Here is a 57,442-nt window from a genome sequence, read left to right as displayed (position 1 = left end):
TTCAAAGCTTTTTTAAGCACGGCAAGATTTTCTTTCATAATCTCATAATACGACGCGCCGTCGGCCACCTGTTTTGCCGTAACCGACTGCATTGAATCCAGCGTCATTATCTTTTTATCTTTTTTCCTGCTGTTTTTAATGACCGTATCGGCAATTTTTTTGTCGGATTTTTCCATAACAAGGATCACGTTCAAACCCAATTCGTCGGACTTGCCTGAAAGAAACGCGACGGTCTTAAAGCTTGCTTCAGTTTCTGCCGAACATCCTACGAAAGCCGCATAATAATCAAGATCATAATCGTCCACAAGGTAACGAAACGGAAAACGATCCGCAACTAAAATGACTTTTTTCTTTGAGTTTTTAATAGTCCGCTCATATTCTTTGTCCAAATCCGAAAGTTTTTTTATGTAAGCGCCGGCGCTGCTGCGGATCGTATCGGCTTTTGACGGCAAAAGGCTGCAAAATATCTCGGAAAGTCCGTCGCACACGGCCGCCGCATTTTTTAAAGAAAGCCACACATGTTCGTCATATTCTTCTTCTTCATCATCGTGATCATGTTCCGAATCATCGGCAATATCGTGTTCGTGATCATCATCATGATCATGATCGTGTTCGGCCGCCTGCATTCCTTCTACAATTTCTTCCGTCCGCACCTTATCGGCCAGCATGTCCATAAGGTTAACGGCAATAAGGTCTTTGTTCATCGCATTTTTAAGAGCGTTTTCCGCCCAAGCGTCCGATTCCCCGCCCACATAAATAAATACGTCGGACGTAGTGATTTTTACCATATCTTGCGCCGAAGGCTGCCAGCTGTGCAGGTCGACGCCGCCTTCAAGCAGATAAGTAAGATCAACATTTTCTCCTGCAATATTTTTTACCCAATCGTATATGGGAAATATTGTAGTAACAACTTTGATCTTCCCAGCCTTAGTAAAAGCGGGATTCTTTACTTCAGCCGCGAAACAAAAGGTTCCGGCAAAAATCAAACTGAAACAAACGAGCGATAAAAGTAATTTCTTTTTCATTATAATCACCTCAAAATATAATTTGCAAACTATTTGCATTTTTAATATGCAAACGACTTGCATTTTATACTACAAAAAAAAATTTGTGTCAATTCATATTGAAAAATTTCGGTGATTTTTTAACGGCTCATATTTTTTTACCGCACTCTTCACAAAGACCGTATAAAACGGTTTTTTTGCAATCGAGCGCGATTCCGTGTTTGGAAGAAAGATGGCGGATAAATTCTTCGGAATCGTCGCAGTCAAGATGTATTATTTTCAGACATGAAGTGCATTGAACATGAAGATGATGAAGACAGCCGGTATCGTCCGCAATGTATTGAAACAGGCTCTTTTTTCCGTCTTCCGCCGTGTGCCTTATGACCTTTCGCTCGTTGATCAATTTTTCAAGCCGCCGATAGATCGTAGTGATACATGTATCTTCGCCGTGTTTGTTAAGATAAGAAGCGATATCTTGAACGGAAACAGCCGTATCTTTTTTTGACTCCAAAAATGAAAGAATCCTTATCTTGCCCTTTGTCTGATATCCGTCCGCTCTCATAAAAATAAGTATATACGGCAATTCACTTATAAACAACACCGCGCAGGGCTGAAATCCGAGCGCAGAACTGCTGTCCGCACACGGGACGGTCAGGTCGATGTTTAACATAACTTATCAACTGTTACAGGTGTTACGAGCGGCAACTTGTCGCAGGTTTCGTGCAAATCTGCGCCGATAATCCGTTTCACTAAATTGACAAAATACGACTATTTTGCAATACTAGAATATATACTTTCGGAGCGTTAACTCAGTGGTAGAGTGCTACCTTCACACGGTAGAAGTCACTGGTTCAAATCCAGTACGCTCTATTTTGTTGTCCCGTGCCTAAGCTGCCTTGCGCACAGTTTGAGTTTTCATCGGCAAATATCGCAATGATTTTTCCGTAAAATTCATGGAGGTAAATATGAAAAAAATAGGATTTATCGGCGCAGGTATTATGGGAAGATCCATGATAAGAAATCTTATGAAAGCGGGATTTGAAATGCGCATATACGCGCGCTCCAAAGAAAAGGTGTCGGATCTTATCAAAGAAGGAGCGTCGTTTCATGCTACCATAGCGGACTGCGTAAAAAGCTGCGAAGCCGTCATCACTATCGTAGGATTCCCCAAAGACGTTGAAGAAGTATATTTTTCGCCGGGCAACATTATGGACAGCGCGGAAAAAGGTGCATATCTTATCGACATGACAACCACAAGTCCTACCCTAGCAGAAAAATTATACAATGCGGGAAGCAAAAAAGGCTTGCACGTGCTCGATGCGCCGGTTACAGGCGGAGAAACGGGAGCTAAAAACGGAACGCTTTCGATCCTCGTTGGAGGAGATAAAAAAGATTTTGAAACATGCATGCCCCTGTTTAAAGCCATGGGAACGAATATAAATTATCAAGGCAGGGCCGGATGCGGTCAGCATGCAAAAATGGCAAACCAAATCATGATAGCCGGCAATCTGTCGGGCGTATGCGAAGCTCTGTCTTACGCACAGGCAAAGGGACTTGACGCAAATGTCCTTCTAAAGTCCATATCATCAGGAGCGGCGGGAAGCAAACAGCTCGATTTTTTAGGTGAAAAGATCATAAACAAAGATTTTACTCCCAGCTTTTTTTTAAAGCACTTCGTAAAAGATATGTCGCTCGCACTGGAGGAAGCCGAAAAAAGTGGACTGCATCTCGACGTCCTAAGCTGTGTGCTCTCAAATTATAAAAAACTTGAAAAAGAAGGCAACGGAGACCTCGGAACTCAGGCACTCATAAAGCACTACGAAAAATGATGAATAAGATAAAAATAACTTTTCCGTCGGGAAAGGAATTACAGCTTCCGAGAGGAACGACGGCTTTTGAATTTCTTAATGATTTTGAAAAAACGGCGCAGCCTATTTTAGCCGTCGCCGTCAACAACGAAATTTTTTCTCTGGGGCAACCGATTTTATACAACGCCTGTGTTGAACCCATATATGCCAACAGCAAGTACGGAGCGGCCGTCTACAGGCGATCCCTGTGCTTTTTGCTTGCGGCGGCGGCCCACAATCTTTTTCCGCAGTCGCACTTACTCGTAGGACACAGCCTTGGATACGGCTATTACTATACCCTGGACACGGGCCGCCGCATCCGGCAGGAAGAAATAGACGGTCTGAAAAAGGAAATGGCGAATATCGTCGGCAAAGACCGCAAAATCGAAACCACAACCGTATCTTATCACGACGCCGTAGAGCTTTTTACAAAACTGAAACTCACCGAAACTTGCAAACAGCTCGACTGCATAAGCCCTCCATACGTCAGAATGAATACTCTGGGTGATTTTTCCGATATGTTTTTTGGCCCGCTCGTCTTTTCTACCGGGTTTTTAAAATATTTCGACCTGATGCCCTACGGCGAAGGTTTTCTGCTCCGCTTTCCAACGACGGGGAAACCTCAGGAAATTCCTTCTTTCCGCGATATTCCTACGCTTTTTTCGATCTATAAACGCTATAAAGAATGGGGAAAACAAATCGGCGTTACGTCGGCAGCTTCTCTTAACGAGCTTATAAAAAACCGTAAAATAAACGATTTTATAAACATAAACGAAACGTTCCAGACTAAATGCATCGCAGACATTGCAGATCAAATACATGAGAGGTCTCATGTTAAGGTTATACTCATAGCGGGGCCTTCAAGTTCGGGCAAAACCACAACTTCAAAAAAGCTCGCTTTACAGCTGCAGGCCATAGGCTATCATCCCCAGCTTATAAGCCTTGACAGTTTTTATGTTGGGCGCGATAAAAATCCGAAAGATAAAGATGGAAACTACGATTACGAATGCCTTGAGGCCTTGGATATTCCTCTTTTGAACGGACTTCTAAATGATCTGTTTTCAGGTAGAGAAGTCAACATGCCCATGTATGACTTTACCGCCGGCAAACGCTTCTATGACGGAACAAAGATGCAGATCTCAGACAACGACGTTCTCATCATTGAAGGCATTCACGGTCTGAACGATAAACTCACTCCCCTTATAAACCCAGACCTCAAATTCAAGATCTACCTTTCGGCTCTCACTCAGTTAAATCTTGACGACCACAACCGCATTTCGACGAGCGACAACCGCCTGATACGGCGCATAGTCAGAGACGCGCAATTTAGGGGGAAAAGCGCCGCAGAGACGATATTCATGTGGGACAACGTGCAAAGGGGCGAAAAACTTCATATCTTTCCGTTCCAAGGGAATGCGGACGCAATGCTTAACACGGCGCTGGATTACGAACTTTCCGTTCTAAAAATATTTGCAGAACCGTTGCTGCGCGCGGTAAAACCGCATCAAAAGGAATACTCGGAAGCGTCAAGGCTTTTAGGTTTTTTGAGCAATTTTTCGCCTATTCCGCCGACAGACGTGCCCGACCGCTCGATAATACGCGAATTCATTGGAGGAAGCGCATTTCACTATTAGCAGGGACAGCCGCGCGAGTCCGTGCAGAATAATGCAATCCGCACAGGAGCTTTGCAGCGGTTTTCAGTTTTTTCTGCCGAAGTGGGAATTTATTATATCGTCGACGACGGCTTCTTCTTCACGAAACGATTCCCGTCTGTATTTTTCATATTCTTCTTCCCCGAGTTTTTCAAGAGAAGCCGTCTTTTTCATTTTTTCCTGAAGGACGCGGCGTTTTTGCTCGCTTACAAGTTTGGCCTCAGCCAAATCGTTCAGCAGAGCTTCTTTTTGAATTTCAAGCAAACGAAAAAACTGCTGAGCGGAACTTATAACTTCAAAGTCTAAAGACCCTTTGATATTCGCCGCAGCCGCCGCGTGCTGTCGCGCAATAGAATCGAGTTTGTTTTGAATAGCCTGCTCTTCCTGCAGAGCTTTTCCAAGCTCTATTTCAGCCTGCTCCTGCTGAAAGCGCCTAAGTTTAAGAATTTTTTCAAGCGGAAAATCAAATTTTTTCATTCTTCAGCGGCGGCTGCGGCGGCCTCGTCCGCAATCTGTGCGACGGATCTTATCATCATTCCCGCGTCGTCTTTGAATTCTTCTTCCGGAATTTCGATTTCGGAAAGTTCGGAAAGCCGCGTCAAAGTTTCTTCCATCGTACACTTTTCAAATTCTTCCTGCTTTAAAAAATTTTCAATAGCGTCGTGTTTTTCAATCGCCCTGTCGATAAATGCGGAATTTCCTTTTTGATAATTTCCTGTGGTTATAAGGGTTTCGTTCGTGGCGTAAGACGCCATAAGCTCCCTTATGACACCGCAAGCTTTTCGTGTCTGCAGTCCGGAAACTCTGCGCGAAAGACGGCTTATGCTCTGCAAAACGTCGATAGCGGGAAAATGGTATTTTTGCGCCAGCGCGCGGCTTAAAACGATGTGTCCGTCAATAGTTCCTCTTACCTTGTCGGTGATCGGTTCGTTCATATCGTCCCCGTCCACAAGGACGGTATAAAAAGCCGTAATGGATCCCTTGTCGTTCGTGCCGGTGCGCTCAAGGAGTTTGGGTATCATGTCAAAGACGCTGGGAGGATAGCCGCGCTGCGCAGGCGGTTCGCCGTTTGCAAGGCCGATTTCGCGCTGAGACTGCGCAAAGCGCGTGACCGAATCAAACATAAACATTACGTCGTTTCCCTGATCGCGAAAGTATTCGGCTACCGCCGTAGCGACGTATGCTGCGCGGAGCCGGCATATTGAAGGCTGGTCGCTCGTCGCAACTATGACTACCGAACGCTTAAGCCCTTCCTTGCCCAGATCGCGCTTGATAAAATCCAAAACTTCGCGTCCGCGCTCGCCTATCAAGGCTATGACATTTATATCGGCGTCGGTGTTCCGAGCAATCATGCTTATTAGGGTGGACTTTCCCACTCCCGATCCCGCAAAAATCCCCATTCGCTGCCCTTTACCCACGGCAAGAAGGGAATCTATCGCCCGGACGCCCGTAGAAATTCGTCTTTCCACAGCCTTTCGCGTCATAGGATCGGGAGGAGAAGCTACCGCAGGATAAAATTTTTCAGGAGCGACGTCGCCCAGTCCGTCGCACGGCTTACCGGTAGCGTCGATAACGCGCCCTAAGAGCTTAGGCCCTACGCCTACTTGAAGAACGTTACCTGAAGCGACCACTTCGCATCCCACTTCAATTCCCTTTGTGTCTCCGAAAGCCGTAAGTTTAACCGTCGTGTCCGAAAGTCCTACAACTTCGGCCATGAGTTCGGTCTTAGTGCTCGGAATACGGATAGTACACATTTCACCTATAACAGAACGCGGCCCTATGCTTTCAATTTCGAGTCCGTTTACGGCGGAAACGTGTCCCACGTATAAAATGGTTTCCGCTCTTTTTATCTCATTTAAATATTTTGCAAAATCAAATTCAGCCGTGTATGACGATCTCATCTTTCACCCCTAAAATTCCCCGGAAAAACGATCCGCAGAATTTACGCATCAGGATTAATTATATCCGACTTTGTGATTGTCTTTATGGGCGCCACTTCAAGGATCTTATCTTCAAGTTCTTTCAGCTGGCTTGAAATGCGTGCGTCGATAGCGCCGAAATCTGTTTCCACTATACAGCCGCCTCTTTCTACCGAAGAATCTTCGATAACGCTTATGTTTTTTATATTTTCAACGCGCTCTATAAAATCTCGCGTGTGTTCGGCCGTCATCTTTACGTCTTCCAAATTTACGCGGAGAATAACGTCGCCGCGCCCCTTGACTTTTTTAAGAGCGAGCAAAACGTTGTTCATGATTATGCTCTTTTGATTTTCCGAAAGCACTTTTATAACTTTTCTGGCCATGAGGATCACAAGTTCTACGATCTGCTGTTCGGTTTCCTGCAATATTTCTTCACGGCGCTGCATCACCGCAGTTAAAATAGTATGCATGCGCTCTACAAGCCGATCCGCTTCCGCCTTTCCGTATACGTAGCCGTCCTCATGTCCCTTTTCGTACCCTTCTTTCGACGACTGCTGCTTTATTTTTTCCTGTTCGGCATGAGCTTCGTCGATTATCTTTAAAGCCTGCTCTTGCGCTTCCTTTATTATCTGCGCAGCATTATTTTGGGCATCGGTCTTTATCACCTGCGCCTGATCGGATTGTTTTTTTACTTCGCTGAACGCATCGTCCTTTGCCTTAGAAACTATTTCCGCCGCTTCGGCCTGCGCTTTTTCCAGCATGAGCTTTTTTTCATCTTCCCAGCGGGCGCGGTATTCGTCGGCTTCGCGTTTAAGATCTTCGACGGTAGGACCTTCGTACACGGGAGCTTCTTCAACCACTTCTTCGACCTTAGGTTCGTAAGAGTGCACAAGTTTTAACATGACTTCGCCGGGACGTTTTTTTATTTCATTCGGTCTGAATACTGTCTTTGCCATCTTTTACCTCAAGCACAAATTTGCCGTCATGTAACAAGCTCGTCTTCTCCCGAGCGTGCAATAACGATTTCGCCTGAATCTTCAAGGCGCCTGATAGTCGATACGATCTTTTGCTGGGATTCTTCGACGTCTTTCAACCGTACCGGTCCCATGAATTCCATATCTTCTTTAAGCATACTTGCGGCGCGCTTCGACATATTTCTGAAAATTTTGTCTTGAACTTCCGTGTCGACGGCTTTGAGCGCCTTTGACAGCTCTTGCGTATCGACTTCGCGCAGTACTTTCTGAATTGCGCGATCGTCGAGCATGACGATGTCTTCGAAAACGAACATGCGCTTTTTGATCTCTTCAGCCAAATCGGGATCGTCCTCTTCGAGAGACTCGATGATGGACTTTTCGGAAGAACGGTCGACAAGGTTAAGAATTTCTACAATGCTTTCGACTCCGCCGGCTGCGGTATAATCTTCGCTTGACAGTGTGGAAAGCTTTTTTTCAAGAACGCGTTCTACTTCGCGCAAAACGTCGGGCGAAGTACGGTCCATAGTCGCAAGACGCTTTGAAACTTCGGCCTGTATCTCTTCCGGCAGATTCTGAAGGATAACTGCAGCCTTATTGGGTTCCAAATACGCCAAAATAAGAGCGATGGTCTGCGGATATTCCTGCTGAATAAAGTTAAGCAGGTGAGCCGGATCCGTGCGGCGGATAAAGTCAAACGGCCGCACCTGCAGAGAACTTGTGAGCCTGTTTATAATGTCTATAGCCTTTTGGCTTCCCAATGATTTTTCAAGCAGTTCACGCGCATAATCTATACCGCCGGTCGTGATAAAATTCTGCGCGCTCATGAGTTCCTGGAATTCTTCGAGAACCGCATCTTTAAAATCCGCGTCGACCTTTTCAAGCCTTGCGATTTCAAAAGTGAGGGTTTCGACTTCGTCTTCGCGCAGATGTTTCATTATGTCCGAAGAGACGTCGCTTCCCAAAGAAACGAGAAATATCGCAGCCTTTTGACGGCCGGTGAGACTTTTATAGTCCTTTGAATTTTTCTTTGATGAAGTTCCTGTTTTTGCGGGTGTTGTAGCTTCTGCCATGATCTTATTCCTCCATCAACCAAGTGCGCACAAGCATTGCGACGTCTTCGGGATGTTCTTTTGCCATTGCAATCGCGTTTTCCTGCAGCTCTGCGCGGCGGCGTTCTTCGACGGACATGGAAACTTCCATGCCTTCCTCTTTTGCGTCCCAAAGAGCCTGTTCGCGGGCGGACTGCTGCCGCCGCAAAAGCTCTTCTTCGCGCAGTCTCTTGCGCCGCTCCAATTCCCGGGCGATAAATCTGACAATTATGAACAGGAGCAGTATCAAGGCCAAGCCGCCGAGAATCATCAAAACGGTCATCCTTGTCTGCATAGCTCTGAAATATGCTTCATCTTCGGCGGCAAATTGAGACGTGCGGTCAAACTGAATATTCGTAACCGTAACCGCATAACCACGCGCTCTGTCATAGCCTATGGAATTGCGGACATAGTCGGCCAATTTTTCCAGATCTTCATGCGAGACGGGCGTATATTCGCGGTCTATTCGTCCGTCGTTAATTACGAGATTGTGGTTTTTATCATATTTTTTTGTCCACGTTCCGTCGATGTTTACGGAAACAGTTATACGATCGATCGTAGGGCTTCGCTCTTCCTGTGTAGTCGTAGTGTTAATCACATTGTTCTGAGTTACCGCAGTTTCCGTAGATCGGCCTATGACGTTGGACATGTCCGAATAAACGGGCGGAGTTTGCCCTTCGGTTCCCGCAGGCCCTTCGGGATTATAGCCTGTGCCCTGCCATTCCTTAGTTACGGTCTGAGAAGAGATCGGGAAGGTGTCACGCAATTCGGAATCGTCGTAAACGGTATCGGGATTATCAGCTCTGATAGTTATGGGTTTGTACTCGGTGGACTGCGACGAACGCTTGGACATATCCATGTCGATCTTTATGTTCAAGTCGCGGACACGGTCTTCGGTCAATGTAGTTTGAAGCGCGCGCAGAACCTTCGCCCTGTATTCGGTTTCAAGTTTTTGGATGAGCTTTTGCTCTTTTGCGACTATGTCTACCCGATCGCTGTCGGCCATGCTTCCGAAATCGTTAAGGATGTTTCCGTCGCCGTCCGCGATAGTCACGTTTTCGGCGGTAAGTCCTTCGACCGCTTTTAAAAGCAGATTTTGAACGCCGAGAATTCTGCGGCGGCTGGTAAGAAGATCGCTGCCCGGCACGACTTTTAAAATAACGCTGGCCGTAACGGGATTCTGCTCCGAAGCGAACAGCGTCCTCTCGGGTTTTACGATATTAACGTCCGCGTAGGTGACGTCGGACAAAGCTTCAAGGTGTTGTTTGACCAACTGCGTGGTAGCGCGTTGCCATTGGATTTCACGGTCAAAATCGGTCGTAGCCCAGTTAGTCTGATCAAAAAATGCATAAGGATTAACATTTGACGGAACAAGATTTTCGGCAAGAAGAAGATCCCGCATTCTGTATGCGGTCTGCGCATTTGCGACCGATATGTATCCGGCGGCATCCACCCAAGTCTCGACGTTTTCCTGATCAAGTCTGAAGATAATAGCGTTTCGCGCATTTTCATCGGTGATCGGAGTGCCGAAAAGACGGACTGTAGTCGGTTTTGAAGAAATATTAAGCAGAAGTATCAGAGCAAAGACGGCGACCGCGACGATCCCGAATAATATTCCTTTTTGAATTATGGTCCATTTAGCCCACGCTCCTTTTAAAGAAGCGATGAACTTTTTAAGCCATTCGTTCATCATCCCCTCCTATGAACGAACAAACATTTTATGAATAATTATATCATAATAATAAAAAAGTGAAAAGAGAAAGTAATTTATTTTCACTTATGGAGCGTATTCCCTGCAAAGTGAGATGAGGTACTGCTGCTCTTCGGATAGCCAGATGTCGCTTCTGTGGAGTATAAAGAAGTTGCTTGTGATGCTGACGTCTATCGGAATCCTCACAAGCTTCCCGCTTTGAAGCTCGTTTCTCACCTGGATCTCAAAGAGAATGGCAACACCCTCCCCCTTCGCCGCAAGTTCTTTTACGTTGGAAGGCGAGGAACTTGTCCATATAGGATTGAGCACATAGTTGTGTTCCATTGCAAGGTTGTCTATAAGTATCCTTGTCGCCCTGTCCTTCTCAAGAAGGATCAGATCCTCATTGACGATATCCTCAAGGGAGAGAATCTTCTTGTCGCTCCGCAGCCTATACAGTGGACTGCAGACAGCCACAAGCTCATTGCGGCAGAACGGCTCCTGGTGCAGTCTGGGATCTGTATCGGAATGTTGTACCATCGCGACATCGCAGGTTCCGGAGAGGACCATCTCCCGAATCCGTCTGGATGAACTGTCTCTTAGATACAGCTTGCAGTCCGGGTACTTTCGCCTGAACTTCAGAAGGACATCCGTCATCATCGAAAAACCTATTCCAGAGGTGCAGCCAAGCACTATGGAGCGGGTCTTCTGGCTGTGTGCGGCATTGTTCTCCAGGCGGGAGAAAGCCTGCAGAACCGTCTTTGAGTCCTTGTAGAGCTGCTTGCCGGCATCTGTGAGATAAAGCCGCTTGTTGCGGCGCACAAAGAAGACATTCTCATAGTACCTCTCCATATCGGAGACAACCTTGCTGACACCGGGCTGAGTCATGTTCAGCCTCACGGCGGCACGTGACATGCTTCCTTCTTCATATACGGCACAGAAAACCTTTATATTATGTAACGTCATAGACAACCATCCATATCAAATCCATATCAAAAAAACATGCAAAAACGTTTGCAATAAGACGTTTCATCATTTAAAAAATAAATATGTATCATAATAATAACATCTTCACTCCCAATATATAACATTTTCTTATACTAAGTACATAAAAATTTGACCTTCTCATTTTTATGTGTAAGAATTTCAATTGATGGGGATTCCATCAGGAAATCAAAAATATTTTGGGGGATACATATGGGAGAGATTATTCCACGTTGGGAATGGAGAACATTCGGAAAGGAATTCGGTGAGGGAGAGGCCAAAATCAAGGCCCATGAGTTAGCGACATTCAAGAAGAGTTCAGAGAAGTACATACTCTCAAAAAACAGCAACGAGAACTGCAAGATACGTGATGATCTGATGGACATCAAGTCACTCAGACAGGTCAACGCAGACAAACTTGAGCAGTGGTACCCGACCGCAAAGCTCACCTTCCCGCTTTCAAAGGAGAACATAACAGATCTGTTCAAGAACTATTTCAAGGTTGAAGTCCCGAAGTTTGAGAGAGACGAGTACACCTATGAGCAGTACCTTGATGAGCTGGTTGCAAAGACCAAGGATCTCGAAATTGTTGATGTGTACAAGGAAAGGTCCATCTATGATATCGAGGGAACCACTGTTGAGATTGCAGAGACGAAGTTCAACGGCGTTCCAAACAGGACGATCTGCGTTGAGCACATTGATCCGAAACTGGTCATGAAGGTCGTTCGTGAACTCGGGGTGCAGGATTATCCGAACATCAATTACCTGAGCGCCATGAAACAGGCTGTCGGTATGGAGAGTTAAGGAAGTGCTGATTAAAGCGAGGAGCGCATTTAATCAGCGCTTCCCCTTGTTTCTCATAAGTCTTTAACTGCTTATAATACATAGACTTATTACGAAACAAGAAATTTTTATGTTAACACTGATTAATTCGCATTCGAATTAATCAGTGTTTCCTTAAAGGAGAAGCCCATGAGCAGAAAAGCAATCATTGATATTGGGTCCAACTCAATCAAGTTCTTTGTGGGAGAGCTGGCCGCAGACAGAACCATAAAGACAGTGCTGGACACAAATGACATAGCCCGTCTTGGTGAGGGCCTTGATTCCACAGGAGCAATCAGTCCAGAGGCGATGGAGCGTAACGTCGCTTCTGTTGCGGCCTTTGCGAAACAGGCAAAGGAACTTGGTGCAGACCAGATTGTGAGCGTCGGGACAATGGCACTCAGAAAAGCAAGTAACAGCACTGAATTCGTGGAGAAGGTCAAAAAGACCTGTGGCGTTGAGGTTCAGATCATCCCTGGAGAGGAGGAAGCCAGACTAAGCTACCTTGCGATCCTTTCAGGCCTTCCTCTGGAGAAGGATACGGATCTAGTGGTCTTTGACACGGGAGGCGGAAGCACAGAGTTTATCTACGGCAAAGGCACACAGATGGTCAAGAGATTCTCGGTCAACTTGGGTGCAGTCAGGATCACGGAGAACTACCTGAAAGCGGATCCTGTATCCCCTGCAGATGTTCAGGCGGCCATTGCACAGATAGACAAGGAGTTCAAGGAAGCCGGAGTCAACGGAAAACCGGCGCAGCTTGTCGGAATGGGCGGAACAGTCACCAGCATGGGTGCAGTGAAGCATAAGATGGTCAAGTATGACCCATCGGTCATCCAAGGCTCACGCCTGACAAAGAAGGATATCGAAGAGCAGATTGAAGAGTACTCAAAGCGCACAGTGGAGCAGAGAAAGGAGCTTCCCGGACTGCAGCCCAAGCGTGCAGATGTGATTCTTGCAGGAGCCTGCATTCTGAAGGTCATTACGGACAGACTCGGCGCAGATGGGCTGACGATCTCTGACAGAGGTCTCCGACACGGTCTGGCCTTCGATCTGTTCCAGAAATAAGCAATGTAAACAAGGAGGTAAAAAATGAGAAAAGCATTAACTGTACTATTGGTTTTGGTCGTTGGTCTTACAACTTTATTTGCAAATGGTGGCAAGGAGAATGCAGCGGATGGGAAGGAATGGAAACCCGGTCAGCCGATTACAATAATGAACCATGTGGCGGTAGGAGGGGCAATGGACCTCTACTCAAGAAAGTGGGTTGAGATTGCCGCAAAGTATACAGATGCCACATTCGTCGTTGACAACAACTCAGGCGCCGGCGGACTCACCGCTGGTGAGTGGGTCCTGAACCAGGATGCGGACGGCTACACTGTCTTCGCACTGGCTCCAACCTACCTCGACGCCGTCATACAGGCAGAGCTTGACTGCTCAGAATATGTAGATGGCTTCACCTACATCTACAATCTTATGGCAGACCCGTACTGCGTACTCGTCCCTAAAACTTCACAGTTCAATACCTTTAAGGAGCTGATAGAATGGTCAAAGGCAGGAAACCTCATCACACTGTCAGAACCCAACTACGGAGCAAAATACATTGATGCGGTACAGGTCTTCGGTTCCATTAAAGGCGTAAACTTCAAAGCCATTTCCTATGAAAGCGCAAAGAAGAACTTCGCCGCACTGCTGGGCGGCCAGACAATAGCATCTGTTGGAAACCCCGGAGACACGAAAAAGTATGAGGTGAGAGCTCTTGTAATCGGAAACACAACCCCTGTCCCCGGACTTGAGCATGTTCCGAACTATGAGCAGCTCGGCTATTCAAAGGAACTCGACACCATATCCATGTGGAGAGGCTATGCCGTCAAGAAGGGTACGCCGTCAGGTATGATCGCATGGTTCCAAGACATCTGCGACAAGGTTTCAGCTGACCGGGAGTGGATTGACTACATGACAGGAAACAAGCTTACAGTGCTGACCGAGAGGACTAAGGCCTTTACGGCAACAGTTGAGAAAGAAGTGGTCAGCACAATTGAGGTTCTCAAGAGCGTTGATCAGATCAGCCAGGATTACAAGAGATAATCCTGTCCTGAAACCGAATTCTACTTTCACCCGAAGGAGGCTTGTCCTCCTTCGGGTCTTTTACAAGGAAAATCTATGGAAAGCTTTTCAAAATGGCTGACCGGCCTTAGCTATTGGTGGATCTTGGCAGCCTTCGCTGCAATCATGGTCGGTCTGTACTTTCTCTTCAACGGCATCAAGATGACCAAGAACGTAAAGTGCCAGTTGCTTGTGCTCTGCGGTATGGATCTTGTCACGCTGCTGTTCTATCTTCTCACCTTCAACCTGAGAATCAGCAAGCTCGCGGCAGAGGCCGGAGTGACACCAAGAACAATGCCTAGGCTCTGGGCACTGTTCATGCTTCTCTGCTCAATCGGAGCATTCTTTGCGATCATAAAACAGGAGGCAAAGAAGGATGAGAAATTCAACAAGTGGGTCTTCTCCCTCCTTGTGGGATTGGGATCCATCTTCAGTGTGCTCCTGTTCAATTACATCGGCTATTACATCTCAAGCGCAATCTTCATATTCGTTGTGATGGTTGCAATGGGAGAGAGGAACAAGTTCCAGCTGATTCTTGTCCCGATCATCTGGTGCCTGTTCACATATTTTGTTTTCTACAAGCTGCTGTACATCAAGCTCCCTTTTGGAAGCCTGTTCAACGGGTTGGTCAGGTAAGGAGGTCCACATGGGTAACATTTTTGGAAATCTTGCAATGGGCTTCGGAACCATCGCCAACATACAGTCTGTCCTGTTCATTCTGCTTGGAGTGATTGTAGGGATCCTGGGAGGGGCAATACCGGGGATCTCACCGTCAATGGCGGTTGCTCTTCTTCTGCCTATCACCTACTCCCTTTCACCGATAACCGCAATGGTCATGCTGATGGGGATTTACATCGGCGCAAACTATGGCGGCTCCATCACAGCGGTGGCAATCAACACACCCGGAACGCCGTCCGCAACCGTCACAGCCTTTGACGGCTATCCAATGCTCAAGAACGGCAAAGCTGGAGAAGCAATGGGGATCTCTCTGTGGTCTTCAGTAATCGGAGGTCTGATCGGGGCATTGATTCTGATCTTCTTCAGCGTTCCCTTATCACAGGTGGCCCTAAAATTCTGGCCCTCCGAGTACTTCGCGCTCTGCATAATGGGTCTGACCACAGTAGCCACCCTTGGAGGAAAGCACTGGGAAAAGGCTCTTGTGACATGTGTTTTCGGTCTTCTGCTCAATACCATGGGCCTTGACCCGACCTTTGGAATCAAGCGTTTCACCTTTGGTGTAACGAAGCTGTTCGACGGCTTTGAGATGGTTCCTGTACTGATCGGTCTTTTTGCCCTTGGAGAGGTTCTCAACAACCTTGAGCACTACAAGGCAGGTCAGAAATCTACCCAGGAGAAGGTTGACTACAAGCTTCCAAAGCTCAGATACTACTGGAAACTGAAGTTCTCCATCCTACGCTCCGGTCTCATTGGCTGTATAATCGGGATATTCCCAGGCGCGGGCGGAACTATTGCCTCATTCCTTGCATATGACGTTGAAAAGCGTATGGGCAAGCATCCTGAGGAGTTCGGAAAGGGCGCTCCAGAAGGTGTTGCAGCTGCAGAGGCGTCAAACTCCGGATCCGTAGGCGGTGCAATGGTTCCACTGTTGACCTTAGGCATCCCAGGATCTTCAACCGCAGCGGTTCTGCTCTCCGCACTGATGATCCACAACCTGAATCCCGGACCGAAGCTGTTCACGGACGAGCCGGCGCTGGTCTATGGCCTCTTTGCCTCTATGTTCATCGCAAACGCCCTGATGATCTTCGTAGGAACCTATGGGGCAAAGCTCTGGGTAAGAGTCGGATACATCAAGAAGACCATCCTATATCCTCTGATCTTCGCCTTTGCAATCCTTGGAAGCTATTCAATCAAGAAATCAATGTTTGACGTAGGGACTTGTCTTGCATTCGGACTCATAGGCTGGATGATGAAGAAGTTCGATTACCCGGCCTCCCCTCTTGTGCTTGGAATTGTACTTGGGAAGCTCATCGAGACGAACTACGTCCAGACCTTGATGGTCACCGGTCCCATTGGATTCATACAGAGACCTCTGACGGTCATCCTGTTCGTGGTCTCCATAGCTGCGATAGCATATCCCATCATCGCAGGTAGGCGTAAGGAGAAGAAGCTTCACCAGTCCCGGGAGAGACAAGGAAAACCCGAAACGGATTCCAAGAACTGAAAGCATTGAGGAATCGACTCCATACGAATAAAGGCCAGAGTTTCATAAGAAACCCCGGCCTTTTGCTTTTGGCGCGGATAGTCAATCAGCTACCTCCGCTCATGCATTCACGCAGGACTTTCGATCATGCTCAGCGCATTGTCGTAAGCTCATTCCATCCGGTAATCATTCTGTCGATGACGGTCTGCGCGATCGAAAGCGACATCTGAGCCTTGGACATGGCCAGCGTTACGTCATGGATATCTACTGAATCAGGATCGGTAATAAGCTTTTGTTCGATGGAAGCGACATCAAGTTGCTGACGGTTCATTTGGGAAACGGCGCCGAGCACGCGATCTGCAACGGAGGGAGTTGAAATTCCGGCTCTTGGATCCTTATCGGCAAGGGCGTTCGCTTGGCCTGTCGACTGTATGCCGGAGGTTTTGTTATCCTGCGCTCCGGACGACAGAATTTTACTGAAAGAAATATCCTGCGGCGAGGACAAAGGAGCCTTTCCCATGTGAGCGGGATCCGTTCGCGTCATTTGCAAAGAACCGAATTCGGGAATTTTCATGTCCATAAGTATACCCCGTTCAAAAATATTTTACCAGCCTGTGCCTAGTCGGAAAACAGCTTACGCCCGACCTATCTCAAGCGCGGCGTTGAACATTTCCTTCGCACCCTGTATTACGGCTGTATTCGCTTCATAAGCGCGGGAAGAAGAAATAAGATCTACCATTTCATTGACTATATTGACGTTCGGATATTCCACATAGCCTTTGTTAGGTCCTGATTTTATTGCGTCGGGGTGAGAAGGATCGTAGACCATCCGCCCTTCCGAAGTATCTTTTACTATTTCAAGAACCTTTACGCCTTTTCCGGGGCCGTTATCCAAGTCTTCCGGCACAAAGGGCGTGCGCCACTGCGGGTTTGAAGCGGCGACAGGTTCGAATATTACCCTGGAACGTTTAAAAACTCCGCCTTCCTGCGTGCGCGTAGTGGAAGCGTTTGCGATATTGTTGGAAATTACATCCGTTCTGAGCCGTTCGGCGCTAAGTCCCGTAGCGGCGATGTTTATGCTTGAAAAAATTCCCATCGTTCGTTACCTCCGTAAAATTCTTTATATGCTGCGCATTAGGCATGCGCCGATATGCGTGCAGTCAAATCTTTAACGCCTTAAGGCTGTTTTTACCTGTGAAAATTCAAAATTTCCAAGCTGGGTAAGGAGCTGATATTGAAGCTGGATCTTAAGAATGTTCATGGCTTCCGCTTCGGCATCCACATTGTTACCGTTCGCCTTCGCAGACGTTGTATAGTCCAGAACGCGCCTAGGTTCTACGGATCGCCAATCCTGCACGTTATTCAGTTTAATGTGCCTCGGATTCGTGCGCGTAAGATTAAACGCTCTTTCCGCTTCTTTTTCGGAATCGAACGCGCGTTTAAGTTCGCTTTCAAAATTTACAACCGAGCGTTTAAATTTAGGAACTTCCGCATTAGCCATGTTGTTTGCGCTTACCTGATAACGCAAGGAATTTACGTCAAGCGCGCGGTGTAAAAGCTCAACAGACTTTGTAAATGTGTTCATATCCTTATTTTCGGAAAAAACAGGGGCCTTGTTTAGACATTATTTTTAAAGAATGTAACGCGACAGATCCTGGTTTTGTGCAACATCTTTTAGCCGCTCGTCCACGTAGGCGGAATCTATCACGATGGTTTCTCCCTTATGCTCGTCTGCAGAAAAAGAAATTTCATCAAGAACTTTTTCCATAATGGTATGCAAGCGGCGGGCGCCTATGTTTTCACTCACGGCATTTACTTCTTCACCCAGGGCGCTCATACGTTCTATTGCGTCGTCCGAGAATTTTACCGTAACGCCTTCCGTAGACAGCAATGCGGTGTATTGGTACGTAAGGGCGTTTTTGGGCTCCGTCAAAATACGGCGAAAATCGTTTTTATGAAGCGAATCGAGTTCCACCCGCAACGGAAAGCGTCCCTGCAGCTCCGGGATAAGGTCGCTCGGAGCGGCGATGCTGAACGCTCCGGCTGCGATAAAAAGGATGTGCGTAGTATCGACTATTCCATATTTCGTATTTACATTAGATCCTTCTACGATCGGCAATATGTCTCTCTGCACGCCTTCCCTGGAAACGTCCTGTCCGCTGCGCTCGCCTTTTACGGCGATCTTATCTATTTCATCGATAAAAATTATTCCCGATTGTTCCACGCGCTGCCTGGCAACTTCGGCAACCTTGTCGTGATCTACCATACCGTCCAAAACTTCTTCCGTTAAAAGGCGTCTGGCTTCTTTTACCGTTACCGTCCTGCGGTGAGATTTTCCGCCTACGATGAACGAAGTCAAATTTCTTATTCCGCTTTCAAGATCGTCCATATTTCCGCCGGCGATTATTTCCATATTGGGCAGTTGCGGCCGGCGGTCTATGGAAAGTTCCACTTCCCGATCTTCGAGTTTTCCATCGCGCAGCATCTGTCTGAATTTTTCCCGCGTAGATACGGCGTTTTCCGAAGCGGTTTGAGAATTTCCCGGCGGCAAGGCGATCAGTTCGTTTTTGCTTTCTTTTTCTCCGCTCCCCGGAAGAAGAAGATCCAAAAGCCGCTCTTCAACTTTTTCGCCGCTTTGCTCGCGCATTTTCTCCTGCATTTCGGCCTTCACGTCGTTATAACCTACGGCCATAAGGTCGCGGATCATGGACTCAACGTCGCGCCCTACGTAGCCCACTTCGGTATATTTTGTCGCTTCGACTTTTAAAAACGGCGCGTTGCAAAGTTTCGCAAGCCTACGGGCTATCTCGGTTTTGCCCACGCCCGTAGGCCCGATCATAAGAATATTTTTGGGAGCGATTTCGTCACGGATGTCTTCAGGCAGTTTAAGGCGGCGCGCGCGGTTTCTAAGCGCTATTGCGACGGCACGCTTGGCTTTGTGCTGTCCGATGACATACATATCAAGTTTTTCGACAATCTGTCGCGGGGTAAGATCTTCCATTACAGTTCCTCTACGATGACGTTATTGTTTGTATAAATGCAGATATTGCCTGCTATCTCCAGGCTTTTTTTGGCAATTTCACGCGCGGAATATTTCGAACATTCCATATACGCAAGAGCTGCGGCATAGGCATAGTTTCCGCCGGAACCTATGGCAAGGATATCGGTTTCAGGCTCAATGACGTCGCCGCTGCCTGAAATCAAAAGAATCTTTTCGACGTCGGCTACCAAAAGGAGCGCATCCAATTTACTCAAAGAACGATCCGTTCTCCACATCTTGGCCAGTTCCACAGCGGAACGAGTGAGATCGCCGTTATATTCCTTAAGTTTAGCTTCGAATTTATCAAATAAGGTAAAGGCGTCGGCCGTCGCGCCTGCAAAACCCGTTAATACTTTGCCGTCGTATATGCGGCGCACCTTTCTCGCGTTGCCTTTCATCACGGTGTTACCCATCGTAACCTGTCCGTCGCCGGCCATCGCGACTTTCGAGTCTTTTTTTACTGCGATCACGGTTGTGCTTCTGATTTTTTCAAATTGTTCATTCATCTTTTTTTCCTCCATGCGGATGCGCACGGTTATAAATTTCTATCAATCGTTCGGTAGTGATATGAGTGTAACGCTGCGTCGTAGAAATATTCGAATGCCCTAAAAGTTCCTGAACCATCCGCACGTCCGCTCCGTTGGCAAGCATCTGAGTAGCAAAGGTGTGCCTGAAAGCATGCGGCGAAACCGAGTGATTTACTCCTTCCACTCCGGAATAGCGGGCCACTATCCATTCGATTCCTTTTGCCGAAAGTTTTTTACCTCTCTGGTTTACAAAAACCTCCGGCACGAGATCCCTTGTGCCGAGCCTTTCAAAAAGTTTTTTTCTGTCGGCCAGATACAGGCACAAGGCTCTCCGGGCGTCATCTTCAAAATACACTCGCCTGTCCTTTTTCCCTTTGCCCGTAACTACGGCGGATCCGTATTCGTCGTCAAGATCTTTTAATTTCAACGAAGCTATCTCGCTCACACGGCACCCTGAAGAATATAGCATTTCAAAAATCGCTTTGTCTCTGGTTTCCCATAAAAGCTCTTTTTTTACGGGCTGACCGCACAAAGCGTCGATTTCGTCGGCAGTCATAAAACGCGGAAGCCGCTTGGGAATTTTTATCGTCCTAAGCTCAAGCGCAACATTGTTTTGAATATACTGAAATTTTCTGCAATAAGCAAACATCGATCTTACGGCGGCGATAAATCTGTTTATCGAAGCCGCAGACTTTTTATTTTCCGACATCTTTCCGACGCAAAAACGAAGATCTTCAAGGCCTACGGAAGGAAGAAGTCTCTCTTCTCCCAAATTCGACAGCATAAAATTCAAGTCGTTTTTATAAGAAATAACGGAATTTTGAGAAAGACAGCGCACGGTTTCTTCGTATAAAAGAAATTCTTCAACGGCTTCTTTAAGGCTTATATCGTTTTTTTGTTCCCTTCTTTTCATTGTATTTTAACACAGCCGTAAAATTGCGATCCTCACACTATGAGCACACGATCCGCATTGCAAGCTGCGGCAAAATCGGCATGTAGTCGCACGCGATCGGCGCTGCAAGCTGCGGCGCATCATCGGCGGCGCTTTGCCTTAGGTTGCGGCAGTTCCGCCGGCCTCATAGCTGCAGTGCGCAATTAAAGGCCTATGATGCGGATTCCTCCTCGGAAAATTTGGAAGAATCGTCCGCAGAATGCAAATAATCGCAATCGGGATTTATGCACGCTTTGTACGAACCGTTTTTTTTGTCAAATTTTTCCACAAGGAACCAGCCGCATTTCGGGCAATACTGTCCCGAAAGCGGTTTGAAATGCGAAATAAAATTGCACTTAGGATAATTTGTGCAGCCGTAGAATTCTTTTCCCCGTCCCTTGGGTCTTCTCATTACTATGTCGCCGTTGCAGCCAGGCAGAGGACATTTTGCAAGCGGAACGGCCTTTGTGTTGTGACATTCCGGAAAGCCCGAACATGCTATAAAAAAACCGAATCTGCCAAGTTTTTTGACCATGGGCTTTCCGCATTTTTCACAGATTTCATTTGTGGGTTCGTCGAATATTCCCTTCATGCTTTCCTGCGTTTTCATCACGTCGTCTACACGGACTTTAAAAGGAGCGTAAAACTCGCCGACCATCTTGTTCCAAACAAGTTCCCGCCTTTCAACCTTGTCAAGATCGTTTTCAACGTCGGCGGTAAATCCTTCGCTTATGACATTGGGGAACGATTCTACAAGGATCTTATTTATTATGCGTCCGAGCTGAGTGGGGACGAGCTGCTTGTTACTGCGCGTAACGTAGTAACGATCCAGAAGCACTGAAATGATCGGAGCGTAGGTGGAAGGGCGTCCTATTCCTTTTTCTTCGAGCGTCTTGACTATCGACGCGTCGGTGTAGCGCGCAGGGCCTTGCGTAAAATGCTGCTCGGGATCGAAAGACTTAACGGAAACTTTTTCACCTTCTTTTAAAGCGGGAATACTTGCCGTCACATCTTCTTTTGACGAAAGAAGTTTTATTACGCTGTAAAACCCTTTTTCGATTATCTTCGATGACGAAAGTCTGAAAACTGCATCTCCCGCCGTTATTTCAAGGCTGGTCGTGCGCGTTTTTGCGTTTGTCATCTGACTTGAAACAAAGCGCTCCCAAATAATCGTGTAAAGCCTAAGCTGATCCCTTGATAAATAATCCTTTACATAATCGGGAGTATAAGACGAATATGTAGGTCTGATGCCTTCGTGGGCGTCCTGAGATCCCTTGCCTACGGCATATTGAATTGGGTTTTCGGGAAGATTTTCAGGATAATTTTCATCGATCCACTTTCGAACGTCGTCCAGGGCCGTCTGTGCAATGCGTACGGAATCGGTGCGCATATAGGTGATAAGTCCTACGCGGCCGGAGCCTATGTTTACTCCCTCGTATAACTGTTGGGCTATCTGCATGGTTTTGCGGGAAGTAAAACCCAGTCTGTTTGCGGCCGTCTGCTGCAATGTGGAAGTTGTAAAAGGCGGACGAGGCCGCAGGCTTTTATCCGACGACTTTACGGCTGTAACGACGCAATCACAATCTTTGATCTTTTCAATTATGTCGTTTACTTCTTTTTCGGTTTTAAGTTCGGGCTTTTCGTCTTTATAAAACACAAGCTGGCCTGAAAACTTTGTCTTACCCTTTATAAAAACCGCATCCAAAGACCAATATTCTTCGGGAATAAAGCTTTCCACTTCGTCTTCGCGTTCACAGATTATGCGAAGCGCTACCGATTGCACGCGTCCGGCAGAAAGGCCGTTCTTTACCTTTTTCCAAAGAAGAGGACTGAGATTGTAACCGACAAGACGGTCGAGCACGCGGCGCGCCTTCTGCGCGTCCACTTTTGACTCTTCAATATCGCCGGGATTGTTTACCGCCGCTTTGATGGCAGGGGGAGTTATTTCGTTAAACACTATGCGGTTTATTTTTGCGTCGGTTTTATCTTTCAGCGCATTGTGCAAATGCCATGCTATGGCTTCGCCCTCCCTGTCGTTATCGCTTGCGAGCAATACTTCCGTAGAGTTTTTTGCATCCTTCTGCAATTCCTTGAGCAATTTTGCCCTGCCGCGAACGGTTATATACTCAGGCTGAAAATTATTTTCAATGTCGATCGCCATGCGGGACTTAGGCAGGTCTATCAAATGCCCCATAGAAGCCTTTACCGTGTATCCGCTGCCAAGGTATTTTTCAATGGTATGAGCCTTTGCAGGAGACTCGACGATCACCAATGTCGCCTTAGTCTTTTCGGCAGTATTTCCCTTTTTCTTCGTTGAGTTTTTTTTAGTTGTCGTTGCCATCACACACCTTCCCGAAAACGCCCGGAAGCGCGATCTCCCGGAACTTCTCCAATGCAAATCTTATAATCGTCATAGCTTTTTATGACCGGCGCTCCGTCGTCAAGGTAGCGCTTGACAGTCTGCCTTAACTTATACTCACTTTTTTCACCGCGAGCAACTTTAATCTCCAGTTGTTTTTCAACCGCTTGCGAAGTCATCTGCGCAGCGTGACAGAGCGCGCTCTCATGAAACAATACGTCGCGGTCATAGCCCAACGCAAAATCCGCCGTCAAAAGGGCTCCGCTTCCGGCAGGCGCTTGTATTACTACCGTCGCAGGCGACAGCCCCGCAATGATTCTATTGCGCTGAACAAAGCGCCACGGCTCGGCGCCGGTACCCGGCAGATATTCGCTCAAAAGGCATCCGCCGGTTTCCAGAATACGAGCTGCCAATCTTTTATGCGCCGAAGGAATTACAGTATCTATTCCGCACGGCAGCACTGCGGCCGTTTTACCGCATAATTTTCCGCCGGTAAGATGACCGGCGCCTGTTCTTTCCGCCCCGAATTTTTCGCACAGTGCGTAAAACACATCGACGGCGCCTTCGTGGGCCTTACCGTCGGCGCCGTAAGCGAGACCTGAAACTACGGTAGCCCCGTCAGTTACGGCGTCGTAAGCAAAATCGTGTGCAGCCTTAGCTCCTTCCTGTGTTAGCCGCCTCGTTCCCACTACGGAAACGCAGTTTTTACCGAGCACGGAAATATCACCCCTGTAAAACAAAACGAACGGCGCGTCAGGAATTTCCGTAAGCAAAAAAGGATAATCTTTATCCCCATACACTGAATACGATATTCCCCGCTTTTCAATGATTGCGGACGCGGCCCCTGCGTCATGAAGAGCCGTCTTACCGTCCCATTTCGCTCTTGGCGGTTTTCTCCCTATAATACCGGAAACGTCTTTTAAAGAAAGTAACGCAATGTCGTCCGCACTGTCAAGATTTTTCAGCAAAATTATCTTTTCTTGAAGCGTTAAAAAATGCGCCTGCGAGAGGCATAGGATCAAAAGCTTTTTACTTTCATTTTGCATAAGCGGCGTCTAACACGATCTTCTTATTGGCCTGTGCTTCTTTTTTTCGTTCGTCCGACTTTGTGGTTTGGATTATTTTATCATAAACGGCCGCGGCTTTGTCAAATTCATATGTGGAATAATAGGCGCGCGCAAGAACGAACATTGCGTCGACATTTCGTGTTTCAATCGTAAGGAGCTTTTCAAGCAGAGGCACCGCCTTTTCATTTTCGTCAAGTTCAAATACGTACAGGATCGAAAGACCGTATAAGGCTCTCGCGTAGCGCGGTTCTATGCGAAGGGCTTCAAGATATGCGGATTCCGAGAGCTTTAAATAATTGTATTTTTTGGTGTCTGAAGCAGTGGCGTCGTAATCTAAGGCAGAGTGAGCCATGTAACCGGCGCAAAGTCCCACGTAATAATACAAATTCTGGTTCGTGGGAAAATATTCTATAGCTTTTTGAAATGTTTTTAAGGCTTCCCCGTACATCTTATTGTCAAGGTAGCGGGTTCCCAAAATCTTATACCATATGCCGATCTGAGCCTGCGCCAGCTGAATATCAGCGACGCGGTTTTGATATTTCGCTATCGCGTTTTTTAATTCCTCTACCGTAGTAGGACTCTGTACGCCTTCTTCAAAATGCTGCTGCCGGATGATCGTCTTGTTACTCTTTGCGCATCCCATAAATAAAAAAACAAGCCATGTCAAACTGCAAAAAAAATAAACTTTTTTCATCGCCGTACTACCTCATTTTTTGTGCCCGGGGAAATATTCCCTATGACAATTTTCAAGCTGCCTGTCGTTTACATGCGTGTATATCTGCGTAGTAGACAGATCGCTGTGCCCGAGCAATTCCTGTACCGATCTCAGATCGGCTCCGCCCGACAAAAGATGCGTCGCAAACGAATGGCGCAGCGTATGTACTTTAGCATGAACGCCCGAAAGGATTTCAAGTTCCTTAAACTTTTTCCAAATTCCCTTTCTTGAAATCGGCTCTCCGCGGTAATTTAAAAAAACTTCCGCCGGATTTTTCCGTCCTGCCAACGAGGGGCGCACCGATTTCATATAAAGCTCCAAACACTCTGCTGCGGCGTCTCCGAACGGCACAAGTCTTTCCTTATCGCCCTTACCGTGAACCATAAGAACTCTTTCGTTCATGTGCACGTCATTTACCAAAAGCGATGCGGCTTCGCTTATGCGAAGTCCGCAGGAATAGATAAGCTCAAAAAGCGCACGGTCGCGTATGCCCAAAGGTTTTGAAACATCTATGGCGGATAGTATGAGTTCTACCTGCCTGGGCGACAAAACATCCGGCAAAAGCCGTGAAGCCTTAGGCCGGTCAAGCAAAAGAGCGTCATTTTCAGTCCAAAAGCCTGTTCTTACCAGATATGAACCGAACGAACGCAGCGCCGAAATATCTTTGGCAAGCGTAAGTTCGGAACACCCCTCCGTTTTGCGAAAAGCCAAATAGTACAACAGATCGTTTGCTCCGATTTCTTTTAACTTTAGGCGTTCTTTACCGCACCATTTAAAAAACTCACTTACGGCGGTTTTATATGTTTGCGCCGTAAGTTCGGATCGGCGAAAAACCATTATAAGATCCGTGTAAAACCTTGAAAGCATGACATCCGCAGTCAGTCTTTCTTCACTCATAAAGTCAGTCTACGCTCAAATTGATCGTACGGCTCAGTCCGGCATTACGCCAGCAGGCAGGCTGGTTGATATCGTCCGAAGAAGCGTTAAAACCTGCCGGCGGCGACAACGAAATATTCGATGACCTTGAAACCGAATGAGCGAGCGCACTCCCCAAATTCGATCCTCCCGATGACGACGGTGCGGTCGAAACGGCGACGGGCTCTCCCGTTTCGTCAAACAAAAATCCTGAAGAGCGGTTTCCCTTAACATCGGAAGCCGCCGCTGAAGACGCCTTTGTCGCCGTGTTTGAAACGTAAGAATGCTCCGCCTGCGGTCTTGAAATTATGTCAAAATCGCCGTAGCTGAGAACATTTTCATTTGAAATAATTTTACTCTTTGAAATTTTGTCCGCAGGCGTTCCATTTCCCGAGGAACGGGAAGAAAACCCTGTAGCGATCACGGTAACGCTGACGGAATCGCCCAAATCCGCGTCGTGTACCTGCCCCCAGAACACGTTGTGAACCGGGTCGGCTGAAGCGGTTATTATATTTACTATTTCATCGATTTCCATCATGGGAATATCGTCGCCGGAACAGATATTTATGAGTATGTTTTTCGCACCGTCAATGCTTGAATCTTCAAGCAAAGGATTTTTTATGGCCTTAGTGGCCGCGTCCACACAGCGGTTTTCGCCAGTGCCAAGCCCTACGCCGAAAATGACATTCCCCTGTCCCTGCATAGTGCGCTTTACGTCGGCAAAATCTATATTCACTATTCCGGGCTTTGTGATGACGCTCGAAATTCCCTGAACTCCCTGGCGAAGCACGTCGTCCGCCATGAGGAAGGCTTCGCGGAACGTCATCTTTTTATCGTCCATTTTTAAAAGATGCTGATTGGGAATAACGATGAGGGAATCCACTTCTCCGCGGAGTTTTTTTACGCCTTCTTCAGCAACTTCGCGGCGCATTCGCCCTTCAAAGTCGAAGGGCAAGGTGACGACTCCTACGGTTAAAATGCCCATCTCTTTTGCGATGCGCGCCACTACGGGAGCGGAACCCGTACCGGTGCCGCCGCCCATTCCCGCAGTGATAAAGACCATGTCTGAACCCTTAAGCGCATTGCGTATCGATTCGCTGTCTTCCTCTGCGGCTTTTTCGCCGATTTCAGGGCAGAACCCGGAACCCAATCCGCCCGTAAGTTTTTGTCCTATGGGAATTTTTCTGGGCGCCTTAGATTCGCTCAGCGCCTGCGCGTCCGTATTCAAAACGATAAATTCAACATTTTCAATATTTGCATCTATCATCCGGTTTACGGCGTTCGAACCTCCGCCGCCGCAGCCTATTACTTTCATGACAGTAGGACTTCTTTTAAGCCCCTCAGCAAAGTCATTTAAAACTTCAAAATTTTCAAGCATATCCCCTCCACATCGGTATCGGAAGCGCCTTAAAAGTAAGTTCTTAAAAAGCGCCGACACCTATCAAAAAAACATATTTTTTATCTTTTTAAGAATACCTTCATTTTCACTTTGTTCAGGACGCGCCGCATTCTGTGCTCGCTTCTTTTTTTTGCCGTCCCGGGCGCTTACAAGATCCTTGCAGCTTTCTATCAAGCCTATCACTGTGGCGTAGTCGGCTCTGCGGTAGTCTTCTTCTATACCGCCGAGCTTTTCAGGAATCCCTATACGGACGGCAGTCGTACCGAATACGTTTTGAGCGAGCTCCACGACTCCCCTCATCTGCGCTCCGCCGCCTGTCAATATTATATTGCCCGAAAGCTGCGTCAAATTAGCCTTTCTCACAACCGCGCTGCGAACCATTGAAAAAATTTCTTCTACGCGCGGCTGAATTATTCGGCAAAGTTCGGCCGTAGACGTTTCTTCAGGCGGTCTGCCTCCTATACCCGGCAATATCACCTGAAGATCCTCTTCGATACCGTCAAACCAACAGCAGCCGGAAGCGGTTTTTATTTTTTCGGCTTCTGCGGTTGGAATTCCTTTTACAATGGCTATATCGTTTGTAACGAGATTTCCCCCTACGGCGATCGACACGGAGCAGACGGGAGCGCCGTGTATTAAAACCAGCACGTCGGTAGTTCCGGCGCCCATATCGATTAAAATAGAGCCCAGTTCCATTTCATCTTCATGCATGACCGTCTGCGTGGCCGCCAGAGTTTTAAGCATAATATTATCCAGCCGGTAACCGGCTCGGTTTATGCATGATCGTATGTTCATCACGGCCGTCTTTGAAGCCGTCACTATGTGCACTTCGGCTTTTAAACGAGCGCCTATCGTGTGCACGGGTGGGTTTATTCCGTAAGAAAGATTATCCACAAAATATTCACGGGGGATGATGTGCAGCATTTCGCGATCCAGCGGAATGTAAACGGCCGTAGCCATTTCTATCGCACGGTCTATGTCGGATTGATTTATTTCACGTCGGCCCTTGCCGTGGGAAGCTATAGCCGCAGAACCGCCTTGATTAAGACTTTCGGTTTGCGCGCCGCCTATGCCCGTAACGCAGGAAGTTACTTCGTAACCTGCGCTCTGTTCAGAGGCTTCTATGGTTTCCTTTATGACCTTGCATGCGGCTTCAATATTTACGATAACGCCGTTTCTGAGCCCCACAGAGGGTCTTTGCGCCGTTCCGAGTATTTCCACACTTCCGTCATCGTGAATCTCTCCGAGCGCGGCACGGATAAAACTTGTACCTACATCCAACCCAACAACAATACTCAAGGTCGCCTCCACCTGCCGTCAGTACGATAAGAAACCGAGCCGTAGCGCAGATCTATTTCCGAAACGCCGGAATCGAGAGACTTTACAATATCCAAGACAACCATCATATACTGCAGCGCTTCTTCGCTTAAAGAGCGATCGGTCAAAACCCTCGTCCGCGATCCCACAGGATACAGGACGAGTTCGTAATTTCCGTACTCCTTAGGAACGACGCAAATTTCCGAAATCGCCGCAAAATATTTTTGCGACAATTTCCTTATGTCGGATATCTGATCTATCAGCCTGCGGTATTTTTGAGGAATCCGCATACCGTCGGTCAAATGTTCTACCGGCAAGCCTGAAACAATCGGAATTGTTCTGTCAGAAACCGGACTTTCGGCATTAGGACTGAATAATACACCATTTTTGTCTATTTGAACAGGCACGCTGCGTCCGTCCATTGTTATAAATGTTAAAGCTACGGGACTTCTCTCCGTTACGGTAACGCTTATAGTGTCGGGAAAATGTTTTGACACAGAAACGCTTTCTACTGCGGACAGTGAGGACAATGCGGCCGCCGCGCGGCCCGTATCAAAATTAAGCCAAGACGATTTTTGCCCCGAATATATGACGGCAGTCAATTCCTGTTCGGAATAATTTTTTATGCCGGAAAATTCTATCGCAGGATAGCGCATGAGAGGAAGCACTACCTTGTAAGCAAGGCCTTCAAGCAAGAGGCAAAAACATAAGATGATAAATATTATTTTCAGCGCGGAAATATGTTTTTTATCTGCAGCCTTTTCAGGCGATATTTTATCCTCATCGCGAATGGCATCCTTATGTGCGTATGAAAGAGAACCGAAGGACTGTCGTTTTGCGCCCGGCGCGGCAAAAGACGCGAAGCGTACATCACTCATAATCGTTTACCCCATGTATATTTTCCGTTATCAAACCTGTATCAAATTCCGTCCGCGACGCATTTACTATAAAACCGCACATAGCCAGCGTCACCATCATGGACGAGCCGCCCGAAGAAAAAAACGGCAACGTTATTCCCGTGCTGGGAACAACTCCGCTCACAACCGCACAATTTAAAAGCGATTGAACGAATATCGCCGTAGCGCATCCGAAAGCGCCTATGGCGGCGAACCTGTTCTTGCACGAAAGGGCGATCTTATACGCCCTTGAAGCGAACAGCACCAATAAAAACATATAGATCAATACGCCTAAAAATCCGGTAGCTTCAGTCCATCCTGCAAAAATATAATCAGTCTGTATTTCAGGAATACCGTTTAATTTTGACAAGCCGGCTCCTATTCCCTGTCCCCAAAAACCTCCGGCATTTATCGAACGGCGGGAAGCGAAAGACTGATAATTTATTCCCTGCAAATCTTCCGTAGGTTTTAAAAACGCTATAAGCCTGTTCATTCTGTACGGTTCCAAGGAAATCATCAAAAAAGCCATGGGGACGGCCAAAAATGAAAAAGGTATGAGCCACGAAAGCTTTGCGCCAGACACAAAGAACAACACTATTCCTATAGCGAAAATAAAAAATCCTGTAGAAAAATCCTTCTGCAAAAAAACTATTCCCACAAAGACTGCCAAACCTATAACCGCAGGAAAAACGGAACGCTTAGTTAAATCGGGAATTTGAGCCTGTTTATCGAACAGATTGGCCAAAAACAAAATGACCGTAAACTTTACCAGCTCCGAAGGCTGAAAAGTGGAAACTCCCGGAAGCCTAACCCAACGGACGGCCCCTTTTTTTTCTATGCCTATGCCCGGAAAAAAAGTCAGCATGCACAAGATTAAAGTTCCCAAAACCATAAGGGGCAAAAGCGATCTTATTGTTTTTATATTTACAACGGCAAACAGCGCAAAAAGCACAAATCCTATCATCGAGCTTACCAATTGTCGTTTTACAAAATAAAGCGAATCCCCGAAAATACGCTGAGCCGAATTTTCGGCGCACACAAGCAGCGTGGCTATACCGATTCCCCACATGAGTATCACAAAAAAAATGAAAACCTTATCCGCCTGCCTGTAGCCCGACACGGGACGCTCGGCAAAAAAATTATACGTATTCATTTTTCAGCCTCCCGCAGCATATTTTGCAGTTGCCTAGTGACGCGCTCAAGTCCTATGCCGTGAGAACCCTTGAGAAGAATAAACGTATCGCGCGGAAGGCGAAGAACCACATCCGAAACTATCGTCTTGATATCCTCGTCCGTATAGCTTTTAAAAACCCTTATGTCTTTTATCCCGTTTTCTTCGGCGGCTATTGCGGCTTTTTGCATTTCAGGGCCGACAAATATGAATTTCGTATCTTTTTCCGATGCAAATTTTACGCAGCTTTTACCTACCGCAGCGTGCGCGTCGCTTGATTCCTGCCCAAGTTCAAGCATGTCACCGAGCACAAGACATTTTGCTCCCTTTACCGAAAGGCAGAGAGAAAGGACTTTTTCCACGGAATCGGGGTTTGCGTTGTAACAGTCTTCAAAGACGGTAATTTTTTTTCCGCGGAATGTAAAGTCGAAAACACGATTACGCCCTTCCATAACGGCGACGCTTTCAATACCTTTTTTTATTTGCGGCGGTGAAAGCTCAAGCTTTTCGGCAAGGGCGATAGCGGCTGAAGCATTTAAAAGATTATATGCGCCGGGCAAAGGCAAATGTATGGAAACCCCGCGGTAATCGAATTTTGTTCCTCGGATTCCCAGATCCGTTATGTTTTTTAAAGGCGGAACGGGAGCGCCGGATTTCCCGCTGACAGCCAGTCCACTACCCGCAGCCGAAGCGCCGCTCTGATCCGGAACGGCCGCACCCGCCGACTCGCTTAGAGCCGAGTTACAGGGAGCGTCTGTCGTGTAATTACCGAGTCCGAAACGAACTACTTCACCGCAAACTCCTTCCGCCAAAAAATCGACGAAGTCGTCCACTGCGGGAATAAACGCCGCGCCGTCTTTCCCGATATATTTAAAAATTTTTTTCTTTTCTTCCGCAATATTACGTCTCGATCCCAGCAGACCGATATGGGCCGTTCCTGTATTTGTGATGAGTGCGTACTGCGGGCGTAAAATATTCGTAAGATTTTCAATTTCGCCCCTGTGGTTCATTCCCATTTCAAAAATTCCGATCTGCTCGTCGCCTTTAATCTTAAAAACGGAAAGTGGGAGCCCCGTTTCCGAATTGAAATTTCCTTCGGAATATACGACACGGTATTTTTGTTTAAGCAGCGACACGATCAGTTCTTTTGTAGTGGTTTTTCCGCTGGAACCGGTAATACCGATTCTGACAAGTTTCGGGAATTTTTTTACATAGGCTTTCGCCGCAGCCTGTAAAGCATCGAGCGTATTTTTTACGCAGATAAAAACTGCAAAATCGCAACTGCTTGAACATCTTTTAGAAAATCCTTCTTTCGCCAACTTTTCATAATATTCTTTATTTTTTTCGTATTCGCTTTGAGCGACAAAAACGACCGAAGCGCCTTTTTCAAGCGCCTGCGGTATGTATTTATGACCGTCTTGAAATTCCCCGATAAGAGGCACAAAAAGGCTGTCTGTTTTTACATTGCGGCTGTCTGTAACAACGGAGGTAAATACAGCATTCCCGCTTTCACGACCAACAACATAACCGGCAACGGCCGTCAGAAGCTCATCAAGTGTGAGAAGCGTATACTGTACTACTTTTTCCATTGCATTATTCACTTTATCAAATCCCCACTCGTCACGTCAGTTGCGCCCCTTCATTTCTACGCGGACAATTTCTTCGCTTTCCGCCTTGTGCATGTTCAATTCCGTCGAAGCGATTCTTTCTATCCGATCAGAACCGGAAAGAAGACTTATATCCGTAATAAGCCGCTTGTTTTCTTCCACAAGCTCGACCTGTTTTTTTTCCAAAGCCGTCACTTCTTTTTCAAGTTTTTTATAGCGCATCGCCTGTATGCTGTTTATCACTAGCAGCGCAGGTACTGTTGCGGCGCAGATACAGACAAAAATATACTTCAATATGTTTTTCATAAACCTACTCCTGCGATTCCCATCTTATGGCGCGCCTTTGCGTCCGCCGATTTGCGGATTACGCGCAATTTTGCGCTCCTTGAAGGCGAATTCAGTTCAAGCTCTTTTTCGGAAGCACAGACAGGTTTTTTAGTCAGTATTTCCGCACAAGGCTTTCCGCCGCATACACAAGACGGATATTCGCTTGGACACACGCATTCTTTCGCCAAATTTCTAAAATAGTTTTTCACAATGCGGTCCTCAAGCGAATGAAAGGTGATCACTCCCATCTTTCCGCCGGTTTCCAGAACGTCAAAGGCGCCAGTCAAAGCGGCGGGCAGATTTTTAAGCTCGGAATTCACGGCAATTCTGAGAGCCTGAAACGTCCTGGTTGCAGGATGAATTTTTTCATGCCTGTACTTTGGTGGAACGGCTTCATAAATAATTTCCGCAAGAGCCTTGGATGAAAAAATTTTTCCCGATTCTCTTGCGCGGACTATTGCGGAAGCTATTTTCCTGCTGAATTTTTCCTGGGCATAAAGGTAGATCATGTCGGCAAGTTCTTTTTCCTTCAAAGTGTTCACCAAGTCGGCGGCCGTCTTTGAAGATTCCGGATCCAGCCGCATGTCAAGCCTTTCATCGCGTAAAAACGAAAATCCCCTCCCGGATTTTTCATAGTGGTAAGTCGAAATGCCAAGGTCGAACAATATAAGATGGGGCATTGGCATATCCTCAGGATAGTTCCTATAAAAATCGGTGAACCATCCGTTATAAAACCTCATACGTCCTGAAAACACGGAAAGCCGTTCCCTCGCCTTCTCCTGAATTGAAGGATCCGCGTCAAGTCCCAAAACGGAAAGATTCGGATATCGTTCCAAAAATGCATAAGAATGTCCGCCCTCACCCAAAGTGGAATCTATCATAAATGCATTTTTTTCATACGGTTCACCCAAGGGGCTTAAATATTTTAAGCACTCTTCGAGTAAGACCGGCGTGTGAACCACCTCCAAACCAGACCCCGCTTTCAAAACGTAATATTATTAAGTTCTTCTGCAGCGTCGCGGAAAGATTCTTCGCTTTGTTTCAGGTAGCGGCCGTAAGATTCCGCATCCCACAGCTCAAAGTATTTGATATTGCCCAATATCAGGCAATCCTTTGAAAGAGAGGCGAAGTCGCGCAATGTCTGCGGAATGGAAAGGCGTCCCGCCTTATCGAATTCCACTTCCTGCGCCGGAGCTATAATCCTTCTTATGACGCTTCTGTTTTTTTCATTAAACGGAGAAGCAGACTCCATTATCTTAGATGAAAAAACATCCCATTCGGCGGGAGTATAAAGCCACAGACACGCATCGATCCCCTGCGTAACTATGAGAAAGGTATCGGACAATTCCGAACGTAATTTTGCAGGAAAAAGGATTCTTCCTTTTTCATCAAGCGTATTACGATATTCGCCGGTTAATAAACTCATAAATATTTACCACTTTATACCACTTTTACCCACTTATTCACTATTCTATAATAAAAAAGACTAAAGTCAACGCCTAAAAATGCCGATAACCGTTTTTTTTTATAAATCATGACAAAATTGCAATATGAATGTATAGTGAATACGATGATAAACACTTTGAACGAAAGCTCTCTTCACAAGTCGCTAAAAACGCTTTATTCGCTAGAAGAAAGTACGGAGACGGAAAAACAAGTGGGCAGATGGATCTGCGACATAGTAAAAGGCGACGGAAGCATTTTTGAAATACAGACCGGCAGCGTTTCAAGTCTGCGCCGCAAAATCGAAGGATTACTTTCGCTCAAAAAAAGGATAACACTCGTATATCCCGTGATATGTGAAAAAATGATAGAAACCATGGATAAAAACGGCGGCCGCATTTCAAAGCGCACAAGTCCGAAAAAGGAAAGCGTGTATTCGATTTTCAGGCAGCTTACGGGACTTTGCGATCTGCTGCTCGATGAAAATTTTTGCCTTGAAGTTCCCGAAATAACCGCGACGGAATGCAGGCTGAGGACTGACGGTAAAGTTCAAACTTTAAACAAGAGCCGCCGCTTTTTAAAAAACTGGATAAAGACCGATAAAAAGCTCACGGCCGTTTTAAAAACGTACCGATTCAAGTCTAAAAAAGACTACCTAAGGCTTTTGCCGCAGACGGCGAATTTCGTTAAAGACGATTTTACGGTAAAAGAAACCGCAAAATGCATAAAAGAAACGCATACGCCGGCTGCGGCAACACAGGCGCACGTAATGCTTTGGGTTCTAAAACGCATGGGGCTTATCGAAGAAATTTATAAGATAAAGAGGGAATGTCATTACAAAATAAAGAGTCTCACCCCAGATTAAGAGCGAGTTCCAAGAGGCGTCGGAGAATTTAAACCTCCGCACAAAAAAAGGGCTGCCCAAAGCAGCCCCTATTTCAAGGATCTTTATTTCTACCAGTTATCGTCCATGTCGTCTACGTCGTGATTTTCTATGTCGTACAGATCGGTGACGGCGTGCATACCGTCAAAATACACATAGTACGCGCCTCTAGCGTTGACGGGATCACAATCGATCCTAAAGCCGGTGATTCTTAAACCCGGCCGGTTACCGTAATACGCGCTTGACTGAACTATACCGTGAACCCCGTCTACCGAAGGCGGAACCGCAACCGTAATTTTTTTCCAACTGGTAAAGGCCAAGGATCCCATGTACAACTCATAATTGCGTCCGAAGAAGTCCTGCACCAAAAGGAACAAGGAATGATCCATGTTTCGGCCTGCAACCCACACGGAAACGGTCTTTGTAACTCCTTCGATGGGGATAGGCCTTACAGCTTCGATGTATATGGAATTTATACCGCGACGGAAAAATTCCGCTTTGACGCCGAACGAATGATTGTTTTCTCCGACGTCCTTTTCACCTTCGGCCAATTCCTTTTCATCTTCCTTTCCTGCAGGTCCGCCCGAAAACAGACGGCCGGTAACTACGCCCGCGTCCAAAGACATTCTGACCGTCCAAGAACCTTCCCGCTCAAAATTATCGACGAGAATATTCTTTAAAGCCTGTTCTGCAGAATCATTACCTATAACGGAAGGATCCGGTTCCGTCAAACTGACCTGCGCAAAACTCATCCCAATTGAGAAGATCGCAAATAAACTTAAAAGCAAATATTTTTTCATTACTGTCCATCCCCTGTACTCTTTTTATCGCCAAAGTCAGCATCTTTCAAGTTATATCCGTCGTAAACATGAGTAATACCCGCCGCCATATACTGAAATTTGTCGATGAATACGCTGAAATCATCGGCATGTTCGGCAGCGTCGGCGCGGAATCTGAATCCGACAAAATACATATTGTCCGCGATGGAATGTCTTGAAGACGACTGTCGTATAGAGCCGGCAATCTTTACTACGATGTTTTTCCAGCCGTAGAACAGAAGATTTCCCGCGGGGATAATATGAACGGAACCTTCCGCATCGCGTACAAGAGCGTCCATAAAATAAAGATAATTGGAACCCCATACCCAAAAATCAAGCTGAGAAACATTCCCTCTAAAAGGAATTTCATAGGGCTTGTCATCTTTAGAAGGATAAATTTCAAACCAGTTGTCGCCTTTTCTTTTAAAAGAAACCTTAGCGCCTAAAACCCGCGGTTCGGGATCGCCTTCTTTTACAAAAGGAAGAAGCGAATTCGGCATGCCTTTAAAATTTGAAATAATGGGATAACCGTCGGCGACAAAGCGGCTGGCCTGAATTTTCCACGTCCAATCCATTTGATCAGGCGTATCAAAATTATCGATCAAAACAGTCTCTACGCTTTTTTCATTGTGCTGGCTGAAAACCGGAAGACAAAATGAAAAAAACAAAGCTAGCGGCACAAAAAATGAAAAGCCCTTTTTCATTAAAAACTCCTTGAAATATTTTGCATTCCATAAAGAATACCTTGTTTAATCATCGGCAGAATCATGCAATAACTGTAACTATTTGATTATATTTCGTGCATGCCTCTTTGTCAAACAGTCAGCCCGTTTTGTCAGCCTATTTTTGCTTGTTTTCAGTCATTTTTAGTGTAAAATTTTTGTCGCGCGGCTATGGTTCGGCGGCGGATTATTTACGATAAAAGCGCCCCGCCGCCGAGGCGCCCGAATTCCTTAAAATTTGCTTTATTGAAGTGCGGCAAAATACGTGCTATTATTCGATTATGCAAGAACTTCCGGATATTATAATGTCCGCTTCGGGCTGGCGAAAGGTCTTTGCCGAATCGGGTAAAGAAGACGACGGCCTGCCCTGTATCGGGAAAAAAAACACGATAATCGCAATGCTGGCGGCAGAAATTTTTGCCGATTACATAATAAAAATTTCAAACAAGGCGTCGCCTTCGGTCGTTTGCGGAACGGATACGCGGCCTACGGGTTCCGCCGTAATCGACGCGGTCTTAAAAATATTCCTTGCAAAAGGAATTGTTCCGCATTACGCAGGTGTCATAGCCGCTCCTGAGATAATGGCGTATTCCACCCGCTTCGACGGTTTTATGTACGTTTCCGCGAGCCACAACCCTATAGGCCATAACGGTTTAAAATTCGGTCTAAAAGACGGCGGGGTTCTTGCAGGCGAAGAAAATTTAAAACTTGCAAACGAGTTTCTGAAAAAATGGCATGAAAAAAATACGGAAGACAGGCTTAAGGCAACGGCAAATACGGCTTTGCCCTCGGAACTTGACTGGGTCTACGCGAACGCGCCTTCGGTAAAAAACAAGAGCGCAGCCTATTATCATGACTTTATGATGCGCGTAATTTCGGACTCGGACGATCCTGCCGTTCAAAAAAACGTGTTTTCAATCATGCGTTCCAAGGCCTTAAAGAAAAAAATCGCCGTAGTTTGCGACATGAACGGCTCCTCAAGGTCTTTATCCGTCGACGAAGAATTTTTTAAAGAATGCGGCATGGACTTTTACAAAATAAACGCTGCGCCCGGACAGATCGTACACGGAATAATTCCCGAAGGCGAAAATCTTCTATTCTGCGCAGCTGAAATGGAACGGCTCAAAGACAAGGAAAAACTTCCCCTGCTAGGCTACATGCCCGACTGCGACGGCGACCGCGGAAACATCGTATACTGGGACCGCCGCTCGGCTTCCGCAAAAACGCTCGAAGCCCAGGAAGTTTTCGCTTTGGCCGTTCTTTCGGAACTGGCGTACGGAGCGTGGAAAAACAAGGGCAAAAAAGATTATAAACCCGCCGTCGTTGTAAACTGCGCCACTTCTATGCGCATCGATCGAATCGCCGAAGTTTTCGGAGCTGAAATTTTTCGCGCCGAAGTAGGAGAAGCTAACGCCGTAAACCTTGCCCGGAAAAAACGCCTCGAAGGCTACACTGTGCGCATTTTCGGAGAGGGAACAAACGGCGGAAACATAACGCATCCCGAAGCCGTCCGCGATCCGCTCAACACCGTCTTTGCGCTTGTAAGGCTTTTGGTGATGCATCCGGGTAATTCCAAACAGCCGGATTTATTTAAAATGTGGTGTAAGTTGACCGGACAAGAAGATCTGTATTCTCCCGGTGATATAACGATAACCGACATTATAAATACTCTGCCCAAATACAAGACTACGAACACTTTTGATAAAAGAGCGATAATGCACATAAAGACTAAAGATCACGGAATTTTAAAAAAGCGCTTTCAAAAAGAATTTGAAAAAAGCTGGGTAACGATGTCGCCTATTCTTAAAAAGAAATACGGAATCGTATCTTACACTGCGGCGGCTACAAACGGAACGGTGGAAACTCAAAATATAAAAGATTTCAGCGTAAGCGGTAACGGAGGGCTTAAAATTCTGTTTTACGGAAAAGAAAACGACGCTGCCGAAAATGGCGGTATTGCCGGCATAGAAAGCGGCACCCTCCGCATGTTACAAGGGCGGAACAAAAACGGCAACGCTCTGGCCTTTATGTGGATGCGGGGATCCGGTACGGAAAGCGTCTTTAGGGTTTTATGCGACGTAAAGTGCAAAACGCACGCCAAATCACAATCCGAAGATTTAAACAGCGACACTTCAGATATGGAAGAGGATCTTTTAAACTGGGAACGCAGTCTAATTGAAATTGCCGACAAATACAAATAAAATCAGGAGAAAATCATGGATTCAAAGGAAATTTTAAAACGCGCTAAAGAGTACATCGCGTCCGAAAAAGACGAAAGATTCCGCAAAGAAATTGTCGATCTTGTTGAAAAAAACGACATGAAAGAGCTGGAAGACAGGTTTTATCAAAACCTTGAATTCGGTACGGCAGGCCTCAGAGGAATAATGGGCGGCGGAACGAACAGGATGAACACGCTCGAAATAAATCTTGCAACCCAAGGCTTGGCAAATTATCTTATAAAAACCTTTCCAGAAAAAGCGAAAAAAGGCGAACTGAGCGCGGTAATCGCTTACGACAGCCGCGTAAATTCCGACGTATTTGCGGAAGCCACCGCATGTATTCTTGCAGCAAACAAGATAAAAGCCTATTTGTTTACCGGCCTTCGCCCTACTCCCGAACTGTCGTTTGCAATCCGCTATTTAAAAGCCGACACGGGCGTAGTAGTTACGGCGTCTCACAATCCCAAAATGTACAACGGATACAAGGCGTACTGGAATAACGGCGCGCAGGTAACCGAACCGCACGACAAGGGAATAATAAAAGAAGTGAACGCCGTAAAATCGGTAAAAACTATATCAAAGGACGAAGCTCTAAAGGAGGGGATGATAATACCGATCGACAAAGAAATCGATGAAAAGTTCTGGGCGATGTGTAAAGCACAGCTTTTCAGACCCGCTCTCATAAAAGAAAAAGCAAAAGACGTAAAGATCGTGTATACTCCGCTGCACGGTACGGGGGCGATGCATGTTGAAAAAGTCTTGGGGGATCTGGGATTAAAAGTAATCACGGTTCCGGAGCAGCGTAAGCCCGACGGAAACTTTCCCACAGTTGAAAAACCGAACCCCGAAGAAGCTACGGCTTTGCAGCTCGCTCTGGCTCTGGGCGAAAAAGAAAAAGCGGACTGTATTATGGCGACGGATCCCGACGCGGACCGCTTCGGCAGCGCATTCCCTAAAAAAGACGGTAAATTCCAACTTGTTACGGGAAATCAAATGGGCGCTCTGCTTTTGGATTATATTCTTTTAAGCAGAAAAGAGACCGGAAGACTTCCCGACAACGCGGCTATCGTGCGCACTATCGTTACGTCTCCGTTCTGCGACAGCATATGTAAAAAATACGGCGTAAAAGTTTTCGAATGCCTTACGGGATTTAAATGGATAGCCGCGATCGAAGACGAAATGGAAAGCACAGGCAAAAATTCCTACGTGTTCGGATTTGAAGAAAGCTACGGATACAAGATCGAAAAAGAAGTGTTCGATAAGGACGGAATATCCGCAGCGGCCATGTGCGCCGAAATGACGCTGTATTGGAGATCGAAGGGCAAAAGCGTTTTGGAACGGCTGGACGAACTTTATGAAGAATTCGGATATTTTGAGGACACGGCCATATCGCAGTATTTCTACGGCAGTTCGGGCGCAAGCACGATGAAAGGCATAATGACAAAGCTGCGTGAAGAAGGCCTGAAAACTCTCGGAAATAAAAAAGTCCTTAATATCCGCGACATAGACAGAAGCGTTTCGTTCTCACCCGACAATCCGGAGAAAAAAGAAAAAGTTAAACTTCCTAAAAGCAACGTGCTTCAATTCTTCCTTGAGGGAGGCACTATAGTAAGCGCGCGGCCTTCTGGAACGGAACCGAAAATCAAATTTTACATCAACGCGTCCACGCCGATAAAGACGAGTCTTGATTCCGCCCGAAATGCGTCCCAAGAAGTTTGCAACGCCGTCAACGCCGATATTAAGCGAATCCTAGATGCTGCCGGGAAATAATATCTATAAAAATTATAAACTGCTTCGCCTTCTCTTGGAAGACGGAGCGGTATTGACCGCCTTCGACACCGAAACGACGGGAATCACGTGCGAAACCGATAAGATAATAGAAATAGGCGCCGTTAAATTCGATATTGACGGCGTCTTGGATACTTATCACACGCTCGTAGATCCGCTGTCCGATATTCCTGAAGACGTAACGAACGTCAACCACATCACAAATGAGATGGTAAAAGGCAGCCCGCCGGTAGGCAAAGTTCTTCCAGACTTTTTGCGCTTTATCGACAATTCAATCCTTGTGGCGCACAACGCAAATTTCGATCTGAATTTTATGAATACGGAACTGCTCAGAAACGGCATGAAACCTCTGAAGAATAAAACCATCGACACTTTGGAGCTTGCGCGCTGGGCGTATCCCAAACTCGGAAAATACGCTCTTCAGTTTCTTGCAAAAACTTTTTCGATAAACGTGGAAAACGCGCACCGCGCTGACGACGACGCTCTGGTATGCATGAATTTGTTTTTGCGCTGCCTTAAAGACACGGATTCGATGCAGGAAACGCAGTGATTCGGCAAAATCGAACAGCCGATCATCTTATCCGCGCGGAGCTTTCGCAGGATCTATCGGCATTCCGTTTTGAAAAACCATAAGCGTCATCTGCGGCTGCATGCTTATCGTATCTATTCCGACAGTGCCGAGCTGCGCCCCGGCCACTACATAATCGCCTTTTTGAATTTCTACGGAACCCAGTCCCGTATACGCATAAATCAATCCCGTCTTAGACTGAACGAAAATCACCTGTCCGAAGCCTCGATAAATTCCGCAGTACATTACCGTGCCGGCTCTGATGGCGGTCACATTTTCATCGCGCTTGGCGGAAAGCTGAACGCCCGAAACTTTTCCTTTCACATACGTAACTTTAGGATCTTTTACCGGCCACACTACGCCGGCATCGATTTTTTCAGCGTCCGTATATTTTCTTGGATCCGCGAATTTCAGATCCAAAACAGTCCCTTCCGAGGATTTGTTTTGATCGCCCGAATTTTCAGCTTTCGAAGACGAGGCTATTGAAGAAGCGTTTTTTTTACTCGAGCCGCCTCCTGTTCCGAAATCTCCCGATACGGCAAGGGAATCGGGAACCAACAATTTTTCACCGGCTTTAAGAATCGCATCGTTTCCGAGCCCGTTTAATGCAAAAAGCTCCGAAAGAGGAATGCCGTTTTTACGCGCTATTCCGTAAAAGGTATCGCCTTTTTGTACGATATAGACCTTCGTGTTTTTCTTTTGCGAAGGATCCGAAACGGGAGCTCCCGTAAGCGCCGCCGCTGCGGAAATGTCGGCCGAGGGTATCGTAAGTTTTTGCCCCGTTTTTAAAACGTCGCTTTCAGACATATTATTTGCGGCGCGAAGTTCGGCTACCGTAATCTGATATTTCCGGCTTATGGCATAAAGGGTTTCTCCCTTCGAAACCGTATGAGTGGAATCGGCAAATACACATAAACTTAAAAAGACCTGCACCGCCGCACAGAAAAATACCGTCGTTTTTTTTATAGCAAGATTTCCAAATCGTAAATTCATACAATACCCTTATCGGCATAAAAAAGAATTTTCGTAAGAGTTTGAAAACAAGAAAACTAAACGGCCGCTCCGAAAGGCGATTTTTTTTTACGCCCTCTGTTTGGCTAAGGTTCGACTGCGGCGCGGTCGCTCGTTCGGCTACCGCTATCTGCTTATTAAGGAACGGAAAAGCGACGCCGCGTCTATACCGTTTATGAGTTCGCCGTCCGCATAAAGTTTAAGCATGTTTTTGCGTCCGTTTTCAAGGTGAGTCGAAGTTATTCCGTGACGTATTGAACTGTCGGCTTCCAAAAGAGCCGACAGATGATCTGCCAAACGTACAAGTTTACCGTCGACGGGTTTGTCTTTGTCGGTATAAATCGAATTCAATTCTTCCCATGAAACTATCTTAGCCTTTCCGTTTATCATCACGCGGTTGCAAAATTCATCGCTTGTAAAATAAAGCAATTCGTCGGAATAAAAATCTTCCATGTACGGCAAAAGCTCTTTTCGAACAAACATGTCTTCTATTTTTTTTACGATGTTGGGAAGCTCGTCTGTCGCCTGCTTTACGGGCGAAATTATGTCCCGCGTTACGGATTCCGGCAGATCATGAAAAAGCGCGCTGAAAAAATCGTTATACAATCTCGTCGATGAAAAACATACGCCCGTCTCACGCGCCAGTAAGACGGTAAGAAGCGCCACAAAAAAACAATGTCCCAACACGCTTGTGGCCGGAACCCGCGGCGTCTGATTCCAGCGGCGCTGGAACCTGAGCTGCTCGATAATCATGAGAAAGTCGAAAGGCCTTTGCCGAGTGAGCAAGAGCTGCAAGGCGCGAAGATCGAGATACCCTTGCATGACGTCTTCAAGTTCCCGTCGGATCGCGTCAAGGCGGCGCGGTTCGTTTACCATGGAAATCATGTCCAACTCTCGCAACGTCGAATACTTATGCGCGGCGCGAAAAATACGGTAAGTCGTGTTTTCCGTATCGGTAAGAGGAATCAACCCCGACGACTGTCCTACGTACAATGTAAAACGGGAAAAAAGCTCATCGTCGTGGATAAGAGACCGATACTGCGACAAGACCCATTCGTTAAGCCTCATGTATTCCGAAGGATATTCCTTTTTCATGAGGTGCTGAACGGGAGCCTTTATGTCGCAGAGCGCGATCTTTCTGAGCAAATCGAAAACGGATGCGTATATCATCCATTCCCAATCGATTTTGGCGCCATTATTTTCTTCGAATTTACCGAATATATAGGCCAAGACCATTTTTTCGGCGGCCTTATCCATTTCGATTATCTGGAACGGTCTTACAAGATCGTTCCATCTTTCAATGGAAAAAGCTTCAAATATCTTTAGGATTAATCGTTTATCGAGCATGACTTTTCCGTTAAATTATTACGCTTTCTTACACTTTCTTACGCGCGCGCTCCGGCAATCTTAGGACGCGCCGGTAACGTAAGGCTTTCCGTTTGCGGCCGGCGCATAATTTTTGCCGCTGAATATCACTAGGGCAAGAAGGGTAATGACGTAGGGCAAAAGATTAAAAAATTCGGCCGGAAGCATATTGCTTAAGACCGGAATATTCACTACGTAAATTGCAAAAGCCACAGCAGCTCCGAACAACAGGGAAGATCCCGTTATTCCCAAAGGAGACCAGCGCCCGAAAGAAACCGCCGCCAGAGAAATAAATCCGGTACCGTTTATCGTATTCGACGTATACTGAATGGTCTCCGTAAGGACGAGGCAGCCGCCGGCGAGCCCTGCCAAAAGGCCCGAAGCGAGGACTGCGAAGTAACGCATTTTACGGACGTTTACCCCTACGGAAGCGGCGGCATCGGGATGTTCGCCGCAGGCGCGCAATCTCAGCCCGAACGGAATTTTATAGAGCATAAACCATGAAATTATGATTACGGCAAGGGCTATGTATGCCGTAGGATAAATTCCTCCCGGGCCGGGGAACATGCCGATCTTATAGGGCCGTGTACGGTCGGAAGAAAAAAGAATTTGGGAAAAGAAAATAGTCACCCCCGTAGAAAGCAAATTTATACCGGTACCGGATACCGTCTGATCGGCGTTCAGCGAAATACTGGCGTAAGCGTGTATGAGCGAAAAAAGCATGCCGAAAACGGCTCCCACCGCGAGCGCGAACCACTCGGAATACGGAAAAAACGATTCCATAAGCACGTGTGTAGAAGCTGCACAAAAAGCGCCTATTCCCAAAAGGCCTTCGAGGGCGATATTTGTAACGCCGCTTCGTTCACATATCATGCCGCCGGCGGCGGTTATCAAAATAGGCGACGAAATCATCAATACGGAAGGTATTATCCCTAAAAGTACGTTCATTTTATGCCTCCCCGTCCTTGACAGCACCGTTCACCTTGCCGATCTTCCGCACGTCTGCGTTCTCTCCATATAAGGAAAAGGCGGAATCCGGCTTTAAGCGAAATAAAGACCACCACAAGTCCTTGGATAATAAATGTGATTTCCTTTGGAATTTTATTTGACTGCATGATGGGCTGGGCTGCCTGCAGCATTCCGAACAGGAGCCCCGCAAAAAAGGTGCCGAGCGCCGTGTTGTTGCCTACAAGGGCGACTGCAATTCCCGTAAACCCGTAATTATCCATGCCCGCGATAACGCGGCCGTATTTAAACGAACCAAGGGCGACAATTCCGCCGCCCAATCCGGCGAAAGCGCCCGAAACGGCCATCGCGATAACTATGCTTGCGACGACAGGAATTCCTGAAGCCTTGGCGGCGTCCTTATTAAAACCCGTAGCCCTAAGTCCGAAGCCAACATTTGTCTTTTCCATTAAAAACCAATAAACGAACACACAGACTATCATGATGAAAAAGCCCGCATTGAGAGCGGAAGAATTTGTAAGCTTGGTTAAAAAATTCAACCGCAGGCTCGCCGTTTCCGGAAAATTCGGAGTTTTATAGGTATTCGTACCGGGTATGGCAAGAGTTACGATGCGGGAAAGAAACAAGGCAATATAATTTAACATTATAGTCGCAACGACTTCCGAAACTTCAAAACGTGCCTTTAAATATCCTACGACGCCGCCCCATATTACGCCCGCCACAGTCGCAAGAACAAGAGCTAAAAACAGGTGAATAAAGGGGATGGGAGGAAAGGTGAGAGCTACGAGTTGCGCGACTGTCATTCCTATTATGTACTGCCCTTCGCCGCCTATATTAAAAAGCCCCGACCGCGCGGCGAAGGCCATCGAAAACCCGCATAAAATAAAGGGAACCGAATAATTAAGCCATTCGCCTACGTAGCGTATGTTCCATTTGCCGTTATTCGCATTGAAGCCTGTCACAACTTGAAGAATAGCCTTATATATTCCGGCAGGGCTTCGTCCGACAACTATGACAAGCAAGGTAGCGCAAAGGAATCCCATAAGGACGACAAGAGCGGAAACGGCTCCGTCGGACTTCATCAAAAAAGCCGTAAAATTTCTTTTTCCTGCGGTATTTTCACTCATGCGATCCTCTCCGAATGTTTGTCCTTGGAACCGGCCATCATAATGCCTATTTCCCGCTCGGTAACTTCGCCTGCGTTAAAAATTCCGGCTATCATACCTTTGGAAATTGTCGCAATCCGGTCGCAAAGATTCATAATCTCGTCAAGTTCAAACGAAATCAAAAGGATCGCCCTCCCCTTATCCCTTTCTTCGATAATGCGATTGTGAATGTACTCGATCGCGCCGACGTCAAGCCCCCGCGTAGGCTGCGCGATTACCAATACTCCGCCGCCCATGTCTACCTCCCGCGCGACGATCGCTTTTTGCTGATTTCCTCCGGACATGCTTCCGGCCTTTGTAACCGCGCCCTGCGCCGCTCTTATGTCGAACGCTTCTATGAGCGACTCGGCCTTGTTTTTCATTTCGTCTTCGACAAGCACACAGCCGTTTTTAGTATACGGCGGAAGATAATAATTCTTTATGGCGATATTTTCGGCAAGAGAAAAATCTGCTATGAGCGCATGTTTTTGTCTGTCTTCGGGGATATACCCCAGCCCGGCTTCGATCCGCTTTCTGATCGAATATTTTGACACATCTACGCCGTTAATATATATTTTTCCGTCTGCAAGCGGCATCATTCCTGTAATTCCGAAAAGCAGCTCCGACTGCCCGTTACCGTCAACGCCGGCGACGCCGACTATCTCTCCGGCGCGCACGTCAAGCGACAGATCCCGAACGGCGATCTGCCCGCGGGAATTTTTTACACAAATTTTATCCAACAGAAGTTTTACGTCGCCGAACTTCGGCGGTCTTTTTTCAATTTTAAATTTGACAGCGCGCCCCACCATCATTTCGGCCAAGTCCTGCTCCGAAACGTCTGCAACTTTTACGGTACTTATGACTTTCCCGCGGCGCAAAACCGTACAGCGCTCGGCAACGGCTTTTATTTCCTGCAATTTGTGAGTGATTATTATTATGGTTTTTCCTTCGGCTTTAAGACGCTTTATTATAAGAATGAGATCGTCTATTTCCTGCGGGGTGAGAACTGCCGTAGGTTCGTCAAATATTATTATGTCCGCGCTTCTATAAAGGACTTTAAGAATTTCAACGCGCTGCTGCATTCCTACGGTTATATCTTCTATCTTGTCCTTAGGATCAACCTTTAATCCGTATTTTTCGGAAAGTTCAAAAACCTTCTTCTCTGCGGACTTCAAATCAAGAAACCCGAATTTCGTCCTAGGCTCGTAACCTAAAACGATGTTTTCGGCTACGGTATAGTTGTGAACGAGTTTGAAATGCTGGTGAACCATACCGATTCCCAATGCGGTAGCAACGTTAGGATCGTCGATCCTGACCGTCTTGCCTCTGATTTTTATAACCCCGGAGTCGGGTTCGTAAGAACCGAACAGAATAGACATAAGTGTGGATTTTCCCGCACCGTTTTCACCGAGCAAAGCCAAAACTTCATTTTCCTGTACGGTCAAAGTTATATTGTCATTGGCGACGACGCCGGGAAAGGCCTTCGTTATCCCCAGCATTTCGATCAAGTTTTTTTTACCGGGATCGCTATAGTCCATAGAGCACCTCAAAATAAAAAATACGAGTCCGCCGAAAGCTTTAACTTCCGACAGACTCGCACCTTATAAAACGGTTTTAGTTGTCTTTCGCGCCGAGTCCTGCGGGAACTTTTCCTGCGGCCAAAGCGTCTTTATAAGTGCCTATGATCTTTATCTTTCCGCTGATAATATTTGCTCTGTACTCTTCGATCTTTTTAACCACCGACGGTTTCAGATCCGGATTTGCAACTGAAAAACCTACGCCGTCGTCGGCCAGAGAAAGGTTTACGACTCCGCTCTTGAAGGTTTTGTTTTCTACCGACTTAAGCGCATATAAAGACGCGGCTTCGACGCGTTTGATCATCGAAGTAAGAACGGCGGATTTTTTTCCTTCATAAATACCGTCGGCATACTGATCGGAATCAACGCCGATCGCCCACACATTTTTTCCGCTCATGCGGTATTCTTTTGCTTGAGCTATGGTACCGTTACCAGTTCCGCCCGCCGCAGAATAAATCGCATACACTCCGCTGTCGTACCAATTCTTCGCCTGTGTTTTTGCGAGTTCGGGTTTACCCCAGTCGTTGGCATAAAAATCTACGATCTCGGCGTTCGGAATAACGGCCCTAAGCCCCTGAATATAACCTACTTCAAATTTTGTGATGGTTACGCCCGGAACTCCGCCGATAAATCCGAATCTGGGTTTTGCAATCTTTTCTTCCTGAGCCTGCAGAGCCGCCGCAACGCCGACCAAAAAAGATCCCTGCTCTTCGGTAAAGACAAATTCCATCACATTGGGTTTGTTCACCCAATCCACATCGACTATCATGTATTTTTGATTGGGATATTCTTCCGAAACTTCCGAAAGCGCATCCGCAAAGGTAAAACCCGTAACTACTATCAAATCCGGCGCTTCGTCGGAAATTTGCTTCAATACGGGAATATACATGTCCTGTGTTTGGCAGGAAACCACTTCGTATTTATTACCGCGGCCTTTTTGATTTTCCCATGTGTCGCCGTAATAAGAAAGAATTCCGCGCCATGCGGCCGCATTAAAAGATTTGTCATCGATCCCCGTTGCGTCAGTAATCAATTTTACTACGGGACGGCTGTCTGAAGAAGCAGAGTTTTCTTTTGCTCCGCCGGCAAAAACCAATGATGCACCGATCAAAACGGCAAACAAAAAAACAATCTTTTTCACTGTGTCCTCCTAAGCTATAAGAAAATGATACCTTATTTTCAGGGAAATGTAAAATCAATTTTCCGGCTCTTTCGCTGCGCGATGAAACGGCGCGGCCTGAAAATGAGGTGCGGAGGCGAGGTTTCGGCAACGTGATGATTCTCTAGGAACTTATTCCCGCTTTATGGTCTTTTTCCATCTTATCGTTCCAAACTAAAGCCTTTTTTTTAATGTCTTCGGCTTCGTCGCGGGCTTCCATGGCGATACACAGCCTTCTTTGCGCCAACAAAAAATTTATTCCCATGCGCATATCGTCTATGCGCCTAGTCGAAAGCTCGTAGCGCTCTCGATAAGACGTTGCGGACTTGCCCAAAAGCGACTTTATAAGGCGCAGACAGAACACCGCGCTTTCATAGTCGGGCGAACGCGGATCAAAATAGCTTTTCGTAGCCTGCTTCATGTCGATCATGTTTTTTGCGACTACAGCGAACCGGCCTTCCACTTCGACAAACGACCATTTCCACTTTGAATTTTCGCCGAAAGCGTCTTTAAGCATGCTGATCGCAAGACCTAATTTTCGTATCTGATAATATCTTTTTTCCAGCGGAGTATTGCTTATCTCGGCCACACGGTCTTCAAGTTCGGAATAGGAGATGTCGACCGAATTGGAAACTATCTCTTCAAGGTATATTATCGCCTTATACAAGGCCTTTCTTGCGTCGTTAAGAACATCGTTATTCCTAAATTCAAGAAATTTTACGGACAGAGAATTTATTATCATGTACATGGAAGCCTGATAGATCATCTCGTCGCATAAAAGCAGCTTTTTATATCCAATGCCGGAAAGATCCTTTTCAATGAGTCTTAAAAAATTCTGTTCTTTCTCGCTCGAACTTATAATGTTATTTTTATACGGAAGTATCGTTTTTTCATACAGTTCTTGGGCTTCGGTTGAAATTTTAGCCATAAAAAACTCCTGAACCTTGCATTATGAAAATTTTTCAAGCATCGATCGGGCGTGATCCCTCGATTCCGTCCCCGCCGAATCTCCCGAAAGCATGCGCGCTATTTCGGAAACCCTGTCTTCGCCTGTTATCGGAGCGACCGAAGTCTTTGCGGCTGCTCCGTCGGATATTTTTTCCACCCTTATCTGATTATCGGCATAAACTGCGATACTGGCAAGATGTGTTATGCACAAGATCTGCTTATTCTTCGAGAGATTTTTTAAATGGCTTCCGACGGCAATCGCTATTTCCCCTCCTATGCCCGTGTCTATTTCGTCAAATATCATTGTGCCTACGGGATCGCTCTGAGCAAAAATCGTCTTAAGGGCAAGCATAACTCGCGAAAGCTCTCCTCCCGAAGCTATTTTTGCAAGAGGAAGCATCGGGGAGCCGGGATTGGCGCTTATAAGGAATTCGATATTGTCCATCCCGTACGGATTGCACTTTTGAGTGATGTCCGTACCTTCTTTTTCGGTAATGTTTACGGCAAATTTAGTACCCGCCATTCCGAGTTTTTCAAGGACGCTTATAACGCCTAAAGACATTTTTTCAGCGGCCGACTTCCGTTTTTCGGAAATCACCTTTGCCGCCGTATACACCGAACGTTCGAGCGCCTGGGTTTCCGCTTTCAGTTTTACAGCGTCCGAAGTTCCGCCCGTGAGGTCTTCAAGTTTTTTCGCAGCATTCTCGCCGTAAGCTATGACGTCCGAAATAGAAGAAGAGACTGAAGGCGCGTATTTCTTTTTCAGCTTGTATAAAAGAGCGAGCCTTTCCTGTATCTCTTCAAGACGCTTAGGATCGAACACGAGCGCATTGGAATATGATCTGATCTCTTCCGTTATGTCGGAAATTTCATAAAAGGAATTTTCAAGCCTAGTTCTGAGCGGATCAAGCGACTTATCCAAATCCGCAGCGTGCGACAATTCGCTCAGCACTTTTTTAAGCGAGGAAAGAATTTCTCCGTCGCCCGACAGGCCGGACACTACACCGTCCATATCGGCGTATAATTTTTCAAACGAGGCAAGTTTTGATTCCTCTTCTTCAAGAGCCGCGTCCTCTCCCGGTATCAGTTTCGCTTCGTTGATTTCGTTTACGGCAAATGAAAGCATTTCTGTTTTTTGTTCGCGTTCCGCCTGCGAAGAAGCGATTTCGCCCAGCCGCCGCCGATTCGCGGCAAGCTGCGTATACATATGCGTAAAAGAATCCACCTGTCCTTCTATTCCCGCCCACAGATCCAAAAAAACGCGATGTTCGGAAACTCTCATAAGCGACTGATGTTCGTGCTGGCCGTGAATGTCTATTAAAAAAGACGAAAACTCCGCCAGATCGCTCCTTGAAACGGGAGTGCTTTGAATCCATGCGCCGCCCTTGCCGCTTGAACGGATAAAACGGCGAAGCACAACCGTGTTGTCTTCCGCTTCGATTCCGTGCCTAAAAAGCCATTCTCCGGCGCTGCGCGGTAAAGACTCGCTGCCGGAATCGTCGTTTGCTGCGACCTGCACGGTTTTAAAAACGGGCGGCTCAATCGTAAACACTGCGCTCACGGAAGCTTCATTTGCACCGCTTCTTATCTGTTCAACAGAAAAAGCTTTTCCGCCCAAAACAAAGGAAAGGGCTCCGATTAAGATCGACTTTCCCGCACCCGTTTCGCCTGAAAGGACGGTAAAACCGTCCGAAAATTCTATGTCAGCGCTATCGATTAGCGCATAGTCTTTTATTGTGAGCCTCTCAAGCATGCGGCCCTCCCGCCCAATTCAATTTTGAACGGAGCGCCTCATAAAAATTGCCGATCGTACAGCCCGCGAGCAGAGCCTTGTGCGGGGATTTTGTTATGACCACAGTATCGTCGGCGGTGAGCTCTACGGCGTCCTGCCCGTCTATGACGGCTCTTACGGAATTGTTTCGCCATGGAAGCATCGTTATCGATAATTTTCCTTCAGGATTAAAGACTAAAGGCCGTACCGACAGAGAAAAGGAATTTATTGAAGTCAACACAAAGGCGTCAAGTTCAGGATCTACAATGGGGCCTCCGGCGGAAACCGAGTATGCGGTCGAGCCTGTCGCTGTGGCTACGATTATTCCGTCGGCTTTAAAATGCCCCAGCAAGGATTTGTTGTAAACGACGTCGAAAGAAAGCATTTGAACGTGCAGCAAAGACGTGAGCACTACGTCGTTTAAGCTGTTCGAAGAAAAAATCTTTTTTTTATTGCGAAAAACATCTACCTGAATCATGTTGCGACCGACGGCTTCAAGTTTCCCTTCTATAAATAAATCCAAATCCGATCGCCATGAATTTCTTTGTACTCCGGCGATAAAACCGAATAGGCCTAAGTTCACGGGGAACACGGGTATGTTCCACGGAGCGCTGCCGCGTGCGGCAAAAAGAACGGTCCCGTCGCCGCCCAAGGTTATAACAAAATCATTTCCGCAAAAAGGGACGCTGTCTATCTTTGTCTTTTTAGAATCCTCGGCTATGACGAAATGCGAAGCCTTTATGTTTCGCATGGACAAAAACTCGTCGATTTCCCTGCCTATGGCAAAAGAGTCTTCTTTAAAGCTGTTCTCAATAATAAGACATTTTTTCATAACATTGTCAAAATCACGGCAAGGTTCCCAAAACCCTCGAAACTTTTATCACTTGATTTTTCCCCAATCGAGGATACATGGGAAAGAGAGCGCACCTCAACAAGAGTGATTTTGCAGTCCTGCATGAAGCACCTATTTCATCAGGACGAAGCGCGATAACGCTCTGTTCGTAAGCACTCCTGATTTCAATATCCTTTTTTGAAGCGTATTGTTTTACGTCTTTGTAACTGCCGGACAGGATCACTGGGAATCCCCATGCGGCCGATCCTTCGTCGGCGGCGCGTAAAAAGGTTTTATTTTTGCCGGAAAGCAGGGAACGATAATATGCTGAAAAAATTTCTTTACGGATTTCTTCGTTGCGGCGGTACTCCTTTAATTGAACCCAGCCGAGAGCGCTGTTTATGTCCGGAAGCAGATCCGTTTGAGGTAAATTGTCCGTATATTTTTTTAAAACCGTCCAATCGCGTCGGTTTGAAGCCATGAGGACGGCTCCGCCCCCCGCCGTAATTATGTCGTGTTCTTCGAGACCCATTATCGTAAAAAGACCGAAAGAACCGGCTTTTGGCGCGGCGGGTTCGGAACCGATTTTATTTTCGCCGCCGAATTCCTGAGCGCTCTCTTCAGGCGGCGCATCAGGCTTATATACTGCGCCTGCGCTCTGCGAAATATCTTCGATCACAGGGATTCCGAGATCCATAATACCCTGCATATCGGGCATTATACCCATGGTTTCATGGAGTAAAAGAACTCTTCCGCCCTTTTTTATGCCTTCAAAAACTATATCGGGAGTAACCAGTCCCGTTTTCTCGTCAACGTCAAGCACAAGAAGCTTATATCCAAAGTTCTCAAGGCAAAGAAGCTGCCATGACGGCGCAAGAGCTGAAATCATTACGACGGAATCGGAAGCGAGCTCCATGGCCTTTAGAGCATAGTACAGGGCGATGGAAGGACTGCGGAGAGCTACGGCTCCGGCGCATGAAAAATTATCTTTGACCGATTGGATAAGGCGTGCGTTCAGTTCTCCGGGGCCGATCTTTTCGTCTACCATGCACGTTAACACTGCGTCCATTTCGCGCCGGCGGATTGTAGAGCTGAAAGTCTGTATCATTTTAAATTTCCATCAAATCTATAATTGCAGCTTAAAACGGACAAGTATCATCCGTTGACTTACGGGAACCGCTAAATATGCGCGGAGCTTTTAACTTCGAGTTTTCTTTCGGAAACTCGTTTATTTAAATTCGATTATCTTTTGCAATTCTTTAGGATCAAACAAGCGGTTTATGTCAAGCACGATAACGTAACCGCTGTCTTCGTTTCTTATGACGCCGCGGATATATTCCGAACCTATGCCTGAAAGCAATTGGGGCGGCGGCTTTATTTCGGCGAGATCCACCATAATCACGCGCGCTATGCGATCGATAATTATGCCGATATTATTACCCTCAATGCTGAGAATTATAAAACCGCCTTCGAAATCCGTACCGCTGCCGTCTTTAGCGCCGGACGGCTGCAAGCGAAAACGCTTGTGCAGATTGATTATCGGGATAATCTGTTTACGCAGATTTAAGATTCCTTCAACATAATACGGAGCGTTAGGAATGGGACGAATTTCCTGTATCTTTACGATCTCTTTAACGCCCATAATATCTACGCCGTACAGTTCTTCGCCCAGTTGAAAAGTAACCAATTGAATATTTGTATCGCTGTCAGCCATAACGCCTCCGTAAATTCAAATTTATGATACATCGTAAACAAATATTGTGCAAGCGCCGCGCACTCCCCTCGTCTCGCGGCTATCCGTCTACAGTAAACAACGTAAGAACATGCACTTTATATATTCCGATCTCCTGTAAAAGTGCGGCGCATTTTTCGGCGGTAGCTCCGGTTGTCATGACGTCGTCCAAAAGAATCACCTCTTCGGGAATTCCTCTGCTCAATAATTTATCAAGCTCTTTTTTGGGCGCGCAAGAATACGCGCTTTTTATACTCTCAAAACGCTGAAGCCGCCCCAGCTTTTTCTGCTGCTGCACGGAATTTCTGGCTAAAAGCGGCATGATTTTATGAGAATAAAACCCGTTTAAAAAACGGCACAATTCGTCAATTTGATCCCATCCTTTTACCTTTATTTTATTGGGACGCGGCGGAACCGGTACTATCGGGATCGGACTTCCATCTCTTTCGCCTTCAATTTCACATACCGCTTTATGGACGACGGAAGCTAAAAACGGCGAAAGCACGCGTACATTCATCGTCTTCCATTCAAATAAAACCGCCTTATTCCACAGACGGTAAGAAAATAACGGATAAATGCGAAAAATATGCGACGCAGCGTTCTTTTCACGGCACGAAAGGCATGTCCCGTTTTCGGAAATGAGTTCTTTACCGCAGATTCGGCAGCGCCGGCCGCTCGTAAGCGAAACATAGTCGAAAAAGCGCATGCGGCACTCGCGGCATAAAGGCAGGAGCATACAGATATTTCCGCAGCAAATGCATCGCGTTCCCCCCGCGATATAAGAAAACATATACCTAAAAGCGGTAATGACAAGATATTTAATAAAAAAACAAAGCCGGCGAATAAATGGAACGCAGTAATGTCTTTTCGACAAATATTTCACATATCATTAATTGTTTTAGAATGAATAAAACCGCAAATTTTTCAGCCTGAACGCTTAGCGGCCGGACAAAGATTTTTTCCAGCGGGCGATATTTTGAAGAGCGGACAGAGGCGTCATTTCGTCCGTATCGCAGGAAAGGATTTCATCCAATATCATCTCTTCGTCGCTGAAAAGACCGGGCGAAATAGACTTGATTTTTTCTTCTTTTTTTTCAAGTACCGGTATTTCATGAGACGAAGTTAGCAACGGGCGGGAAGACGCCACAGACTGGATGTGAGCGAGTATCTCGTTAGCCCTGTCTATCACATCTTGGGGAACACCGGCAAGGCGGGCGACGTGGATTCCGTAAGAATTTTCGGAAGCGCCTTGTTTTATTTTTCTCATAAACACGACGGATCCGCTTTGCTCGGAAACTTCCATACATAAAAGGCTCAGCGCCGGATGCTCCATGCGCGTAAGTTCATGATAATGGGTTGCAAAAAGAGTTTTGCATTTAAGAACATCAAGCAGATATTCCGCGACGGCCCACGCAATGGAAAGCCCATCTTCAGTGGACGTTCCTCGGCCTACTTCATCCATAATCACAAAGGACTTTAAAGTTGTGGATCTCAATATGTGGGCGGTCTCGGTCATTTCAACGAGAAACGTAGATTCTCCGCGTGCAAGATTGTCGCTGGCGCCTACGCGGCAAAATATGCGGTCGACAACGCCCATATGCGCTTTTTGTGCCGGAACAAACGAACCGATTTGAGCCAAAAGCGCAATGAGTGCGTTTTGACGCAGATATGTGCTCTTTCCCGCCATGTTGGGCCCTGTTATAAGTGCAAAAGAAGTTTCTTTTTCCGTCTGCGCTTCGGTAAAAAGAGCCAAATCGTTGGGAACGAATTCGCCCGTAGGCAGATGCCGCTCTACTACAGGATGCCGCCCGCCCTGCACAAAAAAGGCTACGCTGTCGTCAATTTCAGGCCTAACCCAGTTCTGCAATATCGCCGCGTGAGCCAGCGATGAAGTAACGTCGGTATATGCGATTTCATGCGATGTTTTTAAAAGATACGGAACAAAGTTTTTTAATTTATTTCGGATTTCGATAAACAGGTCGCGTTCAAGCTCGTTTATCCTTGTTTCCGCCTGCGTAAGTTCTTTTTCAAGCTCTTGAAGTCTTGTCGTCGTATAACGATCGGCATTTAAAAGTGAGCGCCTCATTATAAAATGCTCTGGAACGGCGCCCAATTTTCCTCTGGTAACTTCAAGACAATATCCGATACTGTTGTTGTATTTTATTTTAAGAGTGGAAATTCCCGTCTGTTTTTTTTCTTCCTCAAGATATTTTTCAAGTATTTCGTTAAAATTTCCGTTTATACGGCGCCATCGGTCAAGTTCTTCAGACCACCCGTCTTTTATTATTCCGCCTTCGGTTAAAGACGTCGCAGGATCGTCGGCTATGGCATTTTGCACCATATCTATGATCTCCTGCGCCTGTTCGGAAGGGATTTGCGCGAAGTCCTGCTGCAACAAGGATTCCCGCACTAAAAGCCACGATGCAAGGCTCGCCTTCAGCGCCTGCAGATCCTTTGCGTGCGCTCTGTCCATCGCTATTCGCCCGGCAAGGCGCTCTATGTCCAGAACCGAAGAAAGATTTTCTCTTATCTTAGCGAGCAAACCCCTGTTTTTTACAAAAAAATCAATGTGCGTTTGACGGGCGGATATTTTTTTGCAGTCGGTAAGAGGCGACAAAAGCCAAGCTCTCATCATTCTGCCGCCCATAGCGGTTACGGTATAATTTACACATTCCAAAAGCGTATACCGGCTGCTCCCGTCGCGCAAATTCGATACTATTTCAAGATTGCGCCTCGAAGAATCGTCTATAATTACATAATCGCTGTCGTGATAAATTCTTATGGAACTTATGTGAGGTATGCTCGTGTTGGTAGTCTTTTCAAGGTAATCGAGCAAAAAACCCGCAGGCGGAATTTCAGGCGAATTTTCATTCAATGCGAAAGGCTGCAGGTTTGCGGTTTTAAATTGCGAAACAAGCTTTTTATATGAAAGCTCAAAAGAAAAATGCCAGTCCGGATAGTAGGTTACGGATATTCCGGGCATAGCAGCAATGGGCGCTTGAATTTCCTGGTTGTTTTTCAGCGACAGCGGAAGAAGAATTTCTCTGGGATTGCAGCGTCCCAATTCCTTGGAAAAATTGTCGGCCGTAACGGAAGAAGGCCAAGAAGTTGCGCAAAAATCCGACGTTGTAACGTCTATGTAGGCGAATCCCACTTTGCCGCGGCTGACGGACAGAGCAGCGAGGTAATTATTGGTGTATCCGTTAAGGTATTCGGATTCTACGGCGGTGCCGGGAGTAATTATCTCCACAACCTTGCGTTCGGTAAGTCCTTTTCCGTGAGAAATTTCACCCACCTGCTCGCATATCACAATTTTTTTTCCGAGCCGCAAAAGCCTTGCTATGTAGATCTTTGCGGCGTGATAAGGAACGCCGCACATAGGAGTGCCTTGCCGGTGCGTAAGCGTGAGATTTAAAAGTCGCGAAATTTCCACCGCGTCTTCAAAAAACATCTCGTAAAAATCGCCCAGCCTGAAAAAGAGAACGTCTTCTTTGTGTTTTTCTTTTATCGAAACATACTGTGCCATTAACGGCGTCATTTGAGAATCCGTTGCCATTTTTCGCCTGCCGCCCGATAAAAAACTAAAGTCCCAGTTCTCTTATCACCTGATCGGTAATGTCTACCGAAGGGCTGTACCAAAGGATGGCGTTAGCCTGCTGAAGACTTAAGATCATGCTGTAGCCTTCCGATTCTGCAATGTGCGAAAGCGTCGCATACAGTTTTTGGTAAAAAGAATCGGATCTTTGAAGGGAATTTTTTATGGTTTCAAGTTCTATATTCTTGGCGTTCGTGTACTCGTTTAAAAAATCGGTTTTTTTTACGATTTCGCTTTCAATGCGGAGCGCCGCCGACTGATTGTCGTTTTTTTCATATTCCAGCTTTTGCGCCTGAAGATTCTGCAGCTCCAGAGTTCTTTTATTGATCTCTTCCTGAAACTGAGCCTTTTTGGATTCGTAATTTCGCACTGCCGTAGAATT

Annotated in this window: 53 protein-coding genes and 1 tRNA gene (2 of these 54 running past the window's edge); 12 read left to right on the top strand and 42 right to left on the bottom strand. The window is 46.6% G+C overall.

The window, feature by feature from the left end; genetic code table 11:
* Together HRQ91_RS04360 and HRQ91_RS04355 are read right to left on the bottom strand one after the other, a co-directional pair.
* Positions 1-1,025 carry the 5' portion of a metal ABC transporter substrate-binding protein gene (locus tag HRQ91_RS04360; RefSeq protein ID WP_210120430.1) on the bottom strand. It extends 4 nt beyond the left edge of the window, so only the first 1,025 of its 1,029 coding nucleotides appear in the window; its start codon is at positions 1,023-1,025; its stop codon lies off the left edge, out of view.
* Positions 1,026-1,152: 127 nt separating this feature from the next.
* The gene (locus tag HRQ91_RS04355) at positions 1,153-1,566 is read right to left on the bottom strand and encodes a Fur family transcriptional regulator (RefSeq protein ID WP_210120429.1); all 414 of its coding nucleotides are present in this window, start codon (positions 1,564-1,566) and stop codon (positions 1,153-1,155) included.
* A gap of 236 nt (positions 1,567-1,802) precedes the next feature.
* Here HRQ91_RS04355 and HRQ91_RS04350 point away from each other — a divergent pair.
* The 3 genes from HRQ91_RS04350 (at position 1,803) to HRQ91_RS04340 (ending at position 4,485) form a co-directional block, all read left to right on the top strand.
* Positions 1,803-1,874, top strand: a tRNA-Val gene (locus tag HRQ91_RS04350).
* 83 nt (positions 1,875-1,957) lie between these two features.
* Entirely contained in the window at positions 1,958-2,833 is an 876-nt protein-coding gene (locus HRQ91_RS04345) for an NAD(P)-dependent oxidoreductase (protein ID WP_210116763.1), read from the top strand.
* Entirely contained in the window at positions 2,833-4,485 is a 1,653-nt protein-coding gene (locus HRQ91_RS04340; RefSeq protein ID WP_210120732.1) for a nucleoside kinase, read from the top strand. The genes HRQ91_RS04345 and HRQ91_RS04340 overlap by 1 nt, the downstream gene beginning before the upstream one ends.
* 63 nt (positions 4,486-4,548) lie before the next feature.
* Here the strand turns inward: HRQ91_RS04340 and fliJ are convergent, their stop codons facing one another.
* From fliJ to HRQ91_RS04310, 6 genes are all read right to left on the bottom strand, one after another.
* Positions 4,549-4,980: a flagellar export protein FliJ gene (fliJ, locus tag HRQ91_RS04335; protein ID WP_210120428.1), complete on the bottom strand. Its 432-nt coding sequence runs from the start codon at positions 4,978-4,980 to the stop codon at positions 4,549-4,551.
* On the bottom strand, positions 4,977-6,404 hold the full coding sequence (locus HRQ91_RS04330; protein ID WP_210120427.1) for a FliI/YscN family ATPase: 1,428 nt from the start codon (positions 6,402-6,404) through the stop codon (positions 4,977-4,979). Before HRQ91_RS04330 ends, fliJ begins: the two co-directional genes overlap by 4 nt.
* Positions 6,405-6,445: 41 nt before the next feature.
* The gene (gene fliH / locus HRQ91_RS04325) at positions 6,446-7,378 is read right to left on the bottom strand and encodes a flagellar assembly protein FliH (RefSeq protein WP_210120426.1); all 933 of its coding nucleotides are present in this window, start codon (positions 7,376-7,378) and stop codon (positions 6,446-6,448) included.
* 26 nt (positions 7,379-7,404) lie between these two features.
* Entirely contained in the window at positions 7,405-8,466 is a 1,062-nt protein-coding gene (gene fliG / locus HRQ91_RS04320; protein WP_210120425.1) for a flagellar motor switch protein FliG, read from the bottom strand.
* Positions 8,467-8,470: 4 nt separating this feature from the next.
* Entirely contained in the window at positions 8,471-10,177 is a 1,707-nt protein-coding gene (fliF, locus tag HRQ91_RS04315; RefSeq protein ID WP_338064313.1) for a flagellar basal-body MS-ring/collar protein FliF, read from the bottom strand.
* A gap of 84 nt (positions 10,178-10,261) precedes the next feature.
* Entirely contained in the window at positions 10,262-11,140 is an 879-nt protein-coding gene (locus HRQ91_RS04310) for a LysR family transcriptional regulator (protein WP_210120424.1), read from the bottom strand.
* A 231-nt stretch (positions 11,141-11,371) separates the two neighbouring features.
* On the opposite strand from HRQ91_RS04310, the gene HRQ91_RS04305 reads away from it, so the two are divergent.
* The 5 genes from HRQ91_RS04305 to HRQ91_RS04285 all read left to right on the top strand — a co-directional run bounded on the left by HRQ91_RS04305 (position 11,372) and on the right by HRQ91_RS04285 (position 16,268).
* The gene (locus tag HRQ91_RS04305; protein ID WP_210116769.1) at positions 11,372-11,962 is read left to right on the top strand and encodes a hypothetical protein; all 591 of its coding nucleotides are present in this window, start codon (positions 11,372-11,374) and stop codon (positions 11,960-11,962) included.
* Between the two features lie 168 nt (positions 11,963-12,130).
* Positions 12,131-13,048, top strand: coding sequence for a Ppx/GppA phosphatase family protein (locus HRQ91_RS04300; RefSeq protein WP_210120423.1), 918 nt, complete (start codon positions 12,131-12,133; stop codon positions 13,046-13,048).
* Between the two features lie 24 nt (positions 13,049-13,072).
* A complete protein-coding gene (locus tag HRQ91_RS04295; RefSeq protein WP_210120422.1) occupies positions 13,073-14,068 on the top strand; it encodes a tripartite tricarboxylate transporter substrate-binding protein in 996 nt (331 codons plus the stop codon).
* A 75-nt stretch (positions 14,069-14,143) separates the two neighbouring features.
* Complete coding sequence (locus tag HRQ91_RS04290) at positions 14,144-14,722, top strand: tripartite tricarboxylate transporter TctB family protein (RefSeq protein ID WP_210120421.1); 579 nt, start codon at positions 14,144-14,146, stop codon at positions 14,720-14,722.
* A gap of 10 nt (positions 14,723-14,732) precedes the next feature.
* A complete protein-coding gene (locus tag HRQ91_RS04285) occupies positions 14,733-16,268 on the top strand; it encodes a tripartite tricarboxylate transporter permease (protein ID WP_210120420.1) in 1,536 nt (511 codons plus the stop codon).
* A 130-nt stretch (positions 16,269-16,398) separates the two neighbouring features.
* Here the strand turns inward: HRQ91_RS04285 and fliE are convergent, their stop codons facing one another.
* The 18 genes from fliE to mraZ all read right to left on the bottom strand — a co-directional run bounded on the left by fliE (position 16,399) and on the right by mraZ (position 33,944).
* Entirely contained in the window at positions 16,399-16,827 is a 429-nt protein-coding gene (gene fliE / locus HRQ91_RS04280; RefSeq protein ID WP_246473280.1) for a flagellar hook-basal body complex protein FliE, read from the bottom strand.
* A gap of 54 nt (positions 16,828-16,881) precedes the next feature.
* Positions 16,882-17,343, bottom strand: coding sequence for a flagellar basal body rod protein FlgC (gene flgC, locus HRQ91_RS04275; RefSeq protein WP_210120419.1), 462 nt, complete (start codon positions 17,341-17,343; stop codon positions 16,882-16,884).
* Positions 17,344-17,415: 72 nt separating this feature from the next.
* Positions 17,416-17,832, bottom strand: a complete 417-nt coding sequence (gene flgB / locus HRQ91_RS04270) for a flagellar basal body rod protein FlgB (protein ID WP_210120418.1) — start codon at positions 17,830-17,832, stop codon at positions 17,416-17,418.
* A 45-nt stretch (positions 17,833-17,877) separates the two neighbouring features.
* Complete coding sequence (gene hslU, locus HRQ91_RS04265; protein ID WP_210120417.1) at positions 17,878-19,248, bottom strand: ATP-dependent protease ATPase subunit HslU; 1,371 nt, start codon at positions 19,246-19,248, stop codon at positions 17,878-17,880.
* Positions 19,248-19,793, bottom strand: coding sequence for an ATP-dependent protease subunit HslV (gene hslV, locus HRQ91_RS04260; RefSeq protein ID WP_210120416.1), 546 nt, complete (start codon positions 19,791-19,793; stop codon positions 19,248-19,250). The genes hslU and hslV overlap by 1 nt, the downstream gene beginning before the upstream one ends.
* A complete protein-coding gene (locus tag HRQ91_RS04255) occupies positions 19,786-20,727 on the bottom strand; it encodes a tyrosine-type recombinase/integrase (RefSeq protein WP_210120415.1) in 942 nt (313 codons plus the stop codon). The genes hslV and HRQ91_RS04255 overlap by 8 nt, the downstream gene beginning before the upstream one ends.
* 190 nt (positions 20,728-20,917) lie before the next feature.
* Positions 20,918-23,086 (bottom strand): type I DNA topoisomerase, encoded by a 2,169-nt coding sequence (gene topA, locus HRQ91_RS04250; RefSeq protein ID WP_210120414.1) that lies wholly within the window; start codon positions 23,084-23,086, stop codon positions 20,918-20,920.
* Positions 23,086-24,150 carry a DNA-processing protein DprA gene (locus HRQ91_RS04245; RefSeq protein ID WP_210120413.1) on the bottom strand — a complete coding sequence of 355 codons (1,065 nt, stop codon included), beginning with the start codon at positions 24,148-24,150 and terminating at the stop codon, positions 23,086-23,088. Before HRQ91_RS04245 ends, topA begins: the two co-directional genes overlap by 1 nt.
* Complete coding sequence (locus HRQ91_RS04240) at positions 24,140-24,865, bottom strand: tetratricopeptide repeat protein (protein WP_210120412.1); 726 nt, start codon at positions 24,863-24,865, stop codon at positions 24,140-24,142. Before HRQ91_RS04240 ends, HRQ91_RS04245 begins: the two co-directional genes overlap by 11 nt.
* 12 nt (positions 24,866-24,877) lie before the next feature.
* Entirely contained in the window at positions 24,878-25,783 is a 906-nt protein-coding gene (locus HRQ91_RS04235) for a tyrosine recombinase (RefSeq protein ID WP_210120411.1), read from the bottom strand.
* Between the two features lie 4 nt (positions 25,784-25,787).
* Complete coding sequence (gene ftsZ, locus HRQ91_RS04230) at positions 25,788-27,179, bottom strand: cell division protein FtsZ (RefSeq protein ID WP_210120410.1); 1,392 nt, start codon at positions 27,177-27,179, stop codon at positions 25,788-25,790.
* 63 nt (positions 27,180-27,242) lie between these two features.
* Positions 27,243-28,499 carry a cell division protein FtsA gene (gene ftsA / locus HRQ91_RS04225; RefSeq protein ID WP_246473279.1) on the bottom strand — a complete coding sequence of 419 codons (1,257 nt, stop codon included), beginning with the start codon at positions 28,497-28,499 and terminating at the stop codon, positions 27,243-27,245.
* Complete coding sequence (locus HRQ91_RS04220) at positions 28,496-29,395, bottom strand: cell division protein FtsQ/DivIB (protein ID WP_210120409.1); 900 nt, start codon at positions 29,393-29,395, stop codon at positions 28,496-28,498. The genes ftsA and HRQ91_RS04220 overlap by 4 nt, the downstream gene beginning before the upstream one ends.
* Entirely contained in the window at positions 29,388-30,566 is a 1,179-nt protein-coding gene (locus HRQ91_RS04215) for an FtsW/RodA/SpoVE family cell cycle protein (protein ID WP_210120408.1), read from the bottom strand. The genes HRQ91_RS04220 and HRQ91_RS04215 overlap by 8 nt, the downstream gene beginning before the upstream one ends.
* On the bottom strand, positions 30,563-32,173 hold the full coding sequence (locus tag HRQ91_RS04210) for a UDP-N-acetylmuramoyl-tripeptide--D-alanyl-D-alanine ligase (RefSeq protein ID WP_210120407.1): 1,611 nt from the start codon (positions 32,171-32,173) through the stop codon (positions 30,563-30,565). The genes HRQ91_RS04215 and HRQ91_RS04210 overlap by 4 nt, the downstream gene beginning before the upstream one ends.
* A gap of 36 nt (positions 32,174-32,209) precedes the next feature.
* Positions 32,210-32,497, bottom strand: coding sequence for a septum formation initiator family protein (locus HRQ91_RS04205; RefSeq protein ID WP_210120406.1), 288 nt, complete (start codon positions 32,495-32,497; stop codon positions 32,210-32,212).
* A complete protein-coding gene (rsmH, locus tag HRQ91_RS04200; protein WP_210120728.1) occupies positions 32,494-33,486 on the bottom strand; it encodes a 16S rRNA (cytosine(1402)-N(4))-methyltransferase RsmH in 993 nt (330 codons plus the stop codon). The genes HRQ91_RS04205 and rsmH overlap by 4 nt, the downstream gene beginning before the upstream one ends.
* Before the next feature lie 14 nt (positions 33,487-33,500).
* Positions 33,501-33,944 carry a division/cell wall cluster transcriptional repressor MraZ gene (gene mraZ / locus HRQ91_RS04195; RefSeq protein ID WP_210120405.1) on the bottom strand — a complete coding sequence of 148 codons (444 nt, stop codon included), beginning with the start codon at positions 33,942-33,944 and terminating at the stop codon, positions 33,501-33,503.
* Between the two features lie 144 nt (positions 33,945-34,088).
* Here mraZ and HRQ91_RS04190 point away from each other — a divergent pair, with 144 nt between their 5' ends.
* Positions 34,089-34,826: a DUF8091 domain-containing protein gene (locus HRQ91_RS04190; protein ID WP_210120404.1), complete on the top strand. Its 738-nt coding sequence runs from the start codon at positions 34,089-34,091 to the stop codon at positions 34,824-34,826.
* Positions 34,827-34,915: 89 nt separating this feature from the next.
* Here the strand turns inward: HRQ91_RS04190 and HRQ91_RS04185 are convergent, their stop codons facing one another.
* The gene (locus HRQ91_RS04185; RefSeq protein WP_210120403.1) at positions 34,916-35,644 is read right to left on the bottom strand and encodes a flagellar filament outer layer protein FlaA; all 729 of its coding nucleotides are present in this window, start codon (positions 35,642-35,644) and stop codon (positions 34,916-34,918) included.
* Positions 35,644-36,366: a flagellar filament outer layer protein FlaA gene (locus HRQ91_RS04180; RefSeq protein WP_210120402.1), complete on the bottom strand. Its 723-nt coding sequence runs from the start codon at positions 36,364-36,366 to the stop codon at positions 35,644-35,646. The genes HRQ91_RS04185 and HRQ91_RS04180 overlap by 1 nt, the downstream gene beginning before the upstream one ends.
* 299 nt (positions 36,367-36,665) lie before the next feature.
* Here HRQ91_RS04180 and HRQ91_RS04175 point away from each other — a divergent pair, with 299 nt between their 5' ends.
* Genes HRQ91_RS04175 through HRQ91_RS04165 form a run of 3 tightly spaced genes read left to right on the top strand, consistent with a single transcriptional unit; the run spans position 36,666 to position 40,941 of the window.
* Complete coding sequence (locus HRQ91_RS04175; RefSeq protein WP_210120401.1) at positions 36,666-38,585, top strand: phosphohexomutase domain-containing protein; 1,920 nt, start codon at positions 36,666-36,668, stop codon at positions 38,583-38,585.
* Between the two features lie 15 nt (positions 38,586-38,600).
* Positions 38,601-40,373, top strand: a complete 1,773-nt coding sequence (locus HRQ91_RS04170) for a phospho-sugar mutase (RefSeq protein ID WP_210120400.1) — start codon at positions 38,601-38,603, stop codon at positions 40,371-40,373.
* Positions 40,357-40,941, top strand: coding sequence for a 3'-5' exonuclease (locus tag HRQ91_RS04165; RefSeq protein WP_210116795.1), 585 nt, complete (start codon positions 40,357-40,359; stop codon positions 40,939-40,941). Before HRQ91_RS04170 ends, HRQ91_RS04165 begins: the two co-directional genes overlap by 17 nt.
* A gap of 27 nt (positions 40,942-40,968) precedes the next feature.
* On the opposite strand, the gene HRQ91_RS04160 is transcribed toward HRQ91_RS04165, so the two are convergent.
* From HRQ91_RS04160 to HRQ91_RS04095, 14 genes are all read right to left on the bottom strand, one after another.
* Positions 40,969-41,952, bottom strand: a complete 984-nt coding sequence (locus tag HRQ91_RS04160) for a murein hydrolase activator EnvC family protein (protein WP_210120399.1) — start codon at positions 41,950-41,952, stop codon at positions 40,969-40,971.
* A 144-nt stretch (positions 41,953-42,096) separates the two neighbouring features.
* A complete protein-coding gene (locus HRQ91_RS04155) occupies positions 42,097-43,317 on the bottom strand; it encodes an HD domain-containing protein (RefSeq protein WP_210120398.1) in 1,221 nt (406 codons plus the stop codon).
* A gap of 60 nt (positions 43,318-43,377) precedes the next feature.
* The gene (locus HRQ91_RS04150; protein ID WP_210120397.1) at positions 43,378-44,283 is read right to left on the bottom strand and encodes an ABC transporter permease; all 906 of its coding nucleotides are present in this window, start codon (positions 44,281-44,283) and stop codon (positions 43,378-43,380) included.
* The gene (locus tag HRQ91_RS04145) at positions 44,280-45,428 is read right to left on the bottom strand and encodes an ABC transporter permease (protein WP_210120396.1); all 1,149 of its coding nucleotides are present in this window, start codon (positions 45,426-45,428) and stop codon (positions 44,280-44,282) included. The genes HRQ91_RS04150 and HRQ91_RS04145 overlap by 4 nt, the downstream gene beginning before the upstream one ends.
* Complete coding sequence (locus tag HRQ91_RS04140; protein ID WP_210120395.1) at positions 45,425-46,984, bottom strand: ABC transporter ATP-binding protein; 1,560 nt, start codon at positions 46,982-46,984, stop codon at positions 45,425-45,427. Before HRQ91_RS04140 ends, HRQ91_RS04145 begins: the two co-directional genes overlap by 4 nt.
* A 76-nt stretch (positions 46,985-47,060) precedes the next feature.
* Positions 47,061-48,164: a BMP family lipoprotein gene (locus HRQ91_RS04135; protein ID WP_210120394.1), complete on the bottom strand. Its 1,104-nt coding sequence runs from the start codon at positions 48,162-48,164 to the stop codon at positions 47,061-47,063.
* Between the two features lie 142 nt (positions 48,165-48,306).
* Complete coding sequence (locus HRQ91_RS04130) at positions 48,307-49,110, bottom strand: hypothetical protein (RefSeq protein ID WP_210120393.1); 804 nt, start codon at positions 49,108-49,110, stop codon at positions 48,307-48,309.
* 21 nt (positions 49,111-49,131) lie between these two features.
* A complete protein-coding gene (recN, locus tag HRQ91_RS04125; protein WP_210120392.1) occupies positions 49,132-50,883 on the bottom strand; it encodes a DNA repair protein RecN in 1,752 nt (583 codons plus the stop codon).
* Positions 50,876-51,733, bottom strand: a complete 858-nt coding sequence (locus tag HRQ91_RS04120; RefSeq protein ID WP_210120391.1) for an NAD(+)/NADH kinase — start codon at positions 51,731-51,733, stop codon at positions 50,876-50,878. Before HRQ91_RS04120 ends, recN begins: the two co-directional genes overlap by 8 nt.
* Positions 51,734-51,746: 13 nt before the next feature.
* Positions 51,747-52,841 (bottom strand): DegT/DnrJ/EryC1/StrS family aminotransferase, encoded by a 1,095-nt coding sequence (locus tag HRQ91_RS04115; RefSeq protein WP_210120390.1) that lies wholly within the window; start codon positions 52,839-52,841, stop codon positions 51,747-51,749.
* Between the two features lie 120 nt (positions 52,842-52,961).
* Positions 52,962-53,447, bottom strand: a complete 486-nt coding sequence (locus HRQ91_RS04110; RefSeq protein WP_210116806.1) for a chemotaxis protein CheW — start codon at positions 53,445-53,447, stop codon at positions 52,962-52,964.
* A gap of 79 nt (positions 53,448-53,526) precedes the next feature.
* Complete coding sequence (locus HRQ91_RS04105; RefSeq protein WP_210120389.1) at positions 53,527-54,201, bottom strand: ComF family protein; 675 nt, start codon at positions 54,199-54,201, stop codon at positions 53,527-53,529.
* A 201-nt stretch (positions 54,202-54,402) separates the two neighbouring features.
* Entirely contained in the window at positions 54,403-57,021 is a 2,619-nt protein-coding gene (gene mutS, locus HRQ91_RS04100; protein ID WP_210120388.1) for a DNA mismatch repair protein MutS, read from the bottom strand.
* Between the two features lie 25 nt (positions 57,022-57,046).
* A protein-coding gene (locus HRQ91_RS04095) for an OmpH/Skp family outer membrane protein (protein WP_210116809.1) crosses the window boundary here: on the bottom strand, positions 57,047-57,442 show its 3' portion. 126 nt of this gene lie beyond the right edge of the window; only the last 396 of its 522 coding nucleotides appear in the window; the start codon falls outside the window, past its right edge; it ends in the stop codon at positions 57,047-57,049.

The organism is Treponema parvum (assembly GCF_017893965.1).
Lineage (GTDB): Bacteria > Spirochaetota > Spirochaetia > Treponematales > Treponemataceae > Treponema_D > Treponema_D parvum.
This window is presented reverse-complemented; position numbering and strand designations above follow the sequence as displayed.

Excerpts from the sequence above, each read along its gene's own strand:
- HRQ91_RS04355 (WP_210120429.1), bottom strand. The coding sequence starts at position 1,566 with ATGAGAGCGGACGGATATCAGACAAAGGGCAAGATAAGGATTCTTTCA.
- HRQ91_RS04345 (WP_210116763.1), top strand. The coding sequence starts at position 1,958 with ATGGAGGTAAATATGAAAAAAATAGGATTTATCGGCGCAGGTATTATG.
- HRQ91_RS04340 (WP_210120732.1), top strand. The coding sequence starts at position 2,833 with ATGAATAAGATAAAAATAACTTTTCCGTCGGGAAAGGAATTACAGCTT.
- fliJ (WP_210120428.1), bottom strand. The coding sequence starts at position 4,980 with ATGAAAAAATTTGATTTTCCGCTTGAAAAAATTCTTAAACTTAGGCGC.
- HRQ91_RS04330 (WP_210120427.1), bottom strand. The coding sequence starts at position 6,404 with ATGAGATCGTCATACACGGCTGAATTTGATTTTGCAAAATATTTAAAT.
- fliH (WP_210120426.1), bottom strand. The coding sequence starts at position 7,378 with ATGGCAAAGACAGTATTCAGACCGAATGAAATAAAAAAACGTCCCGGC.
- fliG (WP_210120425.1), bottom strand. The coding sequence starts at position 8,466 with ATGGCAGAAGCTACAACACCCGCAAAAACAGGAACTTCATCAAAGAAA.
- fliF (WP_338064313.1), bottom strand. The coding sequence starts at position 10,177 with ATGATGAACGAATGGCTTAAAAAGTTCATCGCTTCTTTAAAAGGAGCG.
- HRQ91_RS04310 (WP_210120424.1), bottom strand. The coding sequence starts at position 11,140 with ATGACGTTACATAATATAAAGGTTTTCTGTGCCGTATATGAAGAAGGA.
- HRQ91_RS04305 (WP_210116769.1), top strand. The coding sequence starts at position 11,372 with ATGGGAGAGATTATTCCACGTTGGGAATGGAGAACATTCGGAAAGGAA.
- HRQ91_RS04300 (WP_210120423.1), top strand. The coding sequence starts at position 12,131 with ATGAGCAGAAAAGCAATCATTGATATTGGGTCCAACTCAATCAAGTTC.
- HRQ91_RS04295 (WP_210120422.1), top strand. The coding sequence starts at position 13,073 with ATGAGAAAAGCATTAACTGTACTATTGGTTTTGGTCGTTGGTCTTACA.
- HRQ91_RS04290 (WP_210120421.1), top strand. The coding sequence starts at position 14,144 with ATGGAAAGCTTTTCAAAATGGCTGACCGGCCTTAGCTATTGGTGGATC.
- HRQ91_RS04285 (WP_210120420.1), top strand. The coding sequence starts at position 14,733 with ATGGGTAACATTTTTGGAAATCTTGCAATGGGCTTCGGAACCATCGCC.
- fliE (WP_246473280.1), bottom strand. The coding sequence starts at position 16,827 with ATGGACATGAAAATTCCCGAATTCGGTTCTTTGCAAATGACGCGAACG.
- flgC (WP_210120419.1), bottom strand. The coding sequence starts at position 17,343 with ATGGGAATTTTTTCAAGCATAAACATCGCCGCTACGGGACTTAGCGCC.
- flgB (WP_210120418.1), bottom strand. The coding sequence starts at position 17,832 with ATGAACACATTTACAAAGTCTGTTGAGCTTTTACACCGCGCGCTTGAC.
- hslU (WP_210120417.1), bottom strand. The coding sequence starts at position 19,248 with ATGGAAGATCTTACCCCGCGACAGATTGTCGAAAAACTTGATATGTAT.
- hslV (WP_210120416.1), bottom strand. The coding sequence starts at position 19,793 with ATGAATGAACAATTTGAAAAAATCAGAAGCACAACCGTGATCGCAGTA.
- HRQ91_RS04255 (WP_210120415.1), bottom strand. The coding sequence starts at position 20,727 with ATGAAAAGAAGGGAACAAAAAAACGATATAAGCCTTAAAGAAGCCGTT.
- topA (WP_210120414.1), bottom strand. The coding sequence starts at position 23,086 with ATGGCAACGACAACTAAAAAAAACTCAACGAAGAAAAAGGGAAATACT.
- HRQ91_RS04245 (WP_210120413.1), bottom strand. The coding sequence starts at position 24,150 with ATGCAAAATGAAAGTAAAAAGCTTTTGATCCTATGCCTCTCGCAGGCG.
- HRQ91_RS04240 (WP_210120412.1), bottom strand. The coding sequence starts at position 24,865 with ATGAAAAAAGTTTATTTTTTTTGCAGTTTGACATGGCTTGTTTTTTTA.
- HRQ91_RS04235 (WP_210120411.1), bottom strand. The coding sequence starts at position 25,783 with ATGAGTGAAGAAAGACTGACTGCGGATGTCATGCTTTCAAGGTTTTAC.
- ftsZ (WP_210120410.1), bottom strand. The coding sequence starts at position 27,179 with ATGCTTGAAAATTTTGAAGTTTTAAATGACTTTGCTGAGGGGCTTAAA.
- HRQ91_RS04220 (WP_210120409.1), bottom strand. The coding sequence starts at position 29,395 with ATGAGTGATGTACGCTTCGCGTCTTTTGCCGCGCCGGGCGCAAAACGA.
- HRQ91_RS04215 (WP_210120408.1), bottom strand. The coding sequence starts at position 30,566 with ATGAATACGTATAATTTTTTTGCCGAGCGTCCCGTGTCGGGCTACAGG.
- HRQ91_RS04210 (WP_210120407.1), bottom strand. The coding sequence starts at position 32,173 with ATGGAAAAAGTAGTACAGTATACGCTTCTCACACTTGATGAGCTTCTG.
- HRQ91_RS04205 (WP_210120406.1), bottom strand. The coding sequence starts at position 32,497 with ATGAAAAACATATTGAAGTATATTTTTGTCTGTATCTGCGCCGCAACA.
- mraZ (WP_210120405.1), bottom strand. The coding sequence starts at position 33,944 with ATGAGTTTATTAACCGGCGAATATCGTAATACGCTTGATGAAAAAGGA.
- HRQ91_RS04190 (WP_210120404.1), top strand. The coding sequence starts at position 34,089 with ATGATAAACACTTTGAACGAAAGCTCTCTTCACAAGTCGCTAAAAACG.
- HRQ91_RS04185 (WP_210120403.1), bottom strand. The coding sequence starts at position 35,644 with ATGAAAAAATATTTGCTTTTAAGTTTATTTGCGATCTTCTCAATTGGG.
- HRQ91_RS04180 (WP_210120402.1), bottom strand. The coding sequence starts at position 36,366 with ATGAAAAAGGGCTTTTCATTTTTTGTGCCGCTAGCTTTGTTTTTTTCA.
- HRQ91_RS04175 (WP_210120401.1), top strand. The coding sequence starts at position 36,666 with ATGCAAGAACTTCCGGATATTATAATGTCCGCTTCGGGCTGGCGAAAG.
- HRQ91_RS04170 (WP_210120400.1), top strand. The coding sequence starts at position 38,601 with ATGGATTCAAAGGAAATTTTAAAACGCGCTAAAGAGTACATCGCGTCC.
- HRQ91_RS04165 (WP_210116795.1), top strand. The coding sequence starts at position 40,357 with ATGCTGCCGGGAAATAATATCTATAAAAATTATAAACTGCTTCGCCTT.
- HRQ91_RS04160 (WP_210120399.1), bottom strand. The coding sequence starts at position 41,952 with ATGAATTTACGATTTGGAAATCTTGCTATAAAAAAAACGACGGTATTT.
- HRQ91_RS04155 (WP_210120398.1), bottom strand. The coding sequence starts at position 43,317 with ATGCTCGATAAACGATTAATCCTAAAGATATTTGAAGCTTTTTCCATT.
- HRQ91_RS04150 (WP_210120397.1), bottom strand. The coding sequence starts at position 44,283 with ATGAACGTACTTTTAGGGATAATACCTTCCGTATTGATGATTTCGTCG.
- HRQ91_RS04145 (WP_210120396.1), bottom strand. The coding sequence starts at position 45,428 with ATGAGTGAAAATACCGCAGGAAAAAGAAATTTTACGGCTTTTTTGATG.
- HRQ91_RS04140 (WP_210120395.1), bottom strand. The coding sequence starts at position 46,984 with ATGGACTATAGCGATCCCGGTAAAAAAAACTTGATCGAAATGCTGGGG.
- HRQ91_RS04130 (WP_210120393.1), bottom strand. The coding sequence starts at position 49,110 with ATGGCTAAAATTTCAACCGAAGCCCAAGAACTGTATGAAAAAACGATA.
- recN (WP_210120392.1), bottom strand. The coding sequence starts at position 50,883 with ATGCTTGAGAGGCTCACAATAAAAGACTATGCGCTAATCGATAGCGCT.
- HRQ91_RS04120 (WP_210120391.1), bottom strand. The coding sequence starts at position 51,733 with ATGAAAAAATGTCTTATTATTGAGAACAGCTTTAAAGAAGACTCTTTT.
- HRQ91_RS04115 (WP_210120390.1), bottom strand. The coding sequence starts at position 52,841 with ATGATACAGACTTTCAGCTCTACAATCCGCCGGCGCGAAATGGACGCA.
- HRQ91_RS04110 (WP_210116806.1), bottom strand. The coding sequence starts at position 53,447 with ATGGCTGACAGCGATACAAATATTCAATTGGTTACTTTTCAACTGGGC.
- HRQ91_RS04105 (WP_210120389.1), bottom strand. The coding sequence starts at position 54,201 with ATGCTCCTGCCTTTATGCCGCGAGTGCCGCATGCGCTTTTTCGACTAT.
- mutS (WP_210120388.1), bottom strand. The coding sequence starts at position 57,021 with ATGGCAACGGATTCTCAAATGACGCCGTTAATGGCACAGTATGTTTCG.